This window comes from Pseudomonas fluorescens (genome assembly GCF_902497855.1).
GTDB lineage: Bacteria > Pseudomonadota > Gammaproteobacteria > Pseudomonadales > Pseudomonadaceae > Aquipseudomonas > Aquipseudomonas fluorescens_BI.
The window spans coordinates 1-57,018 of record NZ_CABVHU010000022.1; the positions used below are offsets into that span (position 1 = coordinate 1).

The 57,018-nt window shown below is 60.4% G+C and carries 53 protein-coding genes and 2 pseudogenes (1 of these 55 only partly in view); 24 read left to right on the forward strand and 31 right to left on the reverse strand.

Translation table 11 applies throughout. The features are described from left to right. The 3 genes from F8N96_RS35575 to F8N96_RS30360 all read left to right on the forward strand — a co-directional run. Positions 1–275 (forward strand): hypothetical protein (locus F8N96_RS35575; protein WP_224794149.1); only part of this gene is annotated, 275 nt, incomplete at its 5' end. A 19-nt stretch (positions 276–294) separates the two neighbouring features. Further along, complete coding sequence (locus F8N96_RS35580) at positions 295–726, forward strand: type II toxin-antitoxin system Phd/YefM family antitoxin (protein ID WP_224794150.1); 432 nt, start codon at positions 295–297, stop codon at positions 724–726. Beyond that, positions 723–1,100: a type II toxin-antitoxin system VapC family toxin gene (locus tag F8N96_RS30360; RefSeq protein WP_150800932.1), complete on the forward strand. Its 378-nt coding sequence runs from the start codon at positions 723–725 to the stop codon at positions 1,098–1,100. The genes F8N96_RS35580 and F8N96_RS30360 overlap by 4 nt, the downstream gene beginning before the upstream one ends. Positions 1,101–1,114: 14 nt before the next feature. Here F8N96_RS30360 and F8N96_RS30365 read toward each other — a convergent pair whose 3' ends face one another. The 4 genes and pseudogenes from F8N96_RS30365 to F8N96_RS30380 all read right to left on the reverse strand — a co-directional run bounded on the left by F8N96_RS30365 (position 1,115) and on the right by F8N96_RS30380 (position 4,083). Then, a complete protein-coding gene (locus F8N96_RS30365; protein WP_150800933.1) occupies positions 1,115–1,903 on the reverse strand; it encodes a nucleotidyltransferase family protein in 789 nt (262 codons plus the stop codon). Between the two features lie 189 nt (positions 1,904–2,092). Beyond that, a pseudogene (locus F8N96_RS35585) lies at positions 2,093–2,278 on the reverse strand (hypothetical protein); the annotation flags it as partial. Positions 2,279–2,281: 3 nt separating this feature from the next. Beyond that, complete coding sequence (locus tag F8N96_RS30375) at positions 2,282–2,650, reverse strand: hypothetical protein (RefSeq protein WP_224794151.1); 369 nt, start codon at positions 2,648–2,650, stop codon at positions 2,282–2,284. Between the two features lie 17 nt (positions 2,651–2,667). Beyond that, positions 2,668–4,083 (reverse strand): PAAR domain-containing protein, encoded by a 1,416-nt coding sequence (locus tag F8N96_RS30380; RefSeq protein WP_150801015.1) that lies wholly within the window; start codon positions 4,081–4,083, stop codon positions 2,668–2,670. A gap of 682 nt (positions 4,084–4,765) precedes the next feature. Here F8N96_RS30380 and F8N96_RS30385 point away from each other — a divergent pair. The 4 genes from F8N96_RS30385 to F8N96_RS30400 all read left to right on the forward strand — a co-directional run bounded on the left by F8N96_RS30385 (position 4,766) and on the right by F8N96_RS30400 (position 6,670). Beyond that, complete coding sequence (locus F8N96_RS30385) at positions 4,766–5,110, forward strand: DUF6124 family protein (protein WP_150800935.1); 345 nt, start codon at positions 4,766–4,768, stop codon at positions 5,108–5,110. Positions 5,111–5,163: 53 nt separating this feature from the next. Beyond that, a complete protein-coding gene (locus F8N96_RS30390) occupies positions 5,164–5,361 on the forward strand; it encodes a hypothetical protein (protein WP_150800936.1) in 198 nt (65 codons plus the stop codon). Between the two features lie 242 nt (positions 5,362–5,603). Then, the gene (locus F8N96_RS30395) at positions 5,604–6,173 is read left to right on the forward strand and encodes an antitoxin Xre/MbcA/ParS toxin-binding domain-containing protein (protein WP_224794152.1); all 570 of its coding nucleotides are present in this window, start codon (positions 5,604–5,606) and stop codon (positions 6,171–6,173) included. Beyond that, entirely contained in the window at positions 6,173–6,670 is a 498-nt protein-coding gene (locus F8N96_RS30400) for an RES family NAD+ phosphorylase (protein WP_150800937.1), read from the forward strand. Before F8N96_RS30395 ends, F8N96_RS30400 begins: the two co-directional genes overlap by 1 nt. Before the next feature lie 346 nt (positions 6,671–7,016). Here the strand turns inward: F8N96_RS30400 and F8N96_RS30405 are convergent, their stop codons facing one another. Genes F8N96_RS30405 through F8N96_RS30430 form a run of 6 tightly spaced genes read right to left on the reverse strand, consistent with a single transcriptional unit; the run spans position 7,017 to position 12,954 of the window. Beyond that, the gene (locus F8N96_RS30405) at positions 7,017–8,759 is read right to left on the reverse strand and encodes an ABC transporter substrate-binding protein (protein WP_150800938.1); all 1,743 of its coding nucleotides are present in this window, start codon (positions 8,757–8,759) and stop codon (positions 7,017–7,019) included. A 48-nt stretch (positions 8,760–8,807) separates the two neighbouring features. After that, on the reverse strand, positions 8,808–9,080 hold the full coding sequence (locus tag F8N96_RS30410) for a DUF2160 domain-containing protein (protein WP_064678759.1): 273 nt from the start codon (positions 9,078–9,080) through the stop codon (positions 8,808–8,810). 10 nt (positions 9,081–9,090) lie between these two features. Beyond that, positions 9,091–9,891, reverse strand: coding sequence for a carbohydrate ABC transporter permease (locus F8N96_RS30415; protein ID WP_150800939.1), 801 nt, complete (start codon positions 9,889–9,891; stop codon positions 9,091–9,093). 8 nt (positions 9,892–9,899) lie between these two features. Further along, a complete protein-coding gene (locus F8N96_RS30420; protein ID WP_064678761.1) occupies positions 9,900–10,766 on the reverse strand; it encodes a carbohydrate ABC transporter permease in 867 nt (288 codons plus the stop codon). Continuing rightward, positions 10,763–11,860, reverse strand: coding sequence for an ABC transporter ATP-binding protein (locus F8N96_RS30425; RefSeq protein WP_150800940.1), 1,098 nt, complete (start codon positions 11,858–11,860; stop codon positions 10,763–10,765). The genes F8N96_RS30420 and F8N96_RS30425 overlap by 4 nt, the downstream gene beginning before the upstream one ends. Further along, positions 11,860–12,954 carry an ABC transporter ATP-binding protein gene (locus tag F8N96_RS30430; protein ID WP_150800941.1) on the reverse strand — a complete coding sequence of 365 codons (1,095 nt, stop codon included), beginning with the start codon at positions 12,952–12,954 and terminating at the stop codon, positions 11,860–11,862. The genes F8N96_RS30425 and F8N96_RS30430 overlap by 1 nt, the downstream gene beginning before the upstream one ends. A 462-nt stretch (positions 12,955–13,416) precedes the next feature. Between F8N96_RS30430 and F8N96_RS30435 the strand changes: the two genes are divergently transcribed. Further along, complete coding sequence (locus tag F8N96_RS30435; protein ID WP_150800942.1) at positions 13,417–15,249, forward strand: sigma-54-dependent Fis family transcriptional regulator; 1,833 nt, start codon at positions 13,417–13,419, stop codon at positions 15,247–15,249. Between the two features lie 214 nt (positions 15,250–15,463). Here F8N96_RS30435 and cysS read toward each other — a convergent pair whose 3' ends face one another. After that, positions 15,464–16,846, reverse strand: a complete 1,383-nt coding sequence (gene cysS, locus F8N96_RS30440; protein ID WP_150800943.1) for a cysteine--tRNA ligase — start codon at positions 16,844–16,846, stop codon at positions 15,464–15,466. Positions 16,847–16,863: 17 nt separating this feature from the next. Further along, complete coding sequence (locus tag F8N96_RS30445; RefSeq protein ID WP_150800944.1) at positions 16,864–18,561, reverse strand: glutamine--tRNA ligase/YqeY domain fusion protein; 1,698 nt, start codon at positions 18,559–18,561, stop codon at positions 16,864–16,866. Between the two features lie 262 nt (positions 18,562–18,823). On the opposite strand from F8N96_RS30445, the gene F8N96_RS30450 reads away from it, so the two are divergent. Then, the gene (locus tag F8N96_RS30450) at positions 18,824–19,327 is read left to right on the forward strand and encodes a peptidylprolyl isomerase (protein WP_128869400.1); all 504 of its coding nucleotides are present in this window, start codon (positions 18,824–18,826) and stop codon (positions 19,325–19,327) included. Beyond that, the gene (lpxH, locus tag F8N96_RS30455; RefSeq protein ID WP_150800945.1) at positions 19,324–20,076 is read left to right on the forward strand and encodes a UDP-2,3-diacylglucosamine diphosphatase; all 753 of its coding nucleotides are present in this window, start codon (positions 19,324–19,326) and stop codon (positions 20,074–20,076) included. Before F8N96_RS30450 ends, lpxH begins: the two co-directional genes overlap by 4 nt. Before the next feature lie 132 nt (positions 20,077–20,208). Here lpxH and F8N96_RS30460 read toward each other — a convergent pair whose 3' ends face one another. The 7 genes from F8N96_RS30460 to F8N96_RS30490 all read right to left on the reverse strand — a co-directional run bounded on the left by F8N96_RS30460 (position 20,209) and on the right by F8N96_RS30490 (position 31,552). Then, the gene (locus F8N96_RS30460; protein WP_150800946.1) at positions 20,209–21,738 is read right to left on the reverse strand and encodes a DHA2 family efflux MFS transporter permease subunit; all 1,530 of its coding nucleotides are present in this window, start codon (positions 21,736–21,738) and stop codon (positions 20,209–20,211) included. Between the two features lie 163 nt (positions 21,739–21,901). Beyond that, positions 21,902–23,104 (reverse strand): efflux RND transporter periplasmic adaptor subunit, encoded by a 1,203-nt coding sequence (locus tag F8N96_RS30465; RefSeq protein WP_150800947.1) that lies wholly within the window; start codon positions 23,102–23,104, stop codon positions 21,902–21,904. Positions 23,105–23,119: 15 nt separating this feature from the next. Beyond that, positions 23,120–24,589: an efflux transporter outer membrane subunit gene (locus F8N96_RS30470; protein ID WP_150800948.1), complete on the reverse strand. Its 1,470-nt coding sequence runs from the start codon at positions 24,587–24,589 to the stop codon at positions 23,120–23,122. Continuing rightward, the gene (locus F8N96_RS30475; protein ID WP_150800949.1) at positions 24,586–25,059 is read right to left on the reverse strand and encodes a MarR family winged helix-turn-helix transcriptional regulator; all 474 of its coding nucleotides are present in this window, start codon (positions 25,057–25,059) and stop codon (positions 24,586–24,588) included. Before F8N96_RS30475 ends, F8N96_RS30470 begins: the two co-directional genes overlap by 4 nt. Positions 25,060–25,439: 380 nt before the next feature. Beyond that, positions 25,440–29,114 carry a translocation/assembly module TamB domain-containing protein gene (locus F8N96_RS30480; protein ID WP_150800950.1) on the reverse strand — a complete coding sequence of 1,225 codons (3,675 nt, stop codon included), beginning with the start codon at positions 29,112–29,114 and terminating at the stop codon, positions 25,440–25,442. Then, positions 29,111–30,835 carry an autotransporter assembly complex protein TamA gene (locus tag F8N96_RS30485; protein WP_150800951.1) on the reverse strand — a complete coding sequence of 575 codons (1,725 nt, stop codon included), beginning with the start codon at positions 30,833–30,835 and terminating at the stop codon, positions 29,111–29,113. Before F8N96_RS30485 ends, F8N96_RS30480 begins: the two co-directional genes overlap by 4 nt. Before the next feature lie 66 nt (positions 30,836–30,901). Then, positions 30,902–31,552, reverse strand: coding sequence for a GNAT family N-acetyltransferase (locus F8N96_RS30490; RefSeq protein WP_150800952.1), 651 nt, complete (start codon positions 31,550–31,552; stop codon positions 30,902–30,904). 353 nt (positions 31,553–31,905) lie between these two features. Here F8N96_RS30490 and xthA point away from each other — a divergent pair, with 353 nt between their 5' ends. Beyond that, complete coding sequence (xthA, locus tag F8N96_RS30495; protein ID WP_150800953.1) at positions 31,906–32,718, forward strand: exodeoxyribonuclease III; 813 nt, start codon at positions 31,906–31,908, stop codon at positions 32,716–32,718. A gap of 128 nt (positions 32,719–32,846) precedes the next feature. Then, positions 32,847–33,287, forward strand: a complete 441-nt coding sequence (locus F8N96_RS30500) for a CBS domain-containing protein (protein WP_150800954.1) — start codon at positions 32,847–32,849, stop codon at positions 33,285–33,287. 131 nt (positions 33,288–33,418) lie between these two features. Here F8N96_RS30500 and F8N96_RS30505 read toward each other — a convergent pair whose 3' ends face one another. Both F8N96_RS30505 and F8N96_RS30510 read right to left on the reverse strand, forming a co-directional pair. Further along, positions 33,419–34,042, reverse strand: coding sequence for a glutathione S-transferase (locus F8N96_RS30505; RefSeq protein WP_150800955.1), 624 nt, complete (start codon positions 34,040–34,042; stop codon positions 33,419–33,421). Between the two features lie 533 nt (positions 34,043–34,575). Further along, the gene (locus tag F8N96_RS30510) at positions 34,576–35,667 is read right to left on the reverse strand and encodes a DUF1615 domain-containing protein (RefSeq protein ID WP_150800956.1); all 1,092 of its coding nucleotides are present in this window, start codon (positions 35,665–35,667) and stop codon (positions 34,576–34,578) included. A gap of 403 nt (positions 35,668–36,070) precedes the next feature. Between F8N96_RS30510 and F8N96_RS30520 the strand changes: the two genes are divergently transcribed. Then, positions 36,071–38,281, forward strand: a complete 2,211-nt coding sequence (locus F8N96_RS30520; RefSeq protein WP_150800958.1) for a TonB-dependent receptor — start codon at positions 36,071–36,073, stop codon at positions 38,279–38,281. A 126-nt stretch (positions 38,282–38,407) separates the two neighbouring features. After that, the gene (locus tag F8N96_RS30525; RefSeq protein WP_150800959.1) at positions 38,408–39,943 is read left to right on the forward strand and encodes an FAD-dependent oxidoreductase; all 1,536 of its coding nucleotides are present in this window, start codon (positions 38,408–38,410) and stop codon (positions 39,941–39,943) included. Between the two features lie 162 nt (positions 39,944–40,105). On the opposite strand, the gene hemB is transcribed toward F8N96_RS30525, so the two are convergent. Next, positions 40,106–41,080 (reverse strand): porphobilinogen synthase, encoded by a 975-nt coding sequence (gene hemB / locus F8N96_RS30530; RefSeq protein WP_150800960.1) that lies wholly within the window; start codon positions 41,078–41,080, stop codon positions 40,106–40,108. A 242-nt stretch (positions 41,081–41,322) separates the two neighbouring features. Then, entirely contained in the window at positions 41,323–42,033 is a 711-nt protein-coding gene (locus F8N96_RS30535) for a glutathione binding-like protein (RefSeq protein ID WP_150800961.1), read from the reverse strand. Between the two features lie 89 nt (positions 42,034–42,122). Here F8N96_RS30535 and F8N96_RS35165 point away from each other — a divergent pair, with 89 nt between their 5' ends. After that, complete coding sequence (locus tag F8N96_RS35165) at positions 42,123–42,260, forward strand: hypothetical protein (RefSeq protein ID WP_191630694.1); 138 nt, start codon at positions 42,123–42,125, stop codon at positions 42,258–42,260. A 123-nt stretch (positions 42,261–42,383) separates the two neighbouring features. Next, positions 42,384–43,058 (forward strand): histidine phosphatase family protein, encoded by a 675-nt coding sequence (locus F8N96_RS30540; RefSeq protein WP_150800962.1) that lies wholly within the window; start codon positions 42,384–42,386, stop codon positions 43,056–43,058. Positions 43,059–43,269: 211 nt separating this feature from the next. On the opposite strand, the gene mnmH is transcribed toward F8N96_RS30540, so the two are convergent. Continuing rightward, positions 43,270–44,373, reverse strand: coding sequence for a tRNA 2-selenouridine(34) synthase MnmH (mnmH, locus tag F8N96_RS30545; protein WP_150800963.1), 1,104 nt, complete (start codon positions 44,371–44,373; stop codon positions 43,270–43,272). Then, on the reverse strand, positions 44,373–45,407 hold the full coding sequence (gene selD / locus F8N96_RS30550) for a selenide, water dikinase SelD (protein WP_150800964.1): 1,035 nt from the start codon (positions 45,405–45,407) through the stop codon (positions 44,373–44,375). The genes mnmH and selD overlap by 1 nt, the downstream gene beginning before the upstream one ends. A gap of 140 nt (positions 45,408–45,547) precedes the next feature. Between selD and F8N96_RS30555 the strand changes: the two genes are divergently transcribed. Further along, positions 45,548–45,775, forward strand: a complete 228-nt coding sequence (locus F8N96_RS30555; protein ID WP_064678785.1) for a DUF6555 family protein — start codon at positions 45,548–45,550, stop codon at positions 45,773–45,775. Positions 45,776–45,827: 52 nt separating this feature from the next. Beyond that, positions 45,828–46,106 (forward strand): hypothetical protein, encoded by a 279-nt coding sequence (locus F8N96_RS30560; protein WP_150800965.1) that lies wholly within the window; start codon positions 45,828–45,830, stop codon positions 46,104–46,106. Positions 46,107–46,128: 22 nt separating this feature from the next. Here F8N96_RS30560 and F8N96_RS30565 read toward each other — a convergent pair whose 3' ends face one another. Beyond that, on the reverse strand, positions 46,129–46,296 hold the full coding sequence (locus F8N96_RS30565) for a metallothionein (protein ID WP_150800966.1): 168 nt from the start codon (positions 46,294–46,296) through the stop codon (positions 46,129–46,131). A gap of 291 nt (positions 46,297–46,587) precedes the next feature. Beyond that, positions 46,588–47,904: a Na+/H+ antiporter family protein gene (locus F8N96_RS30570; RefSeq protein ID WP_150800967.1), complete on the reverse strand. Its 1,317-nt coding sequence runs from the start codon at positions 47,902–47,904 to the stop codon at positions 46,588–46,590. A gap of 1,524 nt (positions 47,905–49,428) precedes the next feature. On the opposite strand from F8N96_RS30570, the pseudogene F8N96_RS35945 reads away from it, so the two are divergent. Both F8N96_RS35945 and F8N96_RS35950 read left to right on the forward strand, forming a co-directional pair. Next, positions 49,429–49,575: pseudogene (locus tag F8N96_RS35945) on the forward strand (HAMP domain-containing protein); the annotation flags it as partial. Positions 49,576–49,677: 102 nt separating this feature from the next. Beyond that, the gene (locus F8N96_RS35950; protein ID WP_412071830.1) at positions 49,678–50,433 is read left to right on the forward strand and encodes a methyl-accepting chemotaxis protein; all 756 of its coding nucleotides are present in this window, start codon (positions 49,678–49,680) and stop codon (positions 50,431–50,433) included. A gap of 147 nt (positions 50,434–50,580) precedes the next feature. Here the strand turns inward: F8N96_RS35950 and F8N96_RS30580 are convergent, their stop codons facing one another. Genes F8N96_RS30580 through F8N96_RS30595 form a run of 4 tightly spaced genes read right to left on the reverse strand, consistent with a single transcriptional unit; the run spans position 50,581 to position 53,191 of the window. Next, positions 50,581–51,894 carry a sensor histidine kinase gene (locus tag F8N96_RS30580; RefSeq protein WP_150800969.1) on the reverse strand — a complete coding sequence of 438 codons (1,314 nt, stop codon included), beginning with the start codon at positions 51,892–51,894 and terminating at the stop codon, positions 50,581–50,583. After that, on the reverse strand, positions 51,891–52,559 hold the full coding sequence (locus F8N96_RS30585; RefSeq protein WP_150800970.1) for a response regulator transcription factor: 669 nt from the start codon (positions 52,557–52,559) through the stop codon (positions 51,891–51,893). The genes F8N96_RS30580 and F8N96_RS30585 overlap by 4 nt, the downstream gene beginning before the upstream one ends. A gap of 3 nt (positions 52,560–52,562) precedes the next feature. Next, the gene (locus tag F8N96_RS30590) at positions 52,563–52,883 is read right to left on the reverse strand and encodes a PepSY domain-containing protein (protein ID WP_150800971.1); all 321 of its coding nucleotides are present in this window, start codon (positions 52,881–52,883) and stop codon (positions 52,563–52,565) included. Further along, positions 52,883–53,191 (reverse strand): PepSY domain-containing protein, encoded by a 309-nt coding sequence (locus tag F8N96_RS30595; protein ID WP_150766714.1) that lies wholly within the window; start codon positions 53,189–53,191, stop codon positions 52,883–52,885. The genes F8N96_RS30590 and F8N96_RS30595 overlap by 1 nt, the downstream gene beginning before the upstream one ends. Before the next feature lie 186 nt (positions 53,192–53,377). Between F8N96_RS30595 and queD the strand changes: the two genes are divergently transcribed. From queD to codA, 4 genes are all read left to right on the forward strand, one after another. Then, the gene (gene queD / locus F8N96_RS30600) at positions 53,378–53,734 is read left to right on the forward strand and encodes a 6-carboxytetrahydropterin synthase QueD (protein WP_008152165.1); all 357 of its coding nucleotides are present in this window, start codon (positions 53,378–53,380) and stop codon (positions 53,732–53,734) included. A gap of 221 nt (positions 53,735–53,955) precedes the next feature. After that, a complete protein-coding gene (locus F8N96_RS30605) occupies positions 53,956–54,786 on the forward strand; it encodes an alpha/beta fold hydrolase (protein WP_150800972.1) in 831 nt (276 codons plus the stop codon). Between the two features lie 244 nt (positions 54,787–55,030). Beyond that, positions 55,031–56,302 (forward strand): cytosine permease, encoded by a 1,272-nt coding sequence (codB, locus tag F8N96_RS30610; RefSeq protein ID WP_150800973.1) that lies wholly within the window; start codon positions 55,031–55,033, stop codon positions 56,300–56,302. 13 nt (positions 56,303–56,315) lie between these two features. Then, a protein-coding gene (gene codA, locus F8N96_RS30615) for a cytosine deaminase (RefSeq protein WP_150800974.1) crosses the window boundary here: on the forward strand, positions 56,316–57,018 show its 5' portion. 545 nt of this gene lie beyond the right edge of the window; the window shows 703 of its 1,248 coding nt (coding positions 1–703); its start codon is at positions 56,316–56,318; its stop codon lies beyond the right edge, outside the window.

Below are 57,018 nucleotides of genomic sequence, written 5' to 3' on the forward strand. Positions count from 1 at the left end.
CGTCAGTTGATGGCGTTGATGGGCTGAAACGCCCTTTTTTGTCTGCTGCCCGCACAAAAGCAAACGCCCCGAACAAGTCGGGGCGTTTGATTGGAACCACCATCAGTGCGTTTTCACACAGTCTGTTCGGGTGCCGTTTTTGCGTTTGTAGGATTTTTTACCGCCGCGCTCTCCTCCTCCTGCAATACCCGAAAGCTCCCGCGGGAATGTCCGTTTCGTCCTACATCCAGCACTGCGCACTTGGGGCTATCTTGAATGACTGGCTGGATAGATAAAACAACGCGAGAAAGAACAATGAACCGTGACATCTTTTCCGAACTGGTAGACGGCCTCGACGCCTTGGCCGCTGAGCGTCAAGGTAATGTCACGCTGCTGACCTATCGAGTGAAACGCTCCAAATCGCCCCCCGTCCCACTTGAAGAATCGCGCATCTTTACCGCCCCCCAATATTCTGGCTATATTTGTCCAGAATATGGGAGAGAAACCATGATCGTCGTACCGTTGGCCGAAGCAAAAAACAATCTGTCCAAACTCGTCGACGACGCAGCCGCCGGCCAGATCATCACCATTGCCAAGCATGGTCGGGCCCTTGCCCGCCTGGTTCCCGTGGGGAAATCCAGCGGACGGCGCATCGGAGCGATGAAAGGCAAACTGGTACTTCCCGCAGACTTCGATGCTCCATTGCCGGATGACATGCTCGATGCTTTCGAAGGCGCCCAAGGGTGAGGCTTTTGCTCGACACCCATATTCTGCTCTGGACGCTCAGCGATGACTCCAGGTTATCCGCCAAAGCCAGAAAGGTCATTGAGAGCGCCGCCGACATTTACGTCAGCGCAGCGACATTCTGGGAGATGGCGATCAAGGTCGGGCTGGGAAAGCTGGACGTTGATATGGAGGAGATCCGCCAGTATTGCCTTGAAAGCGGGTTCATCGAACTGCCCGTGACTTCAGAACATGCGATTGCCGTGAAGGACCTTGAGCATCACCACCGCGACCCTTTCGACCGCCTGATTATTGCAACGGCCATGACAGAACCGATGAAACTGCTCACGGCCGATCCATTGGTTGCCAGGTATACGGATCTGGCTGTTTTGGTCTAATCGACCGCTACCCGTCAGGTAGGGATACCGCGACGTGCTTGCTGCTCGAGCATCCAGTCCTTAAAAGATCTGAGGGCTGCCGAAAACGTATCTGCTGCGGAGTCTGGCACCCTTGCCTGTCTCAGAAAATAATCAATGTCATGCCTCATTTTCGGAGCGATTCGTAAAAAGAGTTCTACATAATCCTCCAGTGTCAGAGGCCACGATTGCTCCTGATCCAGACGCAGGATGTTCGTCGACCTGATGAGTTTTCGGGACGCCTCGCGCTGCAAGCGACGTAGTTGCTCGGTATCAGTCGTACACTCAATCGACGTGGCGTACTTCCTTAGCATCCGAGCGAAATCTCCGTTGACTGCCATTGCGATCTCGCGTGAGGGCTTAAAACGCTGAAATTCGCTGCTAAGGTCACTTCCCCAAACACACCGGCAATGATGTTTTAGCCAGTAGCCCCAGCTAAAATGATTCTCAGGAGCCAGAGCTTCAGTGCGAGTTCCTACATCGAAATCAATCTTGGTGACTTCTGGATGTCGTTCCTGCAGCTCATCCTTTATACGCTCTAGCTGGCTGTTATAAAGTTCAAGTTGACCATTGATCAGCAGTGTGACATCCAAGTCTGACTCACCTGGTCTCGCTTGTCCGCGGGCAACGCTGCCATACAGGTAGATGCTATCTACTGCCGTCCCGAGCGCCTCGACCAAGGTCGGGCAGACATCTCCGACAACACTCTCAAACTCTGGTTGGAGATTGACAGCTGGCATGGTCTTAATGAATCCCTCGGCATCTGTGCCATGACCCTTATCCATGAAAATTGTCCGATTGGTTAGTGACTGTAGCAATCGTTAGCTGAGCGAGTAACTACCTGTCAAGCAGGAGTTCTGAAAAAAGGGACGGAATACCAATACCGATTTAATAGCCTGCCTATATGTACTTGGCGGCACGTCACAAGCATCCCCAGAGCCACTATTACAAACCTCCTGAATGGCCAATAGCTAAGAAACTCCACCAATACCAATGCCGATGTAACCACCGGTGCCCATGTACTTGGCAGCCCGACTGATCGCATTCACATGAGTGGAATACCCTGGTATTAGCCCCGGTAGTCCGGCCTTGTCCCAATGGTGCACCAGGCTACGGCTGGAAATACCGGGTGCCGTTTTAAGCTTGAGGTGAAGCCCCAAAAATCACTCCAACTTCATCAGCCCATACGCAATGAATCCCCAAACAGCAATGCCAGCCAGCATCACCGCTTTGATTTTCAAAAGACGCTTTAAATGGGGGGGGAAGTTTTTATTATCCTCGGGGTCCAGCTCGCCAATGCGGATTGAAACCCTTGGCATAGTCACCATCCCGGCGATTTTTGCTATTAGCAAGAGGCCCCCAAACCACCCCTGCTGCCGCAAACCTGGACCCCAGGTATGAACATAACGACTATTTTTTAAGGCCTCCAGCATGGCGTCTAGGTAACGCCATCTGAGGTACAGACTGTATGCAGTGCTCGCAATGGCCAGCAAAATCGGACCGGCTAGAATCCAAAAAGCTAGCCAGGACATCCAAAAATCCTTTCCCATCATGGCTGGGTTTTCTCGTATAAAATTTCACCCATTAACTCACCGCCATCACCCATATAAGTCGTACCCACCCATGCTCCAGTACCGATCAAGGTCGCGGCGCAGACAACTCCCCCAATTCCTGTAGAGACTCCAAGCGCCAGACAGATAGGTCCACTGACATATTTACCTATCTCTGCACCCGCAACGCCACCAAAGGTGGACCCAGCAAACTTTCCTCCCTCCGTAAACCTGACCTTCTCACAAGCGGCCCCAGAGCCAATATTACAAACCTCCTGAATGGCCAATAGCGAAGAAACGCCACCAATACCAATGCCGATGTAACCACCGGTGCTCATGTACTTGGCAGCCCGACTGATCGCATTCACATGAATGGAATACCCTGGTATCTGGCCCGGTCCCCCGGCCTTGTCCCAGTGATGCACCAGGCTGCGACTGGAGATACCAAGGGCCGTCTTCAACTTGGGGTGATCACCCAAGGTCGTCTGCCCACGCAAGCGGGTGGAGTTCAGCAGATGTGCATCCAGTTGGGCAAGCAGACGCTGGCGCTCGGTGAAGAACTGCGGCGATCTGAGGTGACCGTGCTGGCGATAGCTGTCCTGATGCAGGCGTTCCATGGCTTGAAGGGTATCGCGCAGGCTGGTCAGGTGCTTTTCCATCACCACCGCGCTAACGCCAAGCCAGGTCGAGGTCTTGCTGGTAAAACTGGCGATTTCAGCCGCGTGGCGGACCATGAAATCGGCTTCCTCCGGTGTCAGGGGATCGAGGTCAGCCTTGACCTGTTGAGCAGTCTGCATCAGCAGCGCTTCCTGATAGGTGCAGGAGGTGTTATCCGGATCGCTCAGCACGATCATCGATCCCGCTTTGAGATCGCCTGACCGGGGGTTGAGCGCCTGAAACTTGCTCATCACGGCCGGGTTGCGCGTGGGGAACAGCGTCGCTTCCAATGCTTCGCGGGTCATGCTTTTGGGCACGACATAGAAGCCAGGTTCCTGAGGCTCTGCGCTGTTGAATACCGCTGGCGCTGGAGGGCTTGAAGGGACGAAACCGGATTGACGCGGCGCTACCGAATGCCGGGCCGCCGCAGGAGAGTTCGGTTGAGCGGCGCTATGTGAGGCATTCCGCGCAGGACGTGCTTCATACTGATAGGTAGCCGTGAATACCGAAGGGATCAGTTGTGCTTTACAGGGACAATTGCTGTAGCTGTCCAGCGTGCCAGCCACGTGCTTGCCATGACTGATTATGTGCGAAACGCCACCGACGATTCGATAAGTCTCGCCGTCCTCTCCACAGGTGACTCGATCGCCTTCGCGAGCATGAGCCAGGCCATACATCATGACTCTGGTATCGCCATCCAGGACTTTGCCACCGCAGGTGGTCTTGTCATTCAAGCCAATGAAATAACCCTCATTCATTGATGTACTTCTCCATTTCATGCGACTGAGTCCACGATGTTTTCGACCGTAGACTGAGAATATTGGGCGACGACGAATAAGACGGTGGAACGCGTACTGAAAGCAATCCAATGGCATAGTCAAATGAACGAATAGGAGTTTTCGTAATAACAAACAACCAATTTCCTACAGCGGAAGTTTCAAAATGTAACTTTTCTTTAAAATGTAAGCGCGGTGTCTGTGTTGTTTCTTTCACGAACGAGCGCAGCCCGATGGATAGACTAAACAACGACATCTTCCTGGACTGTGTGAAAACCCTACTGACCTGAGCGGCGCTCAAAGAAATTTAAACACTCATGTTTAATCGCTTCGAAAATTACTTCGTGAAAAGCCACAACACCTTGCGGCGTTACCTACAGGTAAGACAGAATCCGCCGGCTTGTGCGCCGTGAGCCTTGGTTCTATCGTTTCCGTGCCGCTGAAAATTTAGCGACCGGGCTTGGAAACCCGACGGGTAAACGACACTAAGGCACTCTTCATAACGTACTCGTTCGCACTATGTGCATTTCGTTATGGCGGCTGTGCGTGGGAGACCTTTTGGGTCTGCCGGGCTCGTTTACCCTGGTTTTCCAACCTGCGTACAGCTGCCACCCCTTCGCTTGGAAACGAATGTGGCAGCCTCACCAGTAAACGAGGATTTGCCATGTTCAAAGTCACACCCAACCCGCCGGACACCGATCCGGCATCTCCGTGCGAAACCCTCGACGCCGCCGAGCGCGCCCTCGACTATCACCCAAAGCCGGACGTCCCCATCATGGACAACCCGCGCACTCCCGGCACCATGTTCATCGTCAACCCGGAACTCGATACCGAAACCCTGCTGGCCCATGCTTGCGAGTCGCTGGCCTCGGCCAATGTCATGACGATGGATTTGGCGGACCACACGGATGGGCCCAGGCGCAATACCCTATTAGGCATCGCGCAAGTCATCATGCTGGGTGAGCTGGCGGTGACCCGGGCGCTGGATCGGCTTGACCCGATTGAATAGTCCCGGCCGCAGTGGCTTCGGCTAACTGTCACGAAATCAACGCGAGAACGAAAATGAAACGTGACAGCTTTTTTGAACCGGTTGAAGACTTTGATGGGTTGGCTGCTGAGCGTGTGAGTGATGCAGAACTCTGTTACCAACGCATAGGAGCAATGAAAGTAAAACTGGTGCTTCCCGAAGACTTCGACGCGCCATTATCCAACGAAATGTTTGATGCTTTTGAAGGTTCTTCGCGATCCCTATACCAGTAATTCAGTGGTGCCAAGGGCTGGAAAGCTTTGTTGTCCGGGATGGCCTCTTCGCTGGCAAGCCAGCTCCTACAGGGATCTGTGGTGTTCGCACCCATGCTGACGACGCAAAACTGTGTTCAGTATTTGTTGTAGCACTTCATTGGCAAGCATTGGGGTTCTCAATGTTGGCCAATGAAGAGCTAGGTGCTCTCTGCCATTTGGCATTATAGTAAATGCCAGATGTCTTGACGCCGGAGGCTACCATGAGTGCCAGGAAGAAAATCGAACCCACCGATGGGGCCCGCGTAAGAGTCGATCGGGTCGGTACGGCTAAATCGCGCAACGCTGAAGCGGCCTTGGCGCTTTTGAAAAACAACCAGCCTGCGGTGGCATTGACTGATACACCTCGCGCCACACACATGGTTGCGATATTGCTCCACGGCGACGTGAGTGATGATCGTATGGAGATTTATAGGGCCGTAAGAAACGGTTTCCCGCTTCAGTCGGTGATCGACATGATTGAACACAGTGACGTTTACAAACGGTATGGCGTGCTGTCGAGGATCGTGGGCGCATCTGATCGCACCCTGGCCCGACGGTTGAAATACCCCGAAGAAGTCTTGACCTCCGAGCAAAGCACGCGCGCACTCTATTATGCCGAGGTGTTGGAGAAGGCCACCGATGTGTTGGGCTCGCGTGAGCTGGCCGAGCAATGGATGGTCAAACCTGCTCGCGGCCTGGATGGTGAGATGCCCATTGATTTGATTTCCAACTCGGTGGGTTATGAGCTGGTGACTGACTTTCTGACGCGCATCGAGTACGGGGTCTATTGATGGCTAAAGACCCTTTAAGCAGTGAGATTCACTTCTGGCGCCTTGACGCTGCTGAGTATGCCCCCACCTGGCATTTGGGTGTGGGGGCAGAAAAGGTGGGTGGACGCTGGAACCCGAAAGGCATGGCCACGGTTTATGCCAGCCTGGATGCCTCTACGGCCATTCTTGAGGTGGCCGTACACAAGGATTTCGATGCGTTGGATTGCAAGCCCCATCGCCTGACGCAGGCCCGTGTGCTGGACCCGTCGAGGATTTATGTGGTGCAGCCCGACAGCATTGCAAACCCTCATTGGTTGGTACCCGGCACGCCTAGCCGCAGCCAGCAACAGTTCGGTGCCGACCTGCTGAACCAGCATCCCTTTGTATTGGTGCCTTCCAGCGTGTCGCCGCATAGCTGGAATTTGCTGATGAACCCGCAAATGGCTGATGGCTTGTACGAGCTGGTGCTGCAAGAGCCTTTCGGCCTGGATGGCCGGCTTAATAAGCCTCAAGCCTGAAGAGCATTCTTTCCTAAAGTCCCCAACGCACAGTCGATCAAAACTTGTGGGAGCGGGCTTGCCCGCGATGGCGGAGGAACAGGCGCTGGTAGTCTGTTGTCATGGTGAGTGTTTCAGGCTGGAGAGCTTTGTTGTCCGGGATGGCCTCTTCGCTGGCAAGCCAGCTCCTACAGGGGGTTGTGGCTGGACGGATGCATTATGGCGCGGCGCAGGGATTGTTGCCGGATGAACGAATTGTGGCGTAACGCAAAACCTGTAGGAGCCGGCTTGCTGGCGAAAGCGGTGGCACAGGCACACTCAAAAACGGCACCTTCCGGTGCCGTCCGCCTTTCACAGCACAACCAATTTATTTACGCGCCGCCTCCCACGATTTCAACAGCTCGGCATAACTCACGGTTTCACCTTTAGGCTTCTCGTTCGCCAGTTTCGGCTTCGGTGCGCCTGGCTGATCGAACCAGTACTGCGCATCCCGCTCAGGATTCATTTTCGGCGCGCAGGTCGCTTGCGCCTTGGAGCGTTCCAGACGGGTCATGATCGCGTCCTGATCCTTGGCCAGGCCATCCAGCGCCTGCTGCGGGGTTTTCTCGCCACTGGCCGCTTCGGCGATGTGGCTCCACCACAGTTGCGCCAGCCGCGGATAGTCCGGCACGTTGGTCCCGGTCGGGGTCCATTGCACGCGGGCCGGGCTGCGGTAGAACTCCACCAGGCCACCGAGTTTCGGTGCCAGGTCGGTCATGGCTTGGGAGTTGATGTCCGATTCGCGGATCGGGGTCAGGCCGACGATGGTTTTCTTCAGGGACACGGTTTTCGAGGTCACGAACTGCGCGTACAGCCAGGCCGCCAGTCTTTGCTTCTCGGGGGTGGATTTGAGGAAGGTCCAGGAACCGGCGTCCTGATAGCCGAGTTTCATGCCCTCTTCCCAATACGGCCCCTTCGGCGAGGGCGCCATGCGCCATTTCGGTGTGCCGTCGGTGTTCATCACCGGCAGGCCCGGCTTGGTCATGTCGGCGGTAAACGCGGTGTACCAGAAGATCTGCTGGGCGATGTTGCCCTGGGAAGGTACCGGGCCCGACTCGGAGAAGGTCATGCCCGCCGCTTCCGGCGGGGCATATTTTTTCAGCCAGTCGACGTATTTGGTGGTGGCGTAGACTGCCGCCGGGCCGTTGGTGTCGCCACCGCGGGTAATGCTGGAACCGACCGGATGGCAGTCTTCGACGCGGATGCCCCACTCGTCCACCGGCAAGCCGTTGGGGATGCCCTTGTCGCCGGCGCCGGCCATGGAGAACCAGGCATCGGTGAAGCGCCAGCCCAGGGACGGGTCTTTCTTGCCGTAGTCCATGTGCCCGTAGATGCGTTTACCGTCGATTTCCTTGACGTCCTCGCTGAAAAATTTGGCGATGTCTTCATAGGCCGACCAGTTCACCGGCACACCCAGTTCGTAGCCGTACTTTTCCTTGAACTTGGCTTTCAGGTCCGCCCGCTCGAACCAGTCGGCGCGGAACCAGTAGAGGTTGGCGAACTGTTGGTCGGGGAGCTGATAGATCTTGCCGTCCGGCGCGGTGGTGAAGGAAATGCCGATGAAGTCCTTGATGTCCAGGGTCGGCGAGGTGAAGTTCTTGCCTTCGTTGGCCATCAGGTCGGTGATCGATTCGGTCTTGCCGTAGCGAAAGTGCGTGCCGATCAGGTCCGAGTCGTTGACCCAGCCGTCATAGATGTTCTTGTCCGACTGCATCTGGGTCTGCAGCTTTTCCACCACGTCGCCTTCCTGCAGCAGGTCGTGGGTCAGCTTGATCCCGGTGATCTCGGTGAAGGCCTTGGCCAGCACCTTGGATTCATATTCGTGGGTGGCGATGGTTTCGGAGACGACCTTGATATTCATGCCGCGAAACGGCTCGGCGGCCTTGATGAACCACTTCAACTCCGCGAGCTGCTGCTCTGGCGTGAGGGTAGACGGTTTGAACTCGCTGCCTAGCCATTTTTTGGCGGCGTCTTCATAGGCATCGGCCCAGGCCGCAGCGCTCAAACCGCTGAGTGCCAGCATGGCTGCCAATGAAACGCTATGTCGCAGCTTATTGTTTTTGTCGAACATAGAGACCTCCTGTTTAGGTTTCGGAGCAACGTTGCCGATCGATTTCGACTAGCCCCAACGCATCACAGCCAACAGCCACACCAGGGACACCGCGAACGCGACCCAGATGCTCCATTCGGTAGCGCCGATTACCAGCAGATGCAGGTAGGCGCTGCCGAGAAGACCGATAAACAACCGATCGCCACGGGTGGTGGCAATCGGCAAGAAACCTCGCCGAGGGACACTCGGCGAGCGTAATTCCCAGGTCGTCATGCCCACCAGGATCAAGGCAATGGCGCAGAAGAACGCCGCGGTGGGGACGGTCCAACTCATCCATTCCATCATCAGCTCCTCATACCCGGCCCAGGGCAAAGCCCTTGGCCACGTGGTTACGAACAAACCAGATCACAAGCATGCCCGGCAGGATAGTCAACACCCCCGCCGCCGCCAGCACGCCCCAGTCGATGCCCGACGCCGAGACCGTGCGCGTCATCACCGCGGCGATGGGCTTGGCGTTCACCGAGGTCAGGGTTCGCGCCAGCAGCAGTTCGACCCAGGAAAACATGAAGCAGAAAAACGCCGTGACACCGATCCCGGAACCGATCAGCGGGACGAAAATCTTGACGAAGAACTTGGGGAAACTGTAGCCGTCGATGTAGGCGGTTTCGTCGATTTCCTTGGGCACGCCGGACATGAAGCCTTCGAGAATCCACACCGCCAACGGCACGTTGAACAGACAATGGGCCAACGCCACCGCGATGTGCGTATCGAACAGACCGATCGAGGAGTACAGCTGGAAGAACGGCAGCAGGAAGACCGCCGGCGGTGCCATGCGATTGGTCAGCAGCCAGAAGAACAGGTGCTTGTCACCAAGGAAACGATAACGCGAGAACGCGTAGGCCGCCGGCAGCGCCACGCTCAGCGAGATCACCGTGTTCAGGCTCACGTAGTACAGCGAGTTGAGGTAACCGGTGTACCAGCTCGGGTCGGTGAAGATCACCTTGTAGTTGGCGAAGGTGAAGTCCTGGGGAAACAGCGTCAGGCCCCCGAGGATTTCGCCGTTGCTCTTGAAGGACATGTTCAGCAGCCAGTAGATCGGCACCAGCAGGAACAGGATGTAGATCAGCAGGGGTATAAGCTTTCTCTTGCTCATGGCAGACCTCAGCGGTTGGCGTCAGCGTGAGTCATGGCGGTATAGAACAGCCAGGACACCAACAGGATGATCAGGAAGTACACCAGCGAGAACGCCGCTGCCGGGCCCAGGTCGAATTGCCCTACAGCCATTTGGGTCAAGGTCTGACTCAAGAAAGTGGTGGCATTTCCCGGCCCTCCCCCCGTGAGTACGAATGGCTCGGTGTAGATCATGAAGCTGTCCATGAACCGCAACATCACCGCGATCAGCAGCACGCTCTTGAGCTTGGGCAGCTGGATATGCCGGAACACCGCCCAGGCCGAGGCCCGATCGATCCGCGCCGCTTGGTAGTACACGTCCGGAATCGCCCGCAGGCCGGAGAAACACAACAGCGCCACCAACGACGTCCAGTGCCAGACGTCCATCACCAGCACCGTGACCCAGGCGTCCATGGTGTTGGCCGCATAGTTGTAGTTGATACCCATGGCCTTGAGGCTCGCCCCGAGCAGGCCGATGTCCGCCCGGCCGAAGATCTGCCAGATGGTGCCGACCACGTTCCACGGGATCAGCAGCGGGATCGCCAGGATGATCAGCACCAGCGACGACCAGCGCCCCTTGGTCGGCATGGTCAGGGCGATGGCGATGCCCAGGGGGATTTCGATCAGCAGCACGCACCCGGAGTAGATGAACTGGCGCAGCAGCGAGTCGTGCAAGCGCGGATCGAGCAGCACCTGCCGGTACCAGTCGGCGCCGACGAAGTAGCGGCTGGACTGGTCGAAGATGTCCTGTACCGAGTAGTTGACCACGGTCATCATCGGGATCACCGCACTGAACGCCACCAGCAAAAACACCGGCAACACCAGCCACCAGGCCTTGTTGTTGTACACCTTGTTCATGGCTGTGCCTCCAGCAGGTAGTCATCGGCATACACCATCAACCATTGCGCCGGGAAGCTGATGTACGCCGTACCTTCGGGCACCGGCTTGTCTTCGGCCAGGCGCACTTTCAGCGGCGCGCCGTCGAGGTTCAGTGTCACGATCTTGTAGGTGCCCAGGTCTTCGACGTGTACGACTTGGGCCCGCAGCGCGTCATCAAAGGGTTCGTCCCACACGTGGACGAACTCCGGACGGATACCGACCTTCAGGGTTTGCCACTCGGACTCGGCGATGCGTTGCTGTTGTGCCTCGGACAGCGGCAAGTGGGTCGAGGCGAACCCGACGCCGCCAGGTTGCGGCTGCACCTCGATCAGGTTCATGCCCGGGCTGCCGATGAAATAGCCGACAAAGGTGTGGCTTGGCCGCTCGAACAGTTCCCGTGGAGTACCGAACTGCACGATCTGCCCGCCGTACATCACCGCGATCTTGTCGGCGAAGGTCGAGGCCTCCAGCTGATCGTGGGTCACGTAGACCATGGTGATGTTGAACTGCTCGTGGATCTGCTTGAGCTTGCGCCGCAGCTTCCACTTCAGGTGCGGGTCGATCACCGTCAGCGGCTCGTCGAACAGGATCGCCGACACGTCATCACGCACCAATCCCCGGCCCATGGAGACTTTCTGTTTTTCATCGGCGGTGAGGTTGCGCGCCTTCTTGCTCAGCAGTGTCTGGAGGTCGAGGACTTCGGCGATCTCCTGCACTTTGCTGTGGATTTTCGCCTCGGCCATGCCCTGGTTGCGCAGCGGGAAGGCCAGGTTGTCGTACACCGTCATGGTGTCGTAGACCACCGGAAACTGGAAAACCTGAGCGATATTGCGCTTCTCCGGGGTCAGCTCGTTGACCACTTTGCTGTCGAACAGCACCTGGCCCTGGGATGGGCTGAGCAACCCGGAAATGATGTTGAGCAAAGTCGACTTGCCGCAGCCCGAAGGCCCGAGCAAGGCGTAGGCACCACCCTGCTCCCAGACATGGTCCATCTCGCGGATCGCGTAATCGTCGGGGCCGGTCGGCGTGCGGGTGTAGCTGTGGGCGAGGTTCTGCAAGCGGATTTCGGCCATCAGGCAACCCTCGCGATACGGCGGCCGGGCGCCTGGACCAGCCGCCCCCGGGTATCGAACACAAACAGTTTATGGGTCGGTATGTAGATGCGAATCGGCGCGTCGACATCGTATTCATGGACCCCGGGCAGGTGCAGCACCAGCAGGAAATGCTCGTTGCGCACGTGCAGGAAGGTTTCCGAACCGCTGATCTCCGCCACCTCGACGGTCACCGCCAGTTCCAGATCGTCATCGTTGCTGGGCACCAGCGAAATGTGGCTGGGCCGCACGCCGAAGCGGAACTCGCCCTCGCCCACCGGCCGCAGATCCACGTTCAATGGAAAGTGCACGAAATTGGCGAAACTCACCTCGTTGCCGGCGATGCGCCCAGGCATCAGGTTGATCGGCGGCTCGCTGAACAATTCAGCGGCCAGCACGGTTTGCGGCTGGTGATACACCGAAGAGGACTTGCCGCTCTGGATCACCCGGCCTTCATGCAGAATGGTCGTGGTGCCGCCCAGGGCCAGGGCTTCGTTGGGTTCGGTGGTGGCGTAGATGGCGATGGTGTGATGCGCCTTGAACAGCTCGCGCATCTCCTGACGCAGTTCTTCGCGCAGTTTGTAGTCGAGGTTGACCAGAGGCTCGTCGAACAGGATCAGCTCGGCGTCCTTGACCAGCGCCCTGGCCATGGCCGTGCGCTGTTGCTGGCCACCGGAGAGTTCCAGCGGATAACGCTGCAGGAATTTTTCGATGCGCAGCATCTTTGCGGTTTCCAGCACCTTGCTCTGGATCAGTTCGTTGGAAACGCCGCCCTGGCGCAACGGCGAAGCAATGTTCTCGAACACCGTCATGGTCGGGTAGTTGATGAACTGCTGATAGACCATCGACACATTGCGCAGCCGCACCGGGCGCTGGGTGACGTCGACGCCATTCATCAGGATGCGGCCGCTGTCGGGCTTGTCCAGGCCGGCCATCAGGCGCATGAGGCTGGTTTTGCCGGACAGGGTGCGGCCGAGCAACACGTTGAAGGATCCGGGTTCGAAATCAAGGCACGCATCGTCGATCCAGGTCTGGCCCTCGACGGTGCGGCTGACGTGCTCCAGGGTTAATGACATGGCTCGGCCTTTTTTATTATTGGAGTCAAGCGACCTGAGCGATAGAGCGAGTTTTGTGCCAGAAAATATAAGCCTTTGATCCGGTTTGAAAATTCCTCACAGGACGGCAGAACCGTGTTCATTGCTGAACAGAAATGAACAGCCTTCACTGAACATTTGAACAACCCGTCGATTGACAATGAACAATAGTGAACAACACTCTATGGACCGTTTCGCGCTCCCTGTAAGAGCCCGGCCTGGGCGAAGGCGTCATCGAAATCGCCTTCGCCGGCAAGCCGGGCTCCTACAGGGAACTACGGGCACAGGACAGAATTGCAAAACCTGTGGGAGCGAGCCTGCTCGCGAAAGCAGTTGGTCAGCCAACATTAATGTCGACTGACACTCCCTCTTCGCGAGCAGGCTCGCTCCCACAGGGGAGTACCTATAACAACAAAAAATTTTGTTATTCAGAGATCGACTGCCATGGCCGCTCCCGCCCTGCCGCTCTCCCATGACGCCATCATCCAGGACTCCTGGTCCCGTTGCCGCGCGTTCGGTCTCGATCATCAGAGCGCCCCTGCGTTCGACCAGTTGTCGGCCGAGGGCGTCGCCCGGTTGCTGGAGAGCCAGCACTCACTGGTGCAGACCACCCACCAGGAAGTCCTGCCCTATTACGAAAACATCCTGAGCAATTCCAATTGCCTGATCATGCTCGCCGACAATCAGGGCCAGGTGCTGACATCCTGGGGTATCCAGCGTTTTATCGAGCCCAGACTGACCCGCGGCTTCAGCGCCGGCGCCAGCTGGATGGAACGCTGCAGCGGCACCAATGCGATCGGCACCGCGCTGGCCTGCGAGCAGGCGGTGCATATCGAGCACGATGAACACTTCCTGAAGGCCAACCGCTTCATGACCGGTTCCGCCGCGCCGATTTTCGATGCCGAACGCCAGGTGATCGCGGTACTCGATGTCTCCAGCGACAGTTACCTGCCGCCGTCCCACACCCTCGGCATGGTCAAGATGATGAGCCAGACCGTGGAGAACCGGCTGATCCTCAACCTGTTCCATGGCCAGCACTTTCAACTGACCTTCAACACCGGGCTGAACAACCTCGACAGCCAATGGGCCGGGCTGTTGATTTTCGATGAGAGCGGCCAGGTGCTGTCCGCCAATCGCCGGGCCGACAACCTGCTGGGCATCAGCCTGTCGCGGGTCCGTGTCGAAAGCCTGTTCAAGGTGTCGCTATCGGAGCTGTTGAACCAGCCCGAAGGGTTACCCTTTGCGCTGCAAGCCTCCGGACGCAACCGCTTTCAGTGCCTGTTGAAACGGCCGAAGCAAGCACCTGTCCAGGCGCCGCTGGTTGTTGAACCGGCGGTGACCGCGCCTGCCGCCATCAGCCTGAGCACCCTGCATTTTGGCGACAGCCGCGTGGAAAAAGCCGTGCGCCAGGCCGAGCGCTTGTTGGAAAAGGACATACCCCTGTTGATCCATGGGGAAACCGGGGTCGGCAAGGAAGTCTTCGTCAAAGCCCTGCATCAGGCCAGCTCCCGTAGCAAACAATCGTTCATCGCCGTCAACTGTGCGGCGATCCCCGCCGAACTGGTGGAGTCCGAGCTGTTCGGCTATGAGAAAGGCGCGTTCACCGGGGCCAATCAGAAAGGCAGCATCGGGCTGATCCGCAAGGCGGATAAAGGCACGCTGTTTCTCGATGAAATCGGCGACATGCCGTTGCCGACCCAGGCCAGGTTATTGAGGGTGTTGCAGGAGCGTTGCGTGCAACCGGTGGGCAGCAGCGAGCTGTTCCCGGTGGACATTCGCATTATCTCGGCGACCAACCGGTCGCTGCGCGAGCAGGTTCAGTTGGGGCGGTTTCGTGAAGACCTTTATTACCGGATAGGCGGCTTGACCCTGGAACTGCCTCCCCTGCGCGAACGCAGTGACAAGCAGGCACTGTTCAAGCGCCTGTGGGAGCAGCATCGTGAGCCGTCGCAGTGGGCCGGATTGAGTCGTGAAGTGCTGGAATTGTTCAGCCGCCATCCGTGGCCGGGGAATTTAAGGCAGGTCAGCAGTGTGATTCAGGTGGCGCTGGCCATGGCCGAGGAACAGCCGGTGCGTCTGGAGCATTTGCCGGATGATTTTTTTGTGGATCTGGAGATGGAGCCGGTCGAGGTGGAGGAACCCTTGGCGTTGGATTTGAATGATGTGGAGGAATTGAATCGGCAGTTGCAGGCGGTGGGGGGGAATATCTCGCACTTGGCGCGGCGCCTTGGGGTTAGCCGGAATACCCTCTACAAGCGATTGCGCCAGACTGAATGACAAGAGAACTGCAGATGCGGTGTTCGGCTTTAGACCTTCGCTGGCAAGCCAGCTCCTACAAGGTCGCGTCGATTGCTAACATTGCGAACGACGCAATCCCTGTAGGAGCTGGCTTGCCAGCGAAGGCGTCAGCATTGTCGATACAGCATTCGCTGCCATACCCAAAAACAAAAACCCGCACAAGGCGGGTTTTGTTTTGTAGCAAACACAGCAATCAGTCAGCCAGACGCCAGGTCGTCCCGCCCTTCCCGTCTTCCAGCACCACGCCCATGGCGGTCAGCTGGTCGCGGATTCGGTCGGATTCGGCCCAGTCTTTACCAGCACGAGCTGCCAGACGCGCAGCAATCAGCGCATCGACCTCAGCCGCATCGACCCGCCCTTCGGCACCGGCCTGCAGGAAGTCGTCGGCTTCAAGCTGCAACACACCCAGCACGCTGGCCAGTTCTTTCAAACGGGCAGCCAGGCCGGCGGCGGCGTTCAAATCGCTCTCGCGCAGGCGGTTGATCTCGCGCACCATCTCGAACAGCACCGCGCAGGCTTCCGGTGTGCCAAAGTCGTCGTTCATCACCTGGGTAAAGCGCTCGACGAACGCTTCGCCACCGGCCGGCGCCACGTTCGGCAGGCCTTTCAACGCGTGGTAGAAACGCTCGAGGGCGCCCTTGGCGTCCTTGAGGTTGTCTTCCGAGTAGTTGATCGCGCTGCGGTAGTGGCTCGATACCAGCAGGTAACGCACGACTTCCGGGTGGTACTTGTCGAGCACGTCGCGGATGGTGAAGAAGTTGTTCAAGGACTTGGACATCTTCTCGCCATTGATGCGAATCATGCCGCAATGCATCCACGCGTTGGCGTAGGTCTTGCCAGTAGCCGCTTCGCTCTGGGCGATTTCGTTTTCGTGGTGCGGGAACTCGAGGTCGCTGCCGCCGCCATGAATGTCGAAGGTCTCGCCCAGGCAGCAGGTCGACATCACCGAGCACTCAATGTGCCAGCCCGGACGACCGTCGCCCCACGGCGATGGCCAGCTCGGTTCGCCTGGCTTGGCGCCTTTCCACAGCACGAAGTCCAACGGGTCCTGCTTGGATTCGTCGACTTCGATCCGCGCGCCGATGCGCAGGTCTTCGATTTTCTTGCGCGACAGCTTGCCGTAGCCCATGAACTTGGCGACGCGGTAGTACACGTCGCCATTGCCCGGGGCGTAGGCATAGCCCTTGTCGATCAGGGTCTGGATCATCGCGTGCATGCCGGGGATATGCCCGGTGGCGCGCGGCTCCATGTCCGGTTTCTGGATGTTCAGGCGCGCTTCGTCTTCGTGCATCGCCGCGATCATGCGCTCGGTCAGCGCTTCGAACGACTCGCCGTTTTCACGGGCGCGATTGATGATCTTGTCGTCGATGTCGGTGATGTTGCGCACGTAGGTCAGGTCGAAACCGCTGAAGCGCAGCCAGCGCGTCACCAGATCGAAGGCGACCATGCTGCGGCCGTGGCCCAGGTGGCAGTAGTCGTACACGGTCATCCCGCAGACGTACATGCGCACCTTGTTGCCATCCAGGGGTTTGAAGACTTCTTTGCTCTTGGTGAGCGTGTTGTAGATCGAAAGCACTTTAGAGGTTCCTTGAATCACTGGCCCCACGAATCACGCAAGGTCACGGTACGGTTGAATACCGGAGCACCTGGTTTCGAGTCCTTGATATCCGCGACGAAGTAACCTTCGCGCTCGAACTGGAAACGGTCTTCCGGCAGTGCGTTGCCAAGCGAAGGCTCGGCACGACAACCGGTGAGGACTTGCAGCGAGTCAGGGTTGATGTTGTCCAGGAAACCGGCGCTGTCTTCGGCTTTCTCAGGGTTCGGCGAACGGAACAGGCGATCGTACAGACGCACTTCGCATTCGACGCTGGCCGCGGCCGGTACCCAGTGCACCACGCCCTTGACCTTGCGGCCTTCAGGGTTCTTGCCCAGTGTTTGCGGGTCATAGGAGCAACGCAGTTCAACGATATTGCCGTCGGCGTCCTTGATCGCTTCGTCGGCACGGATCACGTAGCTGCCGCGCAGACGCACTTCGCCATTCGGCTCCAGGCGCTTGTAGCCTTTTGGCGGCTCTTCCATGAAGTCTTCACGGTCGATGTAGAGCTCACGGGCGAACGGCAATACGCGCACGCCCATGTCTTCTTTCGGGTGGCATGGCAGTTCGAGGTTCTCGACCTGGCCTTCCGGGTAGTTGGTGATCACGACTTTCAGCGGACGCAATACGCACATGGCACGGGGGGCGCTGTGGTCGAGGTCGTCGCGGATGCTGAATTCGAGCATGCCGAAGTCGACCACGCCGTCGGAACGGTTGGTGCCGATCATTTCGCAGAAATTGCGGATCGATTTCGGCGTGTAGCCACGGCGGCGGAAACCCGACAGCGTGGACATGCGCGGATCGTCCCAGCCATTGACGTGCTTCTCGTCCACCAGTTGCTTGAGCTTGCGCTTGCTGGTGATGGTGTAGTTCAGGTTCAGGCGGCTGAACTCGTACTGGCGCGGGTTCGCAGGAACCGGCAGGTTCTCCAGGAACCACTCGTACAGTGGACGGTGGCTTTCGAACTCCAGGGTGCAGATCGAGTGGGTGATGCCTTCAATGGCGTCCGACTGACCGTGGGTGAAGTCGTAGTTCGGGTAGATGCACCACTTGTCACCGGTCTGGTGGTGGTGCGCGTGACGGATGCGATACATGATCGGGTCGCGCAGGTTCATGTTCGGCGAGGCCATGTCGATCTTGGCCCGCAGCACCCGTGCGCCGTCCGGGAATTCACCGGCGCGCATGCGGGCGAACCAGTCGAGGTTTTCTTCCACGGAGCGATCGCGGAACGGGCTGTTCTTGCCCGGCTCGGTCAGGGTGCCGCGGTATTGCTTGGCCTGATCCGGGGTCAGGTCGTCGACGTAGGCCTTGCCGGCCTTGATCAGCTCGACGGCCCAGTCGTGCAACTGGTCGAAATACTGCGAGGCATAGCGCACTTCACCGGACCATTGGAAGCCCAGCCATTTGACGTCGCTTTCGATCGCGTCGATGTATTCCTGGTCTTCCTTGGCCGGGTTGGTGTCGTCGAAACGCAGGTGCGTGACGCCGCCGAATTCCTGGGCCAGGCCGAAGTTCACACAGATCGACTTGGCGTGACCGATGTGCAGGTAACCGTTGGGCTCAGGCGGGAAACGGGTGACGATCTGCGTGTGCTTACCCGAGTCCAGGTCCGCCTGGATGATCGGGCGCAGGAAATTGACCGGCACGGCAGGGCCGGTCTTGGAATTCGAGGTAGGGTCGACAGTGGGCTTGCTCATAGGATCCTTGAACGTACAAGTGCGCGGCCAGTTGGCCAAATCAAAGCGGCTGTTATAAATCAAAGGGGCTTATCATAGCCGATGCTGTCAAGTCGCTGACAGAGCAGGCCCGAAAACGGCTGCATTTAATCGGATGCAAATGAAAAACGGCCTCGAAATTCGCGCCCGGCACGCTAAACTGCGCACCTTGGCCAACATTGGCCGGACCGGTTGAGGGCTGCCGAGCCTCGAAACCCACGAATTCATAGAAAGAGAAACCATCATGACCCAAGTCAAACTGACCACCAACCATGGCGACATCGTCCTGGAACTGAACGCTGAAAAGGCACCGCTGACCGTTGCCAACTTCATCGAATACGTCAAAGCCGGTCACTACGAAAACACCGTTTTCCACCGCGTCATCGGTAACTTCATGATCCAGGGCGGCGGTTTCGAGCCAGGCATGAAAGAAAAGAAAGACAAGCGCCCAAGCATCCAGAACGAAGCCGACAACGGCCTGCCAAACGAGAAGTACACCGTGGCCATGGCCCGTACCATGGAGCCGCATTCGGCGTCCGCCCAGTTCTTCATCAACGTGGCTGACAACAGCTTCCTGAACCACAGCGCCAAGACCACTCAAGGCTGGGGCTACGCAGTATTCGCCAAAGTCGTTGCCGGCACCGACGTCGTCGACAAGATCAAGGGTGTTTCCACCACCATGAAGTCCGGCCACCAGGACGTGCCAGCAGAAGACGTGATCATCGAGAAAGCCGAGATCATTGAGTGATACTGCTGATTTCAGACTTGCATCTGGAAGAGGAGCGCCCGGACATTACCCGGGCGTTTCTGGATTTGCTCGCCGGGCGCGCCCGCTCGGCGAGTGCGTTATATATCCTGGGCGATTTTTTCGAAGCGTGGATTGGCGACGATGCCATGACCACCTTCCAGCGTTCCATCTGCCAGGCCCTGCGCGATCTCAGCGACAGCGGCACGGCCATTTATCTGATGCACGGCAATCGCGACTTCATGCTCGGCAAGGCCTTTTGCAAACAGGCCGGCTGCACATTATTGAAGGACCCGAGTGTCGTGCAGTTTTACGGCGAGCCGGTGCTGTTGATGCACGGCGACAGCCTCTGCACCCGTGACGTCAGCTATATGAAGCTGCGACGCTACCTGCGTAATCCCGTGACCTTGTTCATCCTGCGCCATTTGCCCCTGGGCACCCGGCAGAAGCTGGCGCGCAAGCTGCGCAGTGAAAGCCGTGCGCAAACGCGAATGAAGGCCAACGACATCGTCGATGTCACGCCAGACGAGGTGCCGCGGATCATGCAGGCCTACGGCGTGAAAACCTTGATCCATGGCCATACCCATCGCCCCGCCATCCACAAGTTGCAGATTGGCGAGCAGGCGGCCAGGCGCATAGTGCTGGGGGATTGGGATCGTCAGGGCTGGGCGTTGCAGGTGGATGAGCAAGGGTTCGCGCTGGCGCCGTTCGACTTCGCCCCGCCACCGCAACTGGCGGCGCCCGCAACCTGACTGCCGAACACAAATCCCCTGTAGGAGCTGGCTTGCCAGCGAAGGCGCCGGATCAGTTAACATCTTCGTTGAATGTGAAACCGCCTTCGCCGGCAAGCCAGCTCCTACAGTGGGATTGTCGGCAACCCGGGCTTAGTGGCCGGAGGCAGCCGGCCCCGCCTTCGCCGCAAACGGCGGTTTCGCCAGCCACACCAGCACAATCAAGCCCATGAATGCCCACCCCAGCAACGTGAAGTAATCCACGGTGGAGAGCATGTACGCCTGACTGGTCAGCACATGGTCCAGTTGCGCATAGGCCTGATTGCTCGCCCCGCCCAAGCTGTTCAGCGCCTCGCGGGTAGCCGGCTCATAGGTGCTGATGCTTTCGCTCATATAGGCGTGGTGCTGATCGGCCCGGCGAATCCAGATCCACGTCGTCAGCGACGCCGCAAAACTGCCGCCCAAGGTCCGCAGGAAGGTCGCAAGGCCCGCGCCGTCGGCGATCTGGCTCGGTGGCAGGTCTGACATCAAAATGCTCAAGGTCGGCATGAAGAACAGCGCCACGCCAATCCCCATGAACAGCTGCACCAGGGCGATGTGCTGGAAGTCCACTTCGTTGGTAAACCCGGCACGCATGAAGCAGCTCAGGCCAATCGCCAGGAACGCCAGGCCGGCCAGCAGCCGCAGGTCGAACTTGTGTGCGTATTTGCCGACAAATGGCGACATCAACACCGGCAAAATACCGATCGGCGCCACCGCCAGCCCCGCCCAGGTCGCCGTGTAACCCATCTGGGTTTGCAGCCATTGCGGCAGGATCAGGTTGATCCCGAAAAACCCGGCGTAACCCAACACCAACACAATGGTGCCGATGCGGAAATTGCGGTAAGCGAACAGCCGCAGATTGACCACCGGGTGTTTGTCGGTCATTTCCCAGATCACGAACACCGCCAGCGCTATCACTGAAATGGCCGCGCCGATGAGGATGAAGCTCGACTCGAACCAGTCCAGGTCATTGCCCTTGTCGAGGATCACCTGCAAGGCGCCGACGCCAATGATCAGTGTGATCAAACCGACGTAATCCATCGGCTGGTAGCTGGTTTCCACCGGCCGCGCCTTGAGTTGCTGGCGCACCACCATCACCGCGAAAACACCGATCGGCACGTTGATAAAGAAGATCCACGGCCAGCTATAGCTGTCGGTAATCCAGCCGCCGAGGATAGGACCGGCAATCGGCGCCACCACCGTGACCATCGCCAGCAACGCCAGGGCCATGCCGCGCCTGGCCGGCGGATACACCGCGATCAGCAGCGTCTGGGTCATCGGGTACAACGGACCGGCGACCAGGCCTTGCAGCACCCGAAAGCCGATCAACTCAGGCATCGAAGTCGAAATACCGCAGAGAAACGAGGCCAGCACAAACAGCACGGTCGCCCAGAGAAACAGCTTCACTTCACCGAAGCGTCGGCTCAACCAACCGGTCAATGGCAGCGCAATCGCGTTGCTCACCGCGAACGAAGTGATGACCCAGGTGCCCTGCTCCGAACTCACGCCCAGGTTGCCGGATATCGTCGGCAACGCCACGTTGGCGATGGTGGTGTCGAGCACCTGCATGAAGGTCGCCAGCGACAGGCCGATGGTGCTGAGCACCAGGCTGGGCGGCGTGAAAGACGCGTTATTGCTCATCGCGAATCCTTTGAAACTGGGCAGGCGCGGCACCATTCAATGGACGCCGCTGGCCTTGTGGGAGCGAGCCTGCTCGCGAAAGCGGTGATTCAGTCAACAGAGATGTTGAATAGAAGACCGCTTTCGCGAGCAGGCTCGCTCCCACAGGTCGGTGGGATGGCGATCAGCGTTGAGCGGTTTTGCTGACCGCTGCGCTGTTGTCGTGGATCAAACGAGTGATCATTGCGTCGGCCTCGGCCAACTGACGGTCGTAGACGCTGGTGCTGAACGAAGCCTTTTGCGGCGGTTGTTGCGCCAGCACCGGACCGCTCTGGTCATGCAGGTTCACATTGACCTGGGTCGACAGGCCGACCCGCAGTGGATGTTTTGCAAGCTCTTCGGCGTTGATGTGGATCCGCACCGGCACCCGCTGGACGATCTTGATCCAGTTACCCGTGGCGTTCTGTGCTGGCAGCAAGGCAAATGCGCTGCCGGTGCCAGCGCCGAGGCTGTCGATGGTGCCGCTGAATTTCACGTCGCTGCCGTACAGGTCGGCTTCGATGTCCACCGGCTGGCCGATGCGCATGTCACGCAGCTGGGTTTCCTTGAAGTTGGCGTCGATCCACAGCTGATCCAGCGGAATCACCGCCATCAGCGCCGTGCCCGGCTGCACCCGCTGCCCGAGTTGCACGGTGCGCTTGGCGACGTAACCGGTCACCGGTGCGATCAAGGTGCTGCGCGAGTTGTTCAAGTAAGCCTGACGCAATTGCGCAGCAGCGGACATAACGTCCGGGTGCGACGAAACCACGGTGTCATCGACCAGCGCACTGGTGGTTTTCAGTTGCTGTCTGGCGTTGGCCAAGGCGTTTTGCGCCGAGGTCAGGTCGTCGCGAGCATGGGACAGTTCTTCCTGGGAAATCGCGCCGCCAGCGGCGAGGTTTTTCCGGCGATTGAAGTTGTCCTGAGCCTTCTGCACTTCAGCTTGTTGGGCGTTGACCTGGGCTTTCATGCCGTCGACGTTGCTGTACAAGCCGCGCACCTGGCGCACGGTGCGGGCCAGGTTGGCCTGGGCACTTTGCAGGCCGACTTCGGCATCGTTCGGGTCGAAGTTGATCAGCACCTGGCCTTCCTGGACCAGGTCGCCGTCGTCGGCGCCGATGCTGACCACGGTGCCGGTGACCAGCGGAGTGATTTCCACCACGTTGCCGTTTACATAGGCGTCGTCGGTGCTTTCGTTCCAGCGCCCGTAGAGTTCGTGATAACCCCAGACGCCCAGGCCGGTGAGTATCACCACCAGCGCCAGGACCAGCAGCATGACTTTGCGCTTGCGCTGATTGCTCGCGTCTTGCGGGGTGTCAGGGGCTTGAGTTGTATCGGCAGTAGCCATGACGAGTACCTTGAATTAGTTGTGCTGCGTGGCTGGGGTTGCGTTGGCTGCGGTCAGGGTGTCGCCCTGGAAACCGCCCCCCAGCGCCTGCATGAGTTGGATCGACAGATCGATCTGCTCGGCATTCAGGCTGGCCAGCTGACGCTGGGCCTGGAGCAGTTGCTGCTCGATGCTGAGCACGTCCAGGTAATTGCCGATGCCGGAACCGTAACGCTGGACCACGGTGTTGTATGACTGCTGGGCAATGTCGGTGGCGTGTTGCTGGGCCCCGATCTGCCGACCGATATCGCGCAACTGGTTAATGGTGTCGCTGACATCGCCCAGGGCTTTGACCAGGCTTTTGTTGTACTGCGCCACCGCGAGGTCGTAATCGGCGTCGCGGGCATCGAGATCGGCACGCAGGCGGCCACCGTCGAAAATCGGCACGGAGATCGTCGGCGCAATGTTGAAGAAACGACTGGCGGAGCCGAACATCGCATCGCCCAGCAACGACTCGGCACCGGCCGCGGCGCTCAGGTTGAGGTTGGGGTAGAAGCGGGTTTTGCCGGCGTCGATATTCTTGCTCGCCGCCTCGACCCGCCAGCGCGCTGCCACCAGGTCCGGACGGCGGCCGAGCAGCTCGGCCGGCAGCACCGATGGCAGTGCCACGGCGCTGGCCTGGAGAATGTTCGGCCGGGCGATGTCGTTGCCGCGATCCGGGCCTTTGCCAAGCAGGACAGCCAAGGCGATTTTCGCGCTTTGCAGGCGTTTTTCGGCGTCGATCAGGCTGGCTTCCGACGAAGCTTGCAGGCTTTCGGTCTGCTGGAACTGGTACTGACTGTCGATCCCGGAACTCAGGCGCCGCTGGCTCAGGTCGAGCATCTGCCGGGTGCGCTTGAGGTCTTCGCTGGCCAGATCATGGACGATGTGCGCCTGCCCCAGATCGCTGTAGGCGCGGGCGACGTCGGCCGCCAGCGTCAACTGCGCCGCCTGCCGGTCGACTTCGGCGGCACGTGCCTGGCCCAGTGCGGCTTCCCAGGCGTCGCGCTGGCCGCCCCAGAGGTCGAAGTTGTAATTGAAACTGGCGCCGATGTTGCGCACGGTGGAGTAGGCATCGCCCTGCCCGTTCGGGTCCTGATCCCGCGCCAGGCGCGAGCGGCTGATGCCGGCGCTGGCATCGAGGGTCGGCATCCGTTCGGCGTCGGCGGCGTAAGCGGCGGCGCTGGCCTGATGGGCGCGGGCGTCGGCGATTTGCATGTCCGGGCTGTCGTGCAGGGCTTCGCGGATCAGCCCGTCGAGCTGCGGGTCGCCGAGGCTTTTCCACCAGTCGCTTTTCGGCCAGGCCGCCGGCGACAGGGTCACGCCGCTGAGGGATTGTGCGGCCTTGAGGTTTTTCGCTTCGAGGCTGACGCCTTCGGTGTTCAGGCCGCTGTAGCTGGCGCAACCGGCCAGGGTCATGGCCAACAGCACCAGACTGAGGCCGGTGCGCAAGGTTTTACTGTTCATTTGTCACCTACCCGCAGCAGAGTGATCGAGTCACCGGCGGCCACCAGGATTTTCTTGAGGATCTGTTCCAGGGTGTTCAGTTCTTCCGGGGTGATGGCCCCGGCCAATTCATTCATGGCGTCGGCGCCGATGTGTGGCAAGCGGTCGGCGAGCTTCTGCCCCTCTGCGGTCAGCACCAACCGGACCTGGCGGCGATCCGCCTCGGAACGCTGACGGGCAAGGAAACCTTTCTGTTGCAGACGGTCGAGCATGCGGGTCATCGAACCGCTGTCCAGGGACAGGTGGCGGCAGAGTTCGGCCGGGGTATCGACGCCGAACTGGGCCATGATGATCAGGACCTTGAACTGCGCGGACGTGATGCCGTGGGGTTCCATGTGGGTGTCGATGATCCGGTCCTTGAGCAGCGCCGCGCGCCCGAGCAGGAGGCCGAGATGGCACGTGTGGAATTCGTCCGGGGAGAAATGTTTCATCTGACCACCAATTAGCTGCCTAGGCAGAGAATATATGTCCAGATGTTACTGCCTAGGCAGCGAATGTCAACGCAATAGTTAGGTTGCTTGCTATTTTATTGATCAATGGTGTTTTGCCGGAGGTTTTTTTGGGGTTGATAGATTGCTTTCGCTGGCAAGCCAGCTCCTACAGGGGATCGTGTCGAACGCATGGATCGCGCGATTCACAAGGACCTGTAGTTTTTTCAGGTGGGCTTTGTGGGGGCTGATAAATTGCTTTCGCTGGCAAGCCAGCTCCTACAGGGGATCGTGTCGAACGCATGGATCGCGCAGTACACACGGACCTGTAGGAGCCGGCTTGCCGGCGAAGGGAGCGACTCGGTTCTGGAGGAGACTCGGGCTTAGAAATCCCGCTTGTAGAAGATATCCAGCGAACTGGCCACACCACCCGCGGCCTCGAGGTAGACCTGCTTGCTCAGCTTGTAGCGCAAGGCGATGGTGTTGGCCGGCTCGAACACGCCAACCCCGTAACGCAGGCTGAGTTTTTCGGAGATATTGCCGCTGGCCACCACACTGGTTTCGTTGCCGCTGCCTTCGGTATCGAGCTGGAAGTCCTGAATGCCCAGGCTCTTGGCCAAGCTGCTGGTCGCCCCCGAACTGCCCATCAAGCCCAGCCCGAGGGCGGCCTGGGCGAGCATGTTGTTGTCTTCACCCGTGGTACTGATCGGACGGCCCAGTACCAGATAGGACAACGCCTGTTCCTGGCTCATGGCCGGCTCGGAGAAGATTTGCGTGGTCGGCTGCTCGGCGCTGCCGCTCAGGCGAATCCCGGCGATCACGTCATCGGTCTGGCGAATCGCTTCGATGTCCAGGTAGGGCTGGTCGATCGGCCCGGCAAACAGCAAGCGTGCCCGGCGCACCGTCAGCCGCTGGCCGTAGGCACGGTAACGCCCGTCGTTGAGCCAGAGCTCGCCGCGGGTGTCCATGTTGTCGCCGATGTGCACATGCCCTTGCAGGTTGGCGGTCAGGCCAAACCCGGCAAAGCTGAGCTTTTCTTCGCCCACCACCACATCGATGTCCATCGCCATGGCCATCGGCGGTTTGCCCTCTTCGGTCTGCTGGCCGATGATCACCGTGTCGTCGGAGACCTTGACCGTCGACGGCGGCAACTCGCGCACGATGATTTCCCCCTTGGGCACCCGCACTTTGCCGGCAACCGACAGTTTGTCGTCCTTCATCGAGATCTTCAGGTCCGGCGCCATCTCCAGCTTGGCGTACGGCTCGACGGTCACCGGCAACTGCGAGCCCTTGAGCACCAGGTCCACCACCAGCGCCTGGCCCCAGGCGATGTCGCCATTCAAGCTGCCCTGCCCGGTCTTGCCGCTTTTCCAGCTGCCATCCAATCGCACGGTTTCGCCGGCAATCGCCGCCCGCACCTGCAAGGCTTCAAGGTCCATCGGCAGTTCAGGCCCGGAAATCTCGCCGTCGCTGAGCAGCAGATTGCCGTTGACCTGAGGCGCCAGCAATGCACCGGAGATCGTGCCGCTGCCATTCAAGCGCCCGGTCATTTTCTCGACCATGGGCACAAATGGCCGCGCCACGGACAGGTCCAGACCAGTCAAACGGAACGAGCCGGTCAACGGTTTGTCCTTGGGCAATGGATTGATCTGGGCCTGCACCATCAGTTCGCCGAGCTTGCCACCCACGAAGTTGAGGTCGGTATCGATGCGCTTGGGCGTGAGTTTACTGGTCAGTTTCAGGGTCTGGTACGGGAAGTCCAGCCACTGGTCTTTCTCGCGCACGCGCAGGGTGCCGCCGCTGGCATCGATGCTGACCTGACCGTTCGGGCCGCTGGCGGGCATGTCCAGTTGCAGGTCGGCGTTGAGCCGGCCCTTCCAGGCAAAATCCTTGGGCAACCACTGGGCCAGGCTGTCGATCGGGAATTGCTTGAGGTGATAACGCAGCTTCGGCTCCGGCATCAGGCGCTGGTCTTCACCGCACAGGCTGGCCGGGCCGGACATCCAGCAATGGGCGCCGAAATTGACCTTGCCGTCCGCCAGCCGTTCGAGCTTCGCCGGGCCTTGCAGCTTCCAGTCCTGGCCACCGGCCTGGATATCGCCACTGGCCAGGCGTCCGCGCCAGTTGCCCTTGTCCAGCGCACCGTCAAGGCCCAGTGCCAGTTTCAGCTTCGGCCCTTGCAGATCGAGGGTCAGCTTCTGGTTCTTGATATCGCCCTGGCCACTGGCGGTCAGCGTGCCCAGCGCAGTGTCACCGGCCTGGATGCCGCTGCCCTTGAGATCGATTTTCGCCCGTTGCGCGCTGTCGAGCGTCGCATCCAGGTTCAGGCTCTGCAGGCGATTGTCTTCGAACGCCAGTTGCGTACCTTGCAGCCCGAGTTTGCCTTGCGGTGCCTTGAGCGTGCCGGCGACATCGACCCGGCCGTTGAGCTGACCGCGCAGTTGCGGCCAGAGCTGCGCCAGGCGCGGCAGCTTGATGTCGATCTGGCCGGCGAGTTTCTGTTGCAGGCTGCCCTTGCCGTTGATGCTGTTGTCGCCCAGGCGAACCTGCAGGGCGCTGAGGTTCCATTGCTCGCCGCCGCCGTCGGCCTTGGCCTGGATCACTGCTGGTTGGCCGCGCAGTTTGCCCTTCAAGTCCAGGTCTGCGTTCAGGCTGAGCTTTTCATTCTTCAGCTCGCCTTTGCTGCGCAAGGGGCCGGCCAGGGTGCCCGGCAGCTCCGCGACCCAGTACGCCGGATTGATCGCCGACAGGTCCAGCGCGGTGTCCCAGGCAATGCCATCGGCGAACTGCAGGTTCAGGTGGCCCTGGGCCTTGCCCTGCCCGGCTTCGAGCTGGATTTGTTGCAAGTAGATTTTCGTCAGGTCGCCGGCGAACGGGCTGCTCAGGCTGAATGCCCCGGCCGGGCCATCCAGCGCCGCCTTGAAGTTGCCGAGGTATTTGCCGTCGGTGTAGGAGACTTCACCGTTGAAGCTGCGCAAGGCCACTTCCGGTTCGTCGATCAGCGGGTAGAGGCGGTGCCAGGGGAAATCCAGCCAATCGATTTTCGCCTGGGCGCTCAGGCCTTTGCTCCAGTCCAGGTCCCCGGTGAGCTTGAGGCTCTGCTTGTCGTTGGCGGTCAGGTCCAGACCGGCGATCTGCGCGCCATTGGCGTCGACCTTGCCTTGCAGCAACAACGCGACCGGGCCCTTCTCGGCGGGCAGCGTGGCTTTGCCGTGCAGTTGGTAACCCTGTTTCAGGTCGCCGTCGCCGGTGAGTTCCAGCTGGTTGAGTTGCAGGGTGTCCGGCAGGTCGGCGCTGGGCTTGAAGCCGTCGGCGGTGATGCGCACCTTGGCCGGCAGGTTTTCCACCAGGGGTTGCAATTGGCCCGTCAGTTGTCCGTTCAGGTAGCCGCTGCTGTCGGCTTTCAGGTTCAGGGTTTTCAGCAGGTCGCCATCGACGTTCAAGGCCAGCGCCCAAGGCTCGGTGCCCGGTGACGGTAGTGTCAGTTTGCCTTTAGCTTTGAGTGGCCAATTGCCGCTCGGCTGGAGCAGGCCGGAGAGATTCAGGCTCAGCTCATCCCGTTGCAGTTGCACGGAATCGATCTGCAAACCTTTTTCGGTCCAGTGCGCCGCCAGCTGCAGGCCCTTGAGCGCTTCGCTGCCATTGAACAGCAGACTGCCGACCCGGACATCGCCCAACTCGATCGCCAGTGGCAAGCTCAGGTCCGGGAGCGTGATGGGGCCGCGGCTCTCCTCTTCCTCGCCCGGCGGAAATTGCAGGCTGACCTGGTCGGCCTGCAATTGCTCGATGCACAAGGTCCTGCGCGCCAGGCACCACGGCGACCAGGCGAAAATCGCCTGGCTCAGCTCAACCCGGCTGCTGTCTTGCTGCCACAGCAGGTAGTCGGCGCTCCACTGCCCTCCCAGACGTCCCTGAAAATTCTCCACGGTCAGACCCGGCACAAACCCGAGCGCCCAGCGACTGCCCGTCGCCGTGCCCAGTACCGTGGCCAGGGTCAGGACGACCAGCATCAGCAGAGCCAGGATCGCCAGCAGCGTTACTTTCAAACCACGCTTCACAGCTCGGGCCCCATGGAAAAGTGCAGTCGAAAGCCGCCGTCCTCTACCGCGTGAGCCAGGTCGAGGCGAATCGGCCCTACCGGCGACACCCAGCGCACGCCGAGACCGACGCCGGTCTTGAGGTTCGGCAGTTCAAGTGTGTTAAAGGAGTTGCCTTGGTCAATGAAGGTCGCCACCCGCCATTTTTCGGCGACGGCGTACTGATACTCGACGCTGCCGGCCACCATGTAACGACCGCCGATGCGGTCGCCGTTGGAGTTTTCCGGGGACAGGCTCTGATAATCGTAACCGCGCACGCTCTGATCGCCACCGGCGAAGAACCGCAACGACGGCGGCACCGATTTGTAGCCGTTGGTAGCGCTGCCGCCGACCTGTACCCGACCGAGCAAACGGTGTTTGTCGAAGACCGTGGTCAAGCCCTTCACCAGCGCCGTGCCATAGAGCAGATTGTTGTCTGAACCCAACCCTTCCTTGGCGACCTTGGTTTCGAAAGCCAGGCGATAACCATTGTGCGGGTCGATGCGGTTGTCGCTTTTCAGATAGGAATAACTGACGCCGGGCATGAGCAAGGTGCTGAGCCCCGAGTCGTCGCCGAGTCGGTACTCTTCCCGTTGCCATTTGAGCGACACCACCCGTTGCCAGCCGCTGGGCAACTTGCTGTGCCACTCGGGACCCAGGGTCAACAGCTTGCTCAGGCTGTCCTTGTCGGCGATTTCTTCATACTGATAGCCGCCGGCGAAGCGCAGTTTGTCGGTGAGCGGCGGGTCCAGCGGGACGTCGTAGAACAGCCCGACGTTTTGCCGTGGCGCCGAGACTTCGGTTTCCCAGCCGTAGCTGTGCCCCTGGGGGTTGACCCAATGCCGGGTCCAGTTGGCCTTGACCCGTGGGCCGACGTCGGTGGAGTAGCCCAGGCCCAGGCCCATGGTCCGCGGCTTGCGGGTGTCGAGCTTGACGTCCACCGGGATCACATTGTTCTTGGACGCCGTGGGCGCGGCATCGACCCGCACCCCTTCGAAATAACCGCTCGATTGCAGGGCCTGATTGAGTTCGGCGATCAGTTCGGAGTCATAGGGTGCGCCCGCCTTGAACGGCACCATGCGTTGCAGCAGGTCTTCGTCGAAGGGGGTGTCGCCTTCGAAACTGACTTTGCCCAGGGAGTAGCGTGGACCACTGTTGTAGATCAACTCGATGTCGGCAACGCCGGCTCGCGGGTCTACCGCCAGTTTCTGGCTGGTAAAGCGGCCGCTGAAAAAACCGTAGCGCGAGGCCTGGTTCTGGATCAGGCGCTTGGCGTCTTCGTAATGCCCGTGATTAAGTACCGCGCCGGTTTTCAGCGCAGCGCTCTTGGGCACACGAAAGGCTTTGAGGGATGCGGCCGGACCTTCGACGCGCACGGTAACGTTGCGCAAATGCACCGGCTCGCCGGGATCGATGTTCAGCACCAGGCGGGGCGTCTTGCCGCCCTTCACGTCACTTTCGATCTGTGGCTGGTAATACCCCAGGGCCTGGGCGGCCTTGCGCGCCTGTTCCTCGGCGCCACGACTGAAGCGCAGCAAGGCTTCCTCGTCACGATCGCCGAGACTGCCGATATAGCCCTCTATATTGGCTTTGAGTTCATCGTTGGACGGTTTGATCCGCACATCCAATTCACTTTGCGCCAGCGCCGCGCAGCTGGTGATCAGCATCAGCACGCCGCTGGTAAATCTTCCTGGAAACTTCATAGGCGCGGATGCTATCACGAGCTTGGGAGCGTGATAGAGCCTCGCTATGCAAGAAAGTTCTACCGTTTATGCCGTGGCTGTTTGTAACACCTGGGGATTGGCATGGAAAAACACGTGCTCACGGATCGGTCCTACAGCCACCTCGCCGATTTCCTCATAGCCCTGCCGCTTATAGAACTCCAGATAGCGAGGATTCCCGGTATCGAGGACCACGCCCTGGGAGTGTTCATCCACCGCGCACCAGTTATGCACCGCTTGCAGCAACTGTTCGCCGAAGTGCTTGCCCTGAAATTGCGGATGAATCCCCAGCAACGGCAGCAGGTGCACCGAGTCGGACGGCACGCACGCCATCACAGCATCGTGATACTCGAGGTAGCGGCGGGTGCAGCGAAAACCGGTGCTGAGCACCATGCGCAGGCGCCAGGCCCAGCTTTCGGTGATGCCCAGGCGCCGCTGCGGCGGCGCGATCAGGGCGATACCGATCAACCGGTCGTTGACCAGCAGGCCAATGGCCGGCAAGTCCTGCAGAAAATGTTGCTTGACCAGTTCGCGCACCGTGGCGCGGACCCGTTGTTCATACCCGGGACGTTCGGCTTCGAACAGATAACCGAAGGTCGGCTCGTGCCGATAAGCCTGGTACAACAAGGATCGGGCTTCGCGGGAATAGCCGCTGTCGAGCATGTGGATATCGGCGATGGCGATCGAGGTTTCGGGCATAACGGTTGATCTCTCCGGGGCGCAGCTCAAAAGGCTGCGTTCTTATGGGTACGAACCTGGCAGCGCAGGCACAGTTCCGTGCTGATCCGAAATCAGTGCAAGTGCATAGGCCGCCTTCGCGAACAAGCCCGCTCCCACAAGGTATAGACCAGACTGAAGAAATCATTTGGCCCACACACATTCCAGTGTGGGAGACATTATAGGGTCCATTCACACATCCACTGTGTGCGGGCTTGCCCGCGAAGAGGCCGGTACTGGCAACACAAGCCTTCCTGCCAGACCAATCATTTCACCCGGACTGGCCCCATCTCTCCATGTCAGCTAGCATCGCCCTTTTGCCAGGACTGCCGACCATGAAGATCGTCTCCTTCAACATCAACGGGCTGCGCGCTCGCCCGCATCAGCTGGCGGCGCTGATCGAGAAGCATCAACCTGACGTGATCGGGCTGCAGGAAACCAAGGTCCACGACGAACAATTCCCCCTGGCCGACGTTCAGGCCCTGGGCTATCACGTGTATTTCCACGGGCAAAAGGGCCACTACGGTGTCGCCCTGCTCTCGCGCAAAGAACCCCTGGCGCTGCACAAGGGTTTCGCCACCGATGACGAAGACGCTCAGCGCCGCTTCATCTGGGGCACGTTCGCCGACGCCAATGGCGTGCCGGTGACCATCATGAACGGCTACTTCCCCCAGGGCGAAAGCCGCGACCACCCCACCAAGTTTCCGGCCAAGGAGCGTTTCTACGGCGACTTGCAGCAGTTGCTGGAAAGTCAGTTCAGCAACGATCAGCCGCTGGTGGTGATGGGCGACGTGAACATTTCCCCGGAAGACTGCGACATCGGCATCGGCCCGGACAACATGAAACGCTGGCTGAAAACCGGCAAATGCAGCTTCCTGCCCGAAGAGCGCGAGTGGATGGCGCGCTTGAAGAACTGGGGCCTGGTGGACAGCTTCCGTCACCTGAACCCGGAGGTGGCCGACCGTTTCAGCTGGTTCGACTACCGTAGCCGTGGCTTTGAGGATGAGCCCAAGCGCGGGCTGCGCATCGACTTGATCATGGCGTCCCATGGCTTGTTGCCGCGGGTGAAGGATGCGGGCGTGGATTATGAACTGCGCGGGATGGAAAAACCCTCGGACCATGCGCCGATCTGGCTGGAGTTGAGCTAAAAGCAAACGATCGCCCAAGAAAAACCGCCGAATGGCGTTTTTTGAGCGTTATCCGCCGCTTTCTGCCTTGCTCTGCGCGCCCGGGTCTACGATTCTTCAAGGACAACGACAACACCTGAGAAACCGCCATGAAAACCGTCGCCCAACTGCTAAAGTTAAAGGCCCAGCAAAATCATGAAGTCCATACCATTGCGCCTCATCAAATGGTGCTGGAAGCCCTGATGGTCATGGCCGCGAAAAACGTCGGCGCATTGCCGGTCGTGAAAAACGGCGAGGTCGTCGGCATCATCAGCGAGCGTGACTATGCGCGCAAACTGGTGCTCAAGGGCCGTTCGTCCGTCGGTACGCCGGTCGAGGACATCATGGTGTCGCCGGTCATCACCGTGGACACCCATCAAACCGTGGAAACCTGCATGGGCATCATGTCCGACAAACGCCTGCGGCACTTGCCGGTGGTGGAAGGCGGCGCGCTGATCGGCTTGTTGTCGATCGGCGACCTGGTCAAGGAAGCCATCGCCGAACAGGCCGAGCTGATTCGGCAGTTGGAGCAGTACATTCGCGGGGAATAACCCGCTGACACCGCATAACCCTTGTAGGAGCGAGGCTTGCCCGCGAAGGCGGACGGACATTCAACATCGATGTCGACTGACCTGGCCTCTTCGCGGGCAAGCCTCGCTCCTACAGGGAATGGTGGTGTTTTTCAGGCTGGCCAATGCCGGGCGAACACCGGCGCCAGCGTCGGGTGCCGGTCGATGCGTTCCAGCCACGTGAAAAACCCTGGCCGGGTATTGCGCAAATGCTCGCGGCTGCCCGCCCACCGACTGACCACCGCCGCCAGCACATCCAGGGCTCTGGGGCTTTCATCACCCAGGTACAACTCGCCCGAGAACTGATCGGCAAACACTTCCCAGCACCAATGCAGGCGCTTGCGCGCGCCGGCCATGAGGTTGTGCCTGGACGCTTCGTCCGCCTGGGCCAACCAGCGTTCGGGGTAATCGATGATGCCAATGGCCGCGTAGCAATTGCTGACGATAAACGCCAGGCCACGGATGGCCTGATCGCGCTCGGCGGCGTTTTCCGGCAGCAGCTTCGAATCGGGAAAGGTGAGCCCCAGGTGAATCAGGATCGCGGCACTCTCGGTGAGAATGCTGCCGTCGGGCAGTTGCAAGGTCGGAATCTGCTTGAGCGGGTTGAGTTTCTCCAGCGCCATGGCGTCCTGCGGGGACGACTCGACATCGATGAAGCGGTAAGGGATCTCGCAGAGCTCGAGTGCCGCTTCGATCGCGGCTGCGCCGGAGTTCTGGTGTCCGTAGAGCTGGTACATGATGCGGCCCCCCCTGGCGAGACAAGAAGATAGTCAGTAGAGGCGCGCTCACCCGCCCTCGTTCCACTTCATCGAGCGAACAATGCCCGCTCTCAGTGTAGAAGTGCCCCGGGATACCGGCAATAATCCGGGGCTCAGGCGGTGCCCGGCAAACTCCTGTGGACGACAACGACTTGGCGGATATACCCCGCCCCCGTGTAGGAGCTGGCTTGCCAGCGAAGGCGGCCTCAGACCTTGCAGTGCCCTTGAAGACGCCTTCGCCAGCAAGCCGGCTCCTACACAGGGGGTTGGCGTTGACCACAATTCATCTGTACGTCGGTGATCGTGTAGGAGCTGGCTTGCCAGCGAAGGCGGCCTCAAGCCCTCCAACGCCCATGCAGACGCCTTCGCCAGCAAGCCGGCTCCTACACAGGGGGTTGGCGTTGACCACAATTCATCTGTACGCCGGTGATCGTGTAGGAGCTGGCTTGCCAGCGAAGGCGGCCTCAAGCCCTCCAACGCCCATGCAGACGCCGTCGCCAGCAAGCCGGCTCCTACCTGGCCCGCGCCATACAGCGCTGATAACGCTCGTCGACCCGTTTGGCGAACCACGCCGTGGTGAGTTTGCGGGTGATTTTCGGGCTTTGCAGGACGATCCCCGGCAACACCGCGCGCGGCAATGAACGGCCCTCGGCCTGTTCGGCCAGCTCGAAAACCCGCTGATAGAGTTCGGTATTCTCGAATTCGAGGCTTTTGCCCTCCTCCAGTTGACTGCGGATGGTCGGATTGCGCATGCCCAGTTGCTTGCCGAGGGTGCGCACCGCCAATTCCGTGGTGCCGGGCATGATCGAATCGTAGCGCACCAGATCGCCATCCAGCGCCAGCGGAATGCCCGTCGCACGACTCACCGCGTTCTGGAACGCGGCATTGCGGCTGGCGTACCACCCGGCATTGAAATCGGCGAAGCGGTACAGCGGCTGCTTGTAGCTCACCGGATAACCGAGCAAGTGGGCGATGCCGAAATACATGCCACCGCGACGGCTGAACACTTCCCGACGAATCGAGCCGTCCACCGGGTACGGATAATCCCGCGCCTGTTCCTCGGCGAAATCGATGCTGACCTGCATCGGCCCGCCGGTGTGTACCGGATTGAAACCGCCGAACAGGGTGCGGCCCATGGGCACCATGCCGATGAAATCATCGAAGATCGCGCTGAGCTCTTTTTCGCTGCGCGCGGCATTCAGGCGGTCGCTGTAGCTCTTGCCGTTGCTGGAACTCACCTGCAGCGCACCGCTCACCAGCAAACCCGGGATGTGGGCCTTGGCGGCCCGGCGATCGATTTCCTCGCGGGCGATCCTGCCCAGGCCCGGTACCCGGGGGTCCGCCTGAAAGGTCGATTCCTGCTCGGTGACCGCCAGTACCGAACACAGGTTCTGCGTGGAGGGGTAGATGTCCTGCGCGGCAAACGCTGCATGGATGTCGGTGGCCCACCCCTGGCGGTCGACGGTCTTGGCCGGCAGCAGGCGCACGATCTCGGCCCTGACCTCGGCGGGCTTGCGCGCCGGCGGCTCCTGGATGCGTTGAGTGCCGCAACCGGCCAGGACCAGCAACGCGGCGATACTCATGATCAATCGATTGGCTTGCATGGTGCTCCATCAAATCCGTTGAGCCGGGTTAACCATACGATCAATGGCATGGCGCAGGCTATGACTGTGCCGAGAAGGCACTGTTCCCTCTACAGATTCATACCATGGGGCGAGGGTATGGCCCTGTAGGAGCAAGCTTGCTCGCGATGGAGGTCAACGATAACGCTGGAAACCTGACACCCCGCAGCGCTCTCAGGTTCTTCGCTGGCAAGCCAGCGCCTACAGGTAAGCGGCGCCCCCGCTATTGGTTCTGCTCCTCAACTATTACCTTCATATCGTCATACAAATTCATTGCGCAACGCTACTGCGAACCACTACCATTCGCGCCTGGAGTCGTATTTGCGCAAGGAGTTCCCGCGCCGTCACTTTCTTTTCAGCAGCGGCGCGCCGCCAGGTACGAACCATGACTACTCCAGCCCGCATTGGCGCGCCTTTTCGCCCGACGCTTCTTGCCTTGCTGTGCTCCTTGTCCGTCACTGCCTACGCAGCAACTCCCGCGTCCACCGACAGCAACGGCAAGGCGCTGGTGCTGGACGACGTCAACATCAACGCCCAGGCCCCTTCTCCGTCTGACTTGCCCCCGGCATTTGCCGGCGGTCAGGTGGCGCGCGGCGGGCAGCTGGGGGTGTTGGGCAACCAGGACATCATGGACGTGCCGTTCAGCGTCGCCTCCTACACCGAACAGCTGATCCAGGATCAGCAGGCCGAAGACGTCGCCGATGTCCTGCTCAACGATTCGTCGGTGCGTCAGGCCAGTGGATTTTCCAACCAGGCGCAGATTTTCATGATCCGCGGCTTGCCGCTGTTCGGCGACGATATTTCCTACAACGGCCTGTATGGCGTGCTGCCGCGGCAGATCATGTCCACCGACGCCCTGGAACGGGTGGAAGTGTTCAAAGGTCCGAACGCCTTCATCAACGGCGTGTCCCCGACCGGCTCGGGCATCGGCGGTGGCGTCAACCTGCAACCCAAACGCGCCGGCGACCTGCCTACGCGCCGCTTCACCACCGATATCAACGATGAAGGCCGCATTGGCGAGCACCTGGACATCGGCCAGCGTTTCGGCGAAGACAACCGTTTCGGCGCCCGCGTCAACCTGGCGCAGCGGGAAGGCGATACCGGTATCGATCACGAAAACCAGCGCTCCAAGCTGTTCGCCCTGGGCCTCGACTATCGCGGTGACGCCTTGCGCATTTCCGGCGACTTCGCCTATCAGAAACAACGGGTCAACGGTGGCCGCAATACCGTGAACCTTGGCACCGCCACGCATATCCCGGATGCGCCGTCGGCTGACACCAACTACGCCCCGAGCTGGGGCTTCACCGAAATCGAAGACACCTTCGGCATGCTGCGCGCCGAATACGACCTGAACGACAACTGGACCGCCTACGCGGCCGGCGGCGCCAAGCACACCCGTGAAGTCGGGCGCTACAACTCCACCACCCTGGTCGGCAACGACGGCAGTTCCACCACCACCGGCTCGTTCATCCCCCATGACGAGGACAACAAAAGCGCCATGGCCGGCCTCAACGGCCGGTTCGCCACCGGCCCGGTCAGCCACAGGCTCAACTTCGGCCTGGCCGGAATCTGGACGGAACAGCGCAGTGCCTTCGATTTCGACCTGACGCGGTACGCCAACAACATCTACCACCCGGTCGAGGTTCCGGCGCCGGGGCCCGGTTTTGCCAATGGCGACCTGAACGATCCGGGCATTGTCGGCAAGACCTTCATGCGCAGCGGCGCAGTCTCCGACACCCTGGGCTTCTTCGACGATCGCCTGTTGGTGACCGTCGGCCTGCGTCGCCAGCAACTGGTAACCCAGGGCTTCGCCTACGGTACCGGCACCCGTACCTCCAAATACGACGAGTCGATCACCACCCCGGTCTACGGCATCGTGTTCAAGCCGTGGGAGCATGTGTCGTTCTATGCCAACCGCATCGAAGGCCTGGCCGAAGGCCCGACCTCGCCGACGTCGGCCGCCGGACGCGTCGTCATCAACGGCAACCAGGCCTTTGCACCCGCGCGCTCCAAACAGCTCGAAGCCGGGGTCAAGGTCGACATGGGCACCTATGGTGCGAGCCTGGGTGTGTTCCGTATCGAGAAACCGAGCGACGGCTATACCGAAATCGTCGACGCCACCACGGCGCGTTTCGTGCGTGAAGGCGAGCAGGTCAACAAAGGCGTCGAACTCAACGTCTTCGGCGAACCGGTCAGCGGCCTGCGCCTGATCAGCGGCCTGACCTTGATGGACAGCGAACTGAAGAAAACCCAGGGCGGCCTCAACGACGGCAACCACGCCATCGGCGTGCCAACCTTCCAGTTCAATGCCTCGGCCGATTGGGATGTGCCTGGCCTGCAAGGCGTCGCGCTGAATGCACGGATGTTGCGCACCGGCGGCCAATACGCCGACGCGGCCAACAACCTCAGCCTGCCGACCTGGAACCGCTTCGATGCCGGCGCCCGGTATGCCTTCAAGGTTCAGGAAAAAGACGTGACCTTGCGCTTCGGTGTCGAGAACCTGGCCAACAAGAAATACTGGGAATCGGCCCAGGGCGGTTACCTGACCCAAGGCGAACCACGAGTCGCGAAGCTCTCGGGCACCATCGACTTCTGATCGACCCCGCACCACAAAAAGGCTCCGCCGATTGATGGCTGCGGGGCCTTTTCCATTGGGCAGCCAGCCTGACCCCCTGCCCGGACTGGACCATACTTGATCCACGACATCGAGGAGGACCGGCCCATGAACCGTAGCGACGTACTGATCATCGGTGCCGGCCCGACCGGACTGGTACTGGCGCTGTGGCTGAGCAAACTGGGAATCCGCGTGCGGATCGTCGACAAGTCGTCGAGCCCCGGCACCACCTCGCGCGCGCTGGCGGTGCAGGCGCGGACGCTGGAGTTGTATCGCCAGCTCGACCTGAGCCAGGCCGTGGTGCAGAACGGTCATCGCGTCGGGGCGGCGAACTTCTGGGTCAAGGGCGAACCGGTGACGCGCTTACCCCTGAGCAGCATCGGCGAGGGTCTGACCCCCTACGCATTCCTCGAAATATACCCGCAGGACGAACACGAGCGGCTGCTGATAGAACGCCTGGAAGCCTTCGGCATCAGGGTCGAGCGAACTACCGAGCTGGAGGGTTTCGAGGAAACCGGCGACGGCATCACCGCCCGCCTGCGCTTGCCCGATGGCCAGCTGGAAATCTGCCAGACCTGTTATCTGGCCGGATGCGACGGTGCCCGGTCAATCGTGCGCAAGACCCTGGACACCGGATTTCCCGGCGGCACCTATCAGCAGATTTTCTACGTCGCCGACGTGCAAGGCAGTGGACCGGCGTTCAACGGCGAATTGCACGTGGATCTCGATGAGGCGGATTTTCTCGCGGTGTTTCCGTTGGCCGGCGAAGGTCGTGCCCGGCTGATCGGTACGGTGCGCGATGAACGCGCCGAGCGCGCCGAAACCCTGCGCTTCGAAGACGTCAGCAGCCGGGCTATCGAACACATGAAGGTACAGATCGAGCAGCTGAACTGGTTCTCGACCTATCGTGTGCACCATCGGGTGGCGGATCACTTCCGCACCGGGCGCGCGTTTCTGCTGGGTGATGCGGCCCACGTCCACAGCCCCGCGGGCGGCCAGGGCATGAATACCGGGATCGGCGATGCCATCAATCTGGCCTGGAAACTCGCCGCGGTACTGAGTGGTGGTGCCCAGGCCGGACTGCTCGACACCTATGAACCGGAGCGCATCGCATTTGCCCGCAAACTGGTGGCCACCACCGACCGGGTGTTCAGTTTCGTCACCGCCGAAGGACGCCTGGCCGACTTGCTGCGCACACGGGTGGCGCCGTTTCTGCTGCCCAAGGTGGCGTCACTGGAAACGAGCCGCGAGTTCCTGTTTCGCACGGTGTCGCAAATCACCCTTGATTATCGCGGGATGCCGTTGAGCAAGGGCGTTGCCGGGCATGTTCACGGCGGCGACCGGTTACCCTGGGCCCACGACGGTGAGGGGGACAATTTCGAATCGCTGAAGTGTTTGAGCTGGCAGGTGCATGTGTATGGCGACACCAGCGATGAAATGATTGCCTGGTGCAACGAACATCATTTGCCGTTGCACGTGTTTGGCTGGCGTCCGGCGTTCGAAGCGGCGGGCCTTGGGCGCAGCGGGTTTTATCTGCTGCGGCCGGATACCTATGTGGCGGTGGCCGAGACGTGCTCTGATCCGAAGGTGATCGAGCGGTATTTCCGGGATCACGGGATCAGGCCGTTTTTTGGATCGCCCTGATTCACCATTGAACCCTGTAGGAGCCGGCTTGCCGGCGAAGGAGGAGTGTCAGTCAAAGCATGTATTGACTGATCCACCGCTTTCGCCGGCAAGCCGGCTCCTACAGGGGTTGTGGTGATTGTCGGATTCCGTCAGCGCCAGGTCCATCGCGACAGGTGATTGTCAGATCCCGGCCAGCGCCAGGTCCATCGCGAAGTAGGTGAAGATCAAATCCGCCCCCGCCCGCTTGATCGCCCCCAGGCTTTCACGCACCACCCGATCCTCATCGATCGCCCCGGCCTGTGCGCCGAACTTGATCATCGCGTACTCGCCGCTCACCTGGTACGCCGACAGCGGCAGGCGCGACGCTTCGCGGATGTCGCGGATGATGTCCAGGTACGCGCCGGCCGGCTTGACCATCAGCGCGTCGGCGCCCTCCTGCTCGTCCATCAGCGATTCGCGCACGGCTTCGCGGCGGTTCATCGGGTTCATCTGATAGCTTTTGCGATCGCCCTTGAGCGCACTGCCACCCGCCTCGCGGAACGGTCCATAGAGCGCCGAAGCGAATTTGGTGGAATAGGCCATGATCGCGACCTGGCTGAAACCCGCCTCATCCAGCGCCCGGCGAATGGCCCGGACCTGCCCGTCCATGGCGGCCGACGGGGCAATCACATCGGCTCCGGCCCGGGCGGCGGCCACCGCTTGCTTGCCCAGATTGACCAGGGTCTGGTCGTTGTCGACTTCGTGGTTGTGCAGCACGCCGCAATGACCATGGTCGGTGTACTCGCAAAAGCAGGTGTCGGACATCAGGATCATTTCCGGAACCGCATCCTTGGCAATGCGCGCCATGCGCGATACCAGGCCATTGTCGCTCCAGGTGTCGCTGCCGCTGCTGTCCAGATGATGGGACACGCCGAAGGTCATCACCGACTTGATCCCGGCCCGGGCGTAACGCTCGATCTCGTCGGCCAGTCTGGATTCCGGAATGCGCATCACCCCGGGCATGCTCTTGATCGGCACGAAGTCATCGATTTCTTCCTCGACGAAAATCGGCAACACCAGGTCATTCAAACTGAATTCTGTTTCCTGGAACAGGCTGCGCAGGCTCGCATTGCGGCGCAGGCGGCGTGGACGTGCTTCGGGGAACTGACTGGACATGGGGGTTCCTGAAAAATCGGCGGGTGGGACGAAAGTCGTAGGGGGGCGAAAGCTTATGCCCTGCAAGGTGCAGGGCACAAATGTCGAACGCTCAAGACTGCGTTACCGCAACGGCAACAATCATCGGCATCAACACAAAACCCTGTAGGAGCCGGCTTGCCGGCGAAAGCGCAGTGTCAGTCGACACATGTATCGGCTGACTCACTGCCTTCGCCGGCAAGCCGGCTCCTGCAGGTCCTCGGTCAACCTGAGACTGGTTTGGGGATTTCCAGCCCGCGCATCACCGCCGGCCGCGCCAGGAAGCGCTCCAGCACCCGTGTGACGTTGGCGAAGTCCTTGATGCCCACCAGATCCCCGGCCTCATAGAAGCCGATCAGGTTGCGCACCCAGGGGAACGTCGCAATGTCGGCAATGGTGTAGCGCTCGCCCATGATCCAGTCGCGCCCTTCCAGACGTTCGTCGAGCACCTTGAGCAAGCGTTTGCTTTCTTCGATGTAGCGGTCCCGCGGCCGCTTGTCCTCATACTCCTTGCCGGCGAATTTGTGGAAAAAGCCGACCTGGCCGAACATCGGTCCGATACCACCCATCTGAAACATCAGCCACTGGAGGGTCTCGTAACGAGCGGCCGACTCCTGGGCCAGCAATTGCCCGCTCTTGTCGGCCAGGTAGATCAAAATCGCCCCGGACTCGAACAGCGGCAGCGGTCGGTCGTCCGGCCCATGGGGATCGAGGATGGCGGGAATCTTGTTGTTGGGGTTCAGGGACAGAAATTCGGCGGACATCTGATCGTTGGTATCGAAGCCCACCCGATGCGGCTCGTAGGGCAGCCCGATCTCTTCGAGCATGATCGAGACCTTGACGCCGTTGGGGGTCGGCAAGGAGTAAAGCTGGATCCAGTCGGGGTATCGGGCCGGCCATTTGCGGGTGATCGGGAACGCGGACAGATCGGTCATCGGGGAGAATCCACGGCAAAATTGGGACCGTTGATCATAATGCAGGCGTTGGCGAAGGTTGCGAACTTTTGGCGTTATCGATATTGCTGATGAGCAAGATCGAAAGATCGGCCGCATTCGTCACCGCCATCGGATGTACCCTGTCCATAAATCCGCAACATCCTGTTGATATCCTTTGCTCCAATCCGTTCGAAGTTGTCGTTAAAGTGCTGCACTCGCCCGGATGAACCAAATGGGCTCAGGGGACTCCAATGCGCCGCCCCCATGACATGGAAAACACTCGCAGCCGGGAGCTCGCGGTGTAGAGGTTTGTCAGCCTTAACCGAATGCGCCGAAGATCACCTATACACATGACGAACCTTTTGAAATTCGCCAAACGCTTCAAACATCGCGCGTACATATTCCTGCCCTCCTTGCTGGCAGTGAGTGCGCTGTTCCTGTCGCTGGAGTCCAGTGAGAGCCGCGCCCAACCGGCGGATGGCACCCAGACCCTGGTATTCTTGCGCCACGCGGAAAAACCCGCCGGCGGCCTCGGCCAGCTCAATTGCCAGGGCTTGAACCGCGCCATCGATCTGGCCACCTTGCTGCCGGAAAAATTCGGCAAGGCCAATTACGTGTTTGCCGCCAACCCGACGCGCAATGTCGAGGAAGGCGAGCTGGACAACTCCTACAGCTATATCCGCCCCTTGATGACCATCAGCCCCAGCGCCATCAAGCTCGGTTTGCCGGTGAACATCAATTTCTCGGCCAACGACACCAGCGACCTCGCCGATGAACTGCTGCACGACAAGTACCACAACTCGGTCATCTACACCGCCTGGTCCCACGGCTACCTGCCGGAGCTGATCAACAAGGTCGCTGGCGAAGCGGTCGGCAAGAAACAGAACATCACCGATGACTGGGAGTCCAGCGATTACGACTCGCTGTACGTGCTCACGCTGACCTGGCACAACGGCAAGGCCAGCCTGGAGAGCCACAGCTACAAGCAAGGGCTGGATAATGGTCGGGAGACCTGTCCGACCTGAGTTGGCGAATGCAAACCATGATGCTCGTGGAAGAGTGGTGTAATCAGCTGGCTGGCCAGGCCGGCATAGCTCAAGGCCTACAGCATCGGCAAGGGCCCCTTCGCGAGCAGGCTCGCTCCCACATTTGATCATCAGTGAACACAGATTTTGTGTACTACCAGGATCCAGTGTGGGAGCTAGCCTGCTCGCGAAGGGGCCGGCAAAAACACCATCAACCTCGCAGGCTCACACGCTCGCGCAAATACTCAAGCACAGCCCCCCGCTCCCCTGCAAACTCGATCCGCGCGCCCTTCTTCTCCCGCTGAAACGCATACATCGGGTCGTAATACTCGCTCAACAACCCTTCGATCCAGCCCCGGTGCAGATCCACCGCCCCACTGCGCGCCTGCTCCGCCAGGGCATCTTCCATCAAGATCAGCATCCGCCGGTGGCGCTCGCCGCCCAGGCGCTTCTGCACATTATTCAGGCTCGCCAGCAACCGCTCGGAAAACAGCCCGAAACCTTCATCGCCATGCACTTCAATGAACTCGGCACACAAGTCCACCACGTAATCGCGCAGAATCCGCTCCACCCGCCCCTCAAGGCTGTCTTCCAACCACACCATCGGAAACTGTTGCATGCCCTGATACAGCGCTAATGGCAAGGCGCAACTACCGATCGCCCGGCTCTCGTCTTCCAGCACGAACTGCTCGATGCCCCGGGCGCGCTTTTTCAGCACGTCCACGGCCAGGCGGTTTTCAAAGTCGATGTTGGAGGGTTGACCGGTGGCGCGCTTGCCGAAGCTGGAGCCGCGATGGTTGGCGTGACCTTCAAGGTCCAGCCCGTTGCTCAATTGCGTGAGCACCTCGGTCTTGCCGGTACCGGTCATGCCGCCCAGCAGGACGAAATCGCACTGGGCAATGGCTTGATCGACCGTGTCCAGCAAGAACGTGCGCATCGCCTTGTAGCCGCCACCGACCCGCGGATAGTCGATCCCTGCCTCGTCCTTGAGCCATTGCTGGACAATCTGCGAACGCAAGCCGCCACGAAAACAGTACAGATACCCATCGGGATGCGCCCGGGCAAAATCGGCCCAGGCCTGAATGCGTTCGGCCTTGATGTCGCCAGAGACCAATTGATGCCCCAGCGTAATGGCGGCTTGCTGACCGTGCTGCTTGTAGCAGGTCCCGATCCGCTGCCGCTCGTGGTCGTTCATCAGCGGCAGGTTGACCACGCCGGGGAATGAACCCTTGAGGAATTCGACCGGCGCCCGGGCATCCATCATCGGCCGGTCGTTGAGAAAGATGTCGCGGTAATCGGTGCAGTCGCGTGACATCAAAACACCTCGACCGCGTTTGTCTGTCGCTCGATCAATTCGCCGATCGGCTCAAGGTTCAGGCCCAGCCCCGCGGCCACTTCGAGAAATTGTGCGTTGCCCTCGGGGGTGACCGCAATCAGCAGGCCGCCGCTGGTCTGCGGGTCGCAGAGCACGCGTTTGTGCAGTTCCTGCAGGCGTCCGAGCTTGCTGGCGTAGCTGTCGAAGTTGCGCAAGGTGCCACCGGGCACGCAGCCCTGTTCCAGGTAGTACTCGACACCCGGCAGGCGCGGCACACGCGCGTATTCGATGCGCGCGGTCAGCTGACTGCCATCGGCCATTTCCACCAGATGCCCCAACAGGCCAAAACCGGTGACGTCGGTCATCGCGGTCACGCCTTCGAGCTTGCCGAAGCGGCTGCCGGGTTTGTTCAGGGTGCACATCCAGTCACGCGCCAGGCCGATGTCTTCGTGGCGCAACTTGCCCTTTTTCTCCGCGGTGGTGAGGATACCGATGCCCAGGGGCTTGGTCAGGTAGAGCAGGCACCCGGCGGTGGCGGTGTCGTTGCGCTTCATGTGGCGCTTTTGCACCAGCCCGGTCACGGCCAGGCCGAAGATAGGCTCCGGCGCGTCGATGGAGTGCCCGCCGGCCAACGGGATCCCCGCCTCATCGCACACCGCACGTCCGCCGCGAATCACTTCCCGGGCAATCTCCGGGGCCAGTACATTGACCGGCCAGCCGAGGATGGCGATGGCCATCAGCGGATCGCCGCCCATGGCGTAGATATCGCTGATGGCATTGGTCGCGGCAATGCGGCCGAAATCGAACGGGTCGTCGACGATCGGCATGAAAAAGTCGGTGGTCGACACCACGCCCCGCTCTTCGTCGATGGCATACACCGCCGCGTCGTCGCGTGAGGCGTTGCCGACCCATAGATTCGGATCAAGATTCTGTGCCCCGCTGCCGGCCAGGATCACCTCCAGCACCTGGGGAGAAATCTTGCAGCCACAGCCTGCGCCGTGGCTGTATTGGGTCAGTCGGATCGGCTCGTTCATCGGGAAACACCTTGTAAAGATATCCCGAGAGTCTACAACAACGCCGATTTTCAGGTGCAGCCGCAGCCGTCCGACAATCCGAATGAATTTTCCGCAGCCCGGACGATCCCTCTATTACCACAGGGAGGATTACGGGCTTTATGAACAATGCAAAACTTTTCGTCATTGAATACACCCTTCATGGCGCGCCCAAGTCTTTCATTATCCGTTTGGAAAAAATGGATAACGCTGAAGCCTGGCATTGGGCGAGCTGTGACGCCGGCGTGGGTCGGATCCCGCGCTTCGGCCGGGAAAAGGTGCAAAAGACCAGCAAGCCGATGGCGGAGAAATTCGGCGTGGAGAACGTCAAGTGGCGCCCGGCGAATTGACCGCTCGCATCCGCTTTGGATATTGAGAGGGGACATTGGGAGGAATCAGTGCATGACCACGACACCACTCACCAGCATGGCTCACATCGACTACGGCCTGGATACGCTGTTCGGGCGGGTCACCAAAAGCGCCGAATGTCTGGTCGGGCTGGAACAAGTCGAAAATGATCCGACATGCTTTGCGTTGCGCGTTCAACCACCTTTGCCCGAGGATCTGGAAAAGGCAAAAACCCTGGTGGTGAGGGTTGCAGGACGACGTTTCAATGGTGTCGTGCGCCATACCGAGCGACTGGACGATCAAAGCCTGAAGCTGGAAGTGGAGCCCGACTAGGCTCCACCTTTGCCTGGATGAGCTATTTGCCGTGGGCACACTTGCACCCTTTACTGGCGCATTCTTCGCCATTTTCATGGTGCTTGGCGCAGGCTTCGCAACAATAGTGCTTGCCGTGGCGTGCGATCGGATGTTCGCCTAGCTTGCAGGAGCATTTGGGGCAGTCGCAGATACTTTCACTGTCGATCATGAGTCTGACTCCATCGTTGTGGTCGTCCGGGGCTGTAATGCTCACCGTAATACCAGTGTAGGAGCTGGCTTGCCGGCGAAGGCGTCCGTTCAGTGATAATCCTGTCAACTGACACACCGCCTTCGCTGCGGTGCGGCGATCCGACAAGCCAGCTCCTACAGGGTTGCATGGTCAGGATTGAATTTTGTGAGAGCGAGCCTGCTCGCGAATACGCAGGCACATTCAGCATAGCTGTGACTGATGCACCGCCTTCGCCGGCAAGCCGGTCTCGCTCCCCCAGGGGGGATGTGACTACAACACCATCGCCGCCACCCAGCCAAACCCCAGCAGCGGCAGGTTGTAATGCAGGAAAGTCGGGACCACGGTGTCCCAGATGTGGTGATGCTGGCCATCGATGTTCAGGCCGGAGGTCGGGCCCAGGGTCGAGTCCGAGGCGGGCGAACCGGCGTCACCCAGGGCGCCGGCCGTACCGACGATGCTGACGATCGCCAGCGGGCTGAATCCCAGTTGCACGCACAGCGGCACGAAAATCACCGCCAGGATCGGCACGGTGGAAAACGACGAGCCGATGCCCATGGTTACCAGCAGGCCCACCAGCAACATCAGCAACGCGCCGATGGCCTTGCTGTGGCCGATCCACGAGGCCGAGGCCTCGACCAGCGTCTGCACCTCTCCGGTGGCTTTGATCACTTCGCCGAAGCCGGAAGCGGCGATCATGATGAAGCCGATCATCGCCATCATCTTCATGCCGTCGGTGAACAGGTCGTCGGTGTCGCGCCATTTGACGATGCCCGATGCCGAAAAAATCAGAAACCCGGCCAACGCACCGATGATCATCGAGTCCAGCAGCAGCTGAACGATGAACGCCGCGGCGATGGCCAGGCCGGCCACCATCAGGCTCAGCGGGTTGTACTGCACCGCGACCTGTTCGACCTGTTCGATTTTTTCCAGGTTGTAGACCCGCTTCCTGCGGTAGCTGATAAAGGCCGCGCCAAGGCCGAACACCATGCCCAGCGCCGGAATGCCCATGGCATGGGTGACGTTGATGCCGCTGATATCGACGCCGCTACGGGCAACGTTGGCCAGCAGGATTTCATTGAGGAAGATGTTGCCGAAGCCAACGGGCAGGAACATATACGGCGTGATCAGCCCAAAGGTAATGACACAGGCGATCAACCGCCGGTCCAGTTGCAGCTTGGTCAGCACGTAGAGCAGCGGCGGCACCAGCAGCGGAATAAAGGCGATATGTATCGGCAGGATATTCTGGGAGGCGATGGCCACCACCCAGAGCAAGCCGATCAGCAGCCACTTGACCTGGCCGCCACCGCTGGCGTGCTGCCGGTCGACCATCGCCAGGGCCTTGTCGGCCAGGGCATGGGCCAGGCCGGACTTGGCAATGGCCACCGCGAACGCCCCCAGCAAGGCATAGGACAAAGCGACCGTCGCCCCGCCGCCGAGGCCACTGTTGAACGCCTTGAGCGTCGCGTCGATGCCCAGGCCACCGGTCAGGCCACCGACCAGCGCGCCGACGATCAACGCGATCACCACATGCACGCGGGACAGGCTGAGTACCAGCATGACGCCGACCGCGGCAATTACTGCATTCATTATCAAGACCTCAAGACAAACGGAATGAGTCCGGCCGGCAGTCTGCGTGAGCCGCCAGCGGATTGAAGAATGGGTTTTATTAGAGGGCGGGCACTGTGCCGGACCGTTGCGGCCTTGTCAAAGCCAATGCCCGGCATGCAGACACTGGGATGAACGACGGCGTCCCTCTGTAGGAGCGAGGCTTGCCCGCGAAGGCGGAGTGTCATTCAACATCGATGTCGACTGACACTCCGCCTTCGCGGGCAAGCCTCGCTCCTACAGGGGGCTGTGCACGGCATCAAATTCAGCCACGTCTCTTATTCGCCAGACGGCATAAAGAAAGCCGAAACCCTGCCGCTACAGTGCCGAGTCTCAGATAATTATCGAATAAAGGACGTCTCCATGTCGCTCAGACAACTTTCCATTCAATGGAAGATCACCCTGCTCGCCGGGCTGTGCCTGGCCGGTATCGTGACCCTGCTGGTCGGACTTTCGCTGTATCGCATGGAGCACAGCGCCGCGCTGGTGAAAGCCTCGAGCATGGAGATGCTCACCGAAGCCGCCCAGGCCCGGATCGAATCCCAGGGTGAAAACCAGGCGCTGGAGATTCGCCAGCAGTTCATGGACGCCTATCAATACGGCCACGGCTTTTCCCGCCAGGTGCTGTTCCTGCGCGACCAGGCCGAGAAGCGCTTTCTCGACGCCTTCGATTTGCGCGAAGACCTGACCCGCCAGGTCAAGTCGGCGCTGCAAGCCAACCCGGAGCTGCTTGGCCTGTCGCTGGTGTTCGAAACCAACGCGCTGGACGGCAAGGACGATCTGTTTACCGGCCAGGCGGAACTGGGCAGCAACGACAAGGGCCGTTTCGCCCTGTATTGGTCGCAACCGACACCGGGCAAGGTGACCTCCATGGCGCTACCCGAAAGCGACATGGCCGACACCGCCACCGGCCCCAGCGGCGAGCCGGCGAATGCCTGGTTCACCTGCCCCCGCACCACGCTCAAGCCCTGCGTGATCGAACCCTACTTCTATGTGATCGATGGGCAGAAGGTGCTGATGACCAGCATCGTTTTCCCGTTGATGGTCAATGGCAAGGTCATCGCGTCGCTGTCGGCGGACATCAATCTCGACAGCCTGCAGGCAATCAGCCAGGACGCCAGCAAGAAACTCTATGACGGCCAGACCCATGTCAGCATCATCAGCCCGGTCGGTTTGCTCGCCGGCCACAGCCCGGACGCCGGCAAACTCAGCCAGCGCCTGGATGCCGTGGACAACATCAACGGTGCCGAGCTGATTCGCATGCTCGCGGCCAGCAGCAAGACCGAAAGCCTGCACAGCAACCAACAGTTGAAAGTGTTGGCGCCCTTCCAGCCGATTCCCGGCGGCAAGTCATGGGGTGTCTTGCTTGAGGTGCCGGAAAAGGTACTGGTCGGCCCAGCCGAAGCCCTGAAGAAACAACTCGATGACAGCAACACCGCCGGCACGCTGATGGAACTCGGCCTGGGTGCGCTGGCGGCGTTGATCGGCCTGTTGCTGGTATGGCTGATGGCGCGGAGCGTGACCAAGCCGATTCTCGGCGTGGCGCACATGCTCGAAGACATCGCCAGCGGCGAAGGCGACCTGACCCGACGCCTGGCCTACGACAAACAGGACGAATTGGGCCAGTTGGCCGGCTGGTTCAATCGCTTCCTCGACAAGCTGCAACCGATCATTGCCGAGGTTAAACGCTCGGTGCAGGACGCGCGCAGCACCGCGGATCAGTCGTCCGTCATCGCCACCCAGACCAGTGCCGGCATGGAACAGCAATACCGTCAGGTGGATCAGGTCGCGACCGCCTCCCACGAGATGAGCGCCACCGCCCAGGACGTCGCCCGCAGCGCCGCACAGGCGGCACAAGCGGCGCGGGACGCCGATCACGCCACCCGTCGCGGCCTGAGCGTTATCGACCAGACCACCGCCAGCATCGACCACCTCGCTGCCGACATGAGCGCGGCCATGGTGCAAGTCGAAGGCCTGGCGGCCAACAGCGAGAAAATCGGTTCGGTGCTGGAAGTGATTCGCGCCATCGCCGAACAGACCAACCTGCTGGCCCTCAACGCCGCGATCGAAGCGGCCCGCGCCGGTGAAGCCGGACGAGGTTTTGCCGTGGTGGCCGATGAAGTGCGCAACCTGGCACGCCGGACCCAGGAGTCTGTCGAAGAGACCCGCCTGGTGATCGAACAGTTGCAGAGCGGCACCCGGGAGGTGGTCGGGTCGATGAGCAACAGCCATCGCCAGGCCCAGGGCAGTGTCGAGCAGGTGGGCCAGGCCGTGACGGCGCTGCGCCAGATTGGCGAAGCGGTGACGGTGATCAGCGACATGAACCTGCAGATCGCCAGTGCCGCGGAAGAGCAAAGCGCAGTGGCCGAAGAGATCAACAACAATGTGGCGACGATTCGGGATGTGACCGAGTCGCTGTCGGGCCAGGCCAACGAATCGGCGCGGGTGAGCCAGTCGCTGAACAGCCTGGCCAATCAGCAGCAGAGTCTGATGGATCAGTTCCGCGTCTGACCTGGTTTTTACTGACGACACACCCCCCCTGTAGGAGCTGGCTTGCCAGCGAAAGCGGTAGCACATCCAACACATATGTTGGCTGTCACGACGCCTTCGCTGGCAAGCCAGCTCCTACAGGGGACCGCGTGAACATTGAGATCGGGGTTAGCGTTTGGGCAATTCGATCACCACCTTCAACCCGCCCCACTCGCTCTCTTCCAGCCGCAAGCCCCCGCCCCAGGTATCAACGATGTCGCGCACGATCCCCAACCCCAACCCATGCCCATCCATCTGTTCATCAAGCCGCGTACCGCGACTGAACACCTGATCGCGCTGCTCCTCGGGTATCCCCGGCCCGTCATCTTCCACGCTCAGCTCAAACCCTTGCGCCGTCTCGATCACGCTCAAGCGGACCTGCGCATCCGCCCACTTGCAGGCGTTGTCCAGCAGGTTGCCGAGCAACTCCAGCACATCCTCCCGATCCCACGGCAGCAGCAAGCCCTTGGGCGCCACATAGCTGAGGTCCAGGTGTTCACCGTGGATCATGTTCAAGGTCGCCAGCAACCCCGGCAGCTCCGCCTCGCAATCAAACAGCGCCCCGGGCAAGGCGTCGCCGGACAGGCGGGCGCGGTTGAGTTCCCGGTTTAGCCGTTGCTGCACCTGCTCAAGCTGCTTCTGAATCACCTTGCGCAGTTCCGGATGTGCGTCGAGTTTCTCGCTGCCCGCCAGGCTCAACAACACCGCCAGCGGGGTTTTCAAGGCATGCCCGAGGTTGCCCAGCGCATTGCGCGAACGCTTGAGGCTGTCTTCGGTGTGGGCCAGCAAATGGTTGATCTGCGCCACCAACGGCTCCAGCTCCACCGGCACCTGCTCATCGAGTTGCGAGCGCTGGCCCTGCTGTAACTGGGCGATTTGCTCACGGGCCTTCTCCAACGGGCGCAAGGCGCGGCGCACGGTGATCCGCTGCAGCAACAGGATCAACAGCAACCCCGCCAGGCCCAGGCCGAGACCGACCTGTTGCATGCGCAAAAAACTGTCGCGCACCGGGGTGTAGTCCTGGGCGACGCTGATGGAAATCGACTGGCCCAGGCGGCGATAGTCCGAGCGCAATATCAGCAACTGCTGCCCTTCCGGCCCCAGCTGCAAGTTGCTGTGCAAGCCGGGATGGTCCAGGCGTGGCAGTTCCTGGTCCCATAGCGAACGGGAACGCCAATGGCTGTCGGCGAAATCGATGCGGAAATAGTGCCCGGAAAACGGGCGCTGATACGCCGGCGACAGGTGTCGCTCATCCAGCTGCAACCCCTGCGGCCCGCGCACCAGTGCCACCAGCAGGCTTTCACTGTCGTTGCGCAACCCGGCTTCGAGGTAGCGCTGCAAGCCCATTTCGAACAGCCACAGGCTGGTCTGCGCCAGCACCAGGCCGACGATCACCATCACGCTGATCAGCCCCAGGCTCAAGCGGCGCTGGATCGACCTCACCGGGCTTGCCCGCCGAACAGGTAACCCTGGCCGCGACGGGTTTCGATCACGCTGCGCCCGAGTTTGCGCCGCAGGTGGTTGACGTGGACTTCCAGCACATTGGAATCGCGCTCGGTTTCACCGTCGTAAAGGTGTTCGGCGAGGTGGCTTTTGGACAGGATCTGTTCGGGGTGCAGCATGAAATAGCGCAGCAGGCGGAATTCAGCCGCGGTGAGCTGGATGTCGGCACCGTCGCGGGACACGCACTGGCGGCCTTCATCCAGGTGCAAACCCGCCGCCTTGAGCGTCGGCTGGTTGGCCTGACCGTGGGAGCGACGCAACAGCGCCTGGACCCGCAGGTGCAATTCTTCAGGGTGGAAGGGTTTGGTCAGGTAATCGTCGGCGCCGGCCTTGAGGCCCTCGATGCGCTCGGCCCAGGAACCGCGGGCCGTGAGGATCAGCACGGGGGTGGCCAGGCCGCCGGCCCGCCATTGAGTCAACACCTCCAGTCCCGGCAGCCCCGGCAAGCCGAGGTCGAGGATGATCAGGTCATAGGGCTCGCTGCTGCCCTGGTACACCGCGTCGCGACCGTCCGCCAGCCAGTCCACGGCGTAACCCTGGCGATTGAGGCCGGCCATCAGTTCGTCGGCCAGGGGCACGTGGTCTTCCACCAGGAGCAAACGCATGGGTCAATCTTCCTTGTCTTTCAGTAACTGGCCAGTGCTGGCATCGATGTCCAGCTCACGGACCACACCGTCGGTGGTCAGCAGCTCGACTTCATAAATGTAGACATCGTGCTTTTCCTCGAGCTCGGCTTCCAGCAGCTTGGCCCCGGGGTAACGGTCCAGCGCCTGCCGCAACAGTTGCTCCAGGGGCAGAATCACCCCTTGCTGACGCAGACGCAGGGCTTCGTCCTGGTCCAGGTCCCGGGCCATCGCCATCGAGCAAAAAACCAGCAGCGCCAGGGCCAGGCGGCTGACGCGCCGGTTTGCAAAACAAAACACCTTCATTACGTATCCTGATGATCCTTGAGAACCTGCCCGCTGACAGCGTCCAGTTCCAGGTCCCACTCGATGCCTTGCGGATCGCGCATTTCCACCTGATAGATGTACTTGCCGTACTCTTCTTCCAGTTCGGTTTCGGTGATGGTGGAGCCCGGGTGTTTGGTCAGCGCGGTGGCGTTGAGCTTCTCGAAAGACACAATGGTACCAGCGTCGCGCAGCCTCAGGGCTTCATCGGGGCCGAGGTCGCGAGCCTGGGCAATGCCGGCGGTCAGGGTGATGAGGGTGGCGGTGAACAGGGCAGTCAAGGTGTTCATGGGGTGTCTCCGTATTTTTATGTGTTGCTTACGGGGGCCACTTTAGCGATTTCAACTTAACTGAAACTGAATTGCCATCATTGACCCTTTAGTCAGTGTTTTCCCGCAAGCCCAAACGCAAACTGTTAAACTCGCCACCTGCCCACATCGCCGCGGCGATCGCCACCTGACAGAGCTCAAACCACTGTGGAAATCTTCAAAGAATTTACCTTCGAATCCGCCCACCGCCTGCCCCACGTGCCGGAAGGCCACAAATGCGGCCGCCTGCACGGTCATTCGTTCAAAGTGGCCATTCATCTGAGCGGCGATCTTGATCCGCATACGGGCTGGATACGGGACTTTTCGGAGATCAAGGCGATTTTCAAGCCGCTGTATGAGCGGTTGGACCATAACTATTTGAACGATATTCCCGGGTTGGAAAATCCGACCAGCGAAGTGCTGGCCAAATTCATCTGGAAAGAATTGAAGCCTCTGCTGCCGGAACTCAGCGCGATCCGCATCCACGAAACCTGCACCAGCGGCTGCATCTATCACGGCGAATAGACCAGGCAACCACATTCTCCCCGTGTAGGAGCTGGCTTGCCAGCGAAGGTCGTTAACGATAACGCGTGCATCCAGAATAAACGCGGCGCCCAGGAGTCCTTCGCTGGCAAGCCAGCTCCTACGCGGGGAATGCGTTTCGTCAGTGAATGATCAAACCACCTTTAGCGGTGGTTTTTTTATGCCTATGCTTTTTGGCTCGCACACGCCAAGAGGACGCCCCCATGACTGACTGGCCACTGGCTCAGACCTATCGCTTCAACGGGCACTCCGTGCGTTTCGCCGTCCGGGGCGACGGTCCGCCGCTGGTGTTTGTGCATGGCACACCCTTCTCCTCTTATGTATGGCACCGGATTGCGCCGCATTTCATCGCCACGCACCGGGTGCATTACTTTGACCTGCTGGGTTATGGGCTCTCCGACAAAGTCGACGACGACGTGTCCCTGGGTGTGCAGAACGAACTGCTGGCCCGGCTGCTGGAGCATTGGGGCCTGGATTGCCCGGACGTGGTGGCCCACGATTTCGGCGGCGCTACCGTGTTGCGTGCACATCTGCTCAATGGCAAGGATTACCGCAGCCTGACGCTGATCGACCCGGTGGCGCTATCGCCCTGGGGCTCGCCCTTCGTGCAGCATGTGCGTCAGCATGAGGCAGCGTTCAGCGGACTGCCCGATTACATTCAGCAGGTCGTCGTGCCGGCCTATATCCGTGGCGCGATCAAACGTGAAATCCCGGACGACGAACTCGCCCCTTATGTCCAGCCGTGGCTGGGGGATCCGGGGCAAGCGGCGTTTTATCGACAGATCGCGCAGATGGATGAGCGTTATACCCGGGAGGTCGAGGGGCTATACCCGACCATTCGCTGCCCGGTGCAGATTCTCTGGGGCGAGGACGATCAGTGGATTCCCCTCGAGCGTGGGCGGGCGTTGCACGGGATGATCCCGGGGTCGCAGTTTTATCCGGTTCCGAATGCCGGACATCTGGTTCAGGAAGATGCACCTGAAGCCATCGTCGCGGCGTTGCTGCGGTTTCTGCCACTACATAAATCCCGCTGAAGCACCCCATATCCCCTGTAGGAGCTGGCTTGCCAGCGAAGGCGGTGGCTCAGTAAACACTTGTATTGACTGACACACAGTCTTCGCTGGCAAGCCAGCTCTTACAGGGGTTCTGTGTTCTTTCAGATAGTTCGCGCCCTCCCCGAACCAAACGCCTCCGCTCGTCTATAAATAACAACACCGGCCCCGCTTGGCACGACGGCTGCAACACCCTTCGCGTCCTCCCCCCAGCAAGGAACGCCCCATGACGCAGAACGCTCCCGGCAACGATTACCCCCTCAGCGAAGTCCCGATGCACGCCCGCAAAGGCCTGGCCTCCACCGCCATGGTGTTGCTGGGTTTCACCTTCTTTACCGCGACCATGTTCGCCGGCGGCAAGCTCGGTGTGGCGTTCGGTTTCGGCGAAATGATGGCAGTGATCATCGTCGGCAATCTGCTGCTGGGGATCTACGCCGCAGGCCTGGGTTACATTGCGTTCAAGAGTGGCCTCAATTCGGTGCTGATGGGGCGTTTCTGCTTTGGCGAAATCGGCAGCAAGCTCAGCGACCTGATCCTCGGCTTCACTCAGATCGGCTGGTACGCCTGGGGCACGGCGACCGCGGCCGTGGTGTTGGGCAAGTATCTTGAGTTGAGCGAAGGCACAGTAATGGGCCTGATGGTGCTGTTCGGCATGATGTTTTGCGCCACGGCCTATGTCGGCTATCGCGGACTGGAAATTCTGTCGTACATCGCCGTGCCCGCCATGATGCTGCTGCTGATGCTGTCGATGTGGGTCGCCACGACCAAGGTCGGCGGGCTCGATGGCTTGCTGGCGGTCGTGCCGACGGCGACCCTCGATTGGTCGACCGCCATCACGCTGGTGTTCGGCACCTTTGTCAGTGGCGCGACCCAGGCGACCAACTGGACGCGCTTCTCGCGCTCGGCCCGGGTCGCCGTGCTGGCGAGCCTGATCGGTTTTTTTGTCGGCAACGGCCTGATGGTGTTGATCGGCGCGTACGGCGCCATCGTCTACCAGCAACCGGACGTGGTGGAAGTGTTGCTGTTGCAAGGGTTCGCCATGGCCGCGATGGCGATGTTGCTGCTCAACATCTGGAGCACCCAGGACAACACCATCTACAACTTCGCCGTCGCCGGCTGCAACCTGCTGCGCACCCGCCGGCGCAAAACCGTGACCCTGGCCGGCGCGGTGATCGGTACGCTGCTGGCGCTGCTGGGCATGTACGACTATCTGGTGCCCTACCTGATTCTGCTGGGCACGGTGATTCCGCCGATCGGTGGCGTGATCATGGCGGACTTTTTCTTTCGCTACCGCGGTCAATATCCACGTCTGGCCGATGCCCGATTGCCGGCGTTCAATGGCTCAGGCCTGGGCGCCTATGCGGTCGGCACCGTCGCTGCGTTCAGTTCGCCATGGGTTGCGCCGCTGGCGGGGATTGCCGCTGCCGCGCTAACGTATGTGATATTGACCGGGGTACTCGGCACCCGTACCGCCAACGCGCCACTAGAAGATCTATAAAAGGATTCGCCCGATGCACATCATCAACGCCCGCCTGCGCAACCAAGAAGGGTTGCATGAGTTGCACCTGGAAAACGGCCTGATCAGCAACATCGGCCGACAGACCGAGGCGCCGACCCTGGGGCCCGATGACCTGGACGCCGGCGGCAATCTGGTGGTGCCCCCCTTCGTCGAGCCGCATATCCACCTCGATGCGACGCTGACCGCCGGCGAGCCGCGCTGGAACATGAGCGGCACGTTGTTCGAGGGCATCGAGTGCTGGAGCGAGCGCAAGGTGACGATCACCGGGGAAGACACCAGGACCCGCGTCAGGAAAACCCTCCAGAGTCTCGCCGCCCACGGCATCCAGCACGTGCGCACCCACGTCGACGTCACCGACCCGCAACTGACGGCGTTGAAGGCGATGCTCGAAATGCGCGAGGAAAGCCGGCACCTGGTCGACATGCAGATCGTCGCCTTCCCCCAGGAGGGCATCGAGTCGTACCGCAATGGCCGGGAGCTGATGGAAGAAGCGATTCGCATGGGCGCCGATGTGGTCGGCGGCATTCCACATTTCGAGTACACCCGGGACCAGGGGGTGAGTTCGGTGAAGTTCCTGATGCATCTGGCCGAGCGCACCGGTTGCCTGGTGGACGTGCACTGCGATGAAACCGACGACCCGCATTCGCGCTTTCTCGAGGTGCTGGCCGAAGAAGCCCGCAGCCGCGACATGGGTA

Coding starts and splice junctions, on each gene's coding strand:
- F8N96_RS35580 (WP_224794150.1), top strand. CDS start 295: ATGAACCGTGACATCTTTTCCGAACTGGTAGACGGCCTCGACGCCTTG.
- F8N96_RS30365 (WP_150800933.1), bottom strand. CDS start 1,903: ATGGATAAGGGTCATGGCACAGATGCCGAGGGATTCATTAAGACCATG.
- F8N96_RS30375 (WP_224794151.1), bottom strand. CDS start 2,650: ATGTCCTGGCTAGCTTTTTGGATTCTAGCCGGTCCGATTTTGCTGGCC.
- F8N96_RS30380 (WP_150801015.1), bottom strand. CDS start 4,083: ATGAATGAGGGTTATTTCATTGGCTTGAATGACAAGACCACCTGCGGT.
- F8N96_RS30385 (WP_150800935.1), top strand. CDS start 4,766: ATGTTCAAAGTCACACCCAACCCGCCGGACACCGATCCGGCATCTCCG.
- F8N96_RS30390 (WP_150800936.1), top strand. CDS start 5,164: ATGAAACGTGACAGCTTTTTTGAACCGGTTGAAGACTTTGATGGGTTG.
- F8N96_RS30395 (WP_224794152.1), top strand. CDS start 5,604: ATGAGTGCCAGGAAGAAAATCGAACCCACCGATGGGGCCCGCGTAAGA.
- F8N96_RS30400 (WP_150800937.1), top strand. CDS start 6,173: ATGGCTAAAGACCCTTTAAGCAGTGAGATTCACTTCTGGCGCCTTGAC.
- F8N96_RS30405 (WP_150800938.1), bottom strand. CDS start 8,759: ATGTTCGACAAAAACAATAAGCTGCGACATAGCGTTTCATTGGCAGCC.
- F8N96_RS30410 (WP_064678759.1), bottom strand. CDS start 9,080: ATGGAATGGATGAGTTGGACCGTCCCCACCGCGGCGTTCTTCTGCGCC.
- F8N96_RS30415 (WP_150800939.1), bottom strand. CDS start 9,891: ATGAGCAAGAGAAAGCTTATACCCCTGCTGATCTACATCCTGTTCCTG.
- F8N96_RS30420 (WP_064678761.1), bottom strand. CDS start 10,766: ATGAACAAGGTGTACAACAACAAGGCCTGGTGGCTGGTGTTGCCGGTG.
- F8N96_RS30425 (WP_150800940.1), bottom strand. CDS start 11,860: ATGGCCGAAATCCGCTTGCAGAACCTCGCCCACAGCTACACCCGCACG.
- F8N96_RS30430 (WP_150800941.1), bottom strand. CDS start 12,954: ATGTCATTAACCCTGGAGCACGTCAGCCGCACCGTCGAGGGCCAGACC.
- F8N96_RS30435 (WP_150800942.1), top strand. CDS start 13,417: ATGGCCGCTCCCGCCCTGCCGCTCTCCCATGACGCCATCATCCAGGAC.
- F8N96_RS30445 (WP_150800944.1), bottom strand. CDS start 18,561: ATGAGCAAGCCCACTGTCGACCCTACCTCGAATTCCAAGACCGGCCCT.
- F8N96_RS30450 (WP_128869400.1), top strand. CDS start 18,824: ATGACCCAAGTCAAACTGACCACCAACCATGGCGACATCGTCCTGGAA.
- F8N96_RS30460 (WP_150800946.1), bottom strand. CDS start 21,738: ATGAGCAATAACGCGTCTTTCACGCCGCCCAGCCTGGTGCTCAGCACC.
- F8N96_RS30465 (WP_150800947.1), bottom strand. CDS start 23,104: ATGGCTACTGCCGATACAACTCAAGCCCCTGACACCCCGCAAGACGCG.
- F8N96_RS30470 (WP_150800948.1), bottom strand. CDS start 24,589: ATGAACAGTAAAACCTTGCGCACCGGCCTCAGTCTGGTGCTGTTGGCC.
- F8N96_RS30475 (WP_150800949.1), bottom strand. CDS start 25,059: ATGAAACATTTCTCCCCGGACGAATTCCACACGTGCCATCTCGGCCTC.
- F8N96_RS30485 (WP_150800951.1), bottom strand. CDS start 30,835: ATGAAGTTTCCAGGAAGATTTACCAGCGGCGTGCTGATGCTGATCACC.
- F8N96_RS30490 (WP_150800952.1), bottom strand. CDS start 31,552: ATGCCCGAAACCTCGATCGCCATCGCCGATATCCACATGCTCGACAGC.
- xthA (WP_150800953.1), top strand. CDS start 31,906: ATGAAGATCGTCTCCTTCAACATCAACGGGCTGCGCGCTCGCCCGCAT.
- F8N96_RS30500 (WP_150800954.1), top strand. CDS start 32,847: ATGAAAACCGTCGCCCAACTGCTAAAGTTAAAGGCCCAGCAAAATCAT.
- F8N96_RS30505 (WP_150800955.1), bottom strand. CDS start 34,042: ATGTACCAGCTCTACGGACACCAGAACTCCGGCGCAGCCGCGATCGAA.
- F8N96_RS30510 (WP_150800956.1), bottom strand. CDS start 35,667: ATGCAAGCCAATCGATTGATCATGAGTATCGCCGCGTTGCTGGTCCTG.
- F8N96_RS30520 (WP_150800958.1), top strand. CDS start 36,071: ATGACTACTCCAGCCCGCATTGGCGCGCCTTTTCGCCCGACGCTTCTT.
- F8N96_RS30525 (WP_150800959.1), top strand. CDS start 38,408: ATGAACCGTAGCGACGTACTGATCATCGGTGCCGGCCCGACCGGACTG.
- hemB (WP_150800960.1), bottom strand. CDS start 41,080: ATGTCCAGTCAGTTCCCCGAAGCACGTCCACGCCGCCTGCGCCGCAAT.
- F8N96_RS30535 (WP_150800961.1), bottom strand. CDS start 42,033: ATGACCGATCTGTCCGCGTTCCCGATCACCCGCAAATGGCCGGCCCGA.
- F8N96_RS35165 (WP_191630694.1), top strand. CDS start 42,123: ATGAGCAAGATCGAAAGATCGGCCGCATTCGTCACCGCCATCGGATGT.
- F8N96_RS30540 (WP_150800962.1), top strand. CDS start 42,384: ATGACGAACCTTTTGAAATTCGCCAAACGCTTCAAACATCGCGCGTAC.
- mnmH (WP_150800963.1), bottom strand. CDS start 44,373: ATGTCACGCGACTGCACCGATTACCGCGACATCTTTCTCAACGACCGG.
- selD (WP_150800964.1), bottom strand. CDS start 45,407: ATGAACGAGCCGATCCGACTGACCCAATACAGCCACGGCGCAGGCTGT.
- F8N96_RS30555 (WP_064678785.1), top strand. CDS start 45,548: ATGAACAATGCAAAACTTTTCGTCATTGAATACACCCTTCATGGCGCG.
- F8N96_RS30560 (WP_150800965.1), top strand. CDS start 45,828: ATGACCACGACACCACTCACCAGCATGGCTCACATCGACTACGGCCTG.
- F8N96_RS30565 (WP_150800966.1), bottom strand. CDS start 46,296: ATGATCGACAGTGAAAGTATCTGCGACTGCCCCAAATGCTCCTGCAAG.
- F8N96_RS30570 (WP_150800967.1), bottom strand. CDS start 47,904: ATGAATGCAGTAATTGCCGCGGTCGGCGTCATGCTGGTACTCAGCCTG.
- F8N96_RS35950 (WP_412071830.1), top strand. CDS start 49,678: ATGGAACAGCAATACCGTCAGGTGGATCAGGTCGCGACCGCCTCCCAC.
- F8N96_RS30585 (WP_150800970.1), bottom strand. CDS start 52,559: ATGCGTTTGCTCCTGGTGGAAGACCACGTGCCCCTGGCCGACGAACTG.
- F8N96_RS30590 (WP_150800971.1), bottom strand. CDS start 52,883: ATGAAGGTGTTTTGTTTTGCAAACCGGCGCGTCAGCCGCCTGGCCCTG.
- F8N96_RS30595 (WP_150766714.1), bottom strand. CDS start 53,191: ATGAACACCTTGACTGCCCTGTTCACCGCCACCCTCATCACCCTGACC.
- F8N96_RS30605 (WP_150800972.1), top strand. CDS start 53,956: ATGACTGACTGGCCACTGGCTCAGACCTATCGCTTCAACGGGCACTCC.
- codB (WP_150800973.1), top strand. CDS start 55,031: ATGACGCAGAACGCTCCCGGCAACGATTACCCCCTCAGCGAAGTCCCG.